The following is a 57,671-nucleotide window of genomic DNA, read 5'->3' as shown; positions in this document are numbered from 1 at the left end:
AATTTTCAGTGGCCACATTACGCTAGCGCATAGTGGCTACGTATGGAACTCATGAGGTGATACGATGTTATTTATTGATAATAAAGGGATTACAGATCCTAGAATAAACTTAGCGATTGAAGAATATTGTGTGAAAAATTTAGATATTAACGAAACATATTTACTGTTTTACATTAATGAGCCTTCGATTATCATTGGTAAAAACCAAAACACAGTAGAAGAAATTAATGCAGATTACGTAAAAGAAAAAGGTATTCATGTCGTTCGTCGTCTATCAGGCGGAGGCGCAGTATATCATGATTTAGGAAACTTAAACTTCAGTTTTATTACGAAAGATGATGGAGACAGTTTCAGCAACTTCAAAAAATTCACAGAGCCTGTAACGAAAGCGCTTAGTAAATTAGGCGTAAATGCAGAACTAAGTGGTCGTAACGACATTTTAGCTGAAGGTAGAAAAATTTCGGGTAATGCGCAGTTCTCAACGAAAGGTCGTATGTTCAGTCACGGTACGTTACTATTTGACTCTGAAATCGATCACGTCGTATCAGCGTTAAAAGTAAAAATGGATAAAATCCAATCAAAAGGTATTAAATCAATCCGTAGCCGCGTTGCGAACATTACAGAGTTCCTAAACGAAGAAATGACGACAGAAGAGTTTAGACAACTTCTTCTAGAAACAATTTTCGAAGGAGAAACAGAAATCCCAACGTATGAATTAACAGAAGAGGATTGGAAAGAGATCCATAAACTTTCTGAAGAACGTTACCAAAATTGGGATTGGAACTACGGAAAATCACCGAAGTTCAACTTACAACATTCACACCGCTTCCCAGTTGGACAAGTTGACGTTCGTCTTGAAGTGAAAAAAGGAACAGTAACAGAATGCAAAATTTACGGCGACTTCTTCGGTTCACTAGATGTTCATGATATTGAAGAGCGTCTAACAGGCGTTCAATTCGATAAAGATGCATTCACTGTAGCTTTAGAAGGCGTAGATATCGCACGTTACTTCGGTAACATTACAACAGAAGATTTCTTACATTTATTCTTCTAAAAATAAGGGAGGTTGCGATAATGGGCAGCCTCTTTCTTTTTGCGTAGATTGTCAGGTTTTGTCGGTAAGTCGATATAACTGGAAAATCGCTGATATAAATGGAGTTGCGCTGATATATTTGAAAAATCGCCGATATAAATCGAGCTGCGCTGATATAACTGAAAAATCGCTCATATAATTTCATTTACCACAAAACATAAAATCACAGGACATTCGCCCCTCGTAAAGGAATATATATATACAAAAGGAGGCGAATCGAAATGAAAAGGGTAATGTACGTTGTATTATTACTCAACTTCGTCGTCGGAATGACAGCGTGTAGCAGTGGATCGCCCTCAAGTCGTATAATTTTGTCTATCGGAAAACCAGCGGAGGATAATGTTATATATTTTACGCATACAGATAACAAACGAAAGATACATGATATACAAGACATGTTTCAAAATAAGAAGTGGAAAAGAAATGAAACATTCAGCACTGTTAATAAAACACCAGATGTCGTCTTATCAATAGATGAAGACAATATAGGGTTACCGGCATTATATGTGACGGTGTATTTTCATGAAGATGGGGCGGACGCGATTAACTTGTTTGGAGAGCATACGACGTTAAATAAAGAGGAACTTACTAAACTTAGAGAAAAGATGAACGCATATTATCCTAAAATGATTTTTGGTCTAGTGTTATAAATTACTTGTAAATAAAATCCCCTTATTTTTCCAAAGTAAACTAAGAGAAGGTGATCTGTCTATATGCAGTTAATAGAATATCACTTGCCACTTTAATTTTCTTTTAATATAATTAATTTAGAATTTTTAAATATTCTAAAATTTATAAAGGTGGGGTTTTTGTGAATCTCGTTCAATCTTTGGCTGAAACGGCAAAAAAGAAGGGGGAAAAACCGGCTTATATATTTATGGATCAGTCGGTCTCATATGACCAATTAAACAAAATGGTCACAAGGTTTTCTAGCAATTTAGCAGAAATGGACATTGGAAAAGGGGACAATGTCGCATTAGTTGTTGGGAACTCACCACATTTTTTGGTCGGTTTATACGGAACAATGAAAGCCGGAGCAACTGTTATTCCAGTTAATCCAATTTATACAGCAGACGAAATGCATTATATTTTACAAAATGGAGATGTAAAAACAATCATCGTACTCGACGTCCTTCTACCTGTTATACAATCTCTTACAACAAGACTTCCTTCATTAGAAAACATCATCATATGTGAAACCTCATCAGATTTTAACCATACAGAAACCGAAAAAATGAAAACGTTTACTAGTTTTGTGGGGACTGGAGATACAACTTACGAAGGTCCTGAACTAGATGAAGAAGATGTAGCGGTTATTCTATACACTTCGGGCACAACTGGAAAACCGAAAGGCGCTATGTTAACACATAAAAATTTATATAGTAATGCGAACGATGTGGCGTCGTATTTACAATATACGGCTGATGACCGCGTTGTTGCGGCACTGCCTATGTTCCATGTATTCTGTTTAACAGTTGCGGTAAATGCACCGATTGTGAACGGGGCAACGATTTTAATGTTACCGAAATTTAGTCCGAAAGAAGTATTCCGTATTTGTCGCACGTACGAACCAACGATCTTTGCTGGCGTACCGACAATGTACAATTATTTATATTTATTTGAAGAAGCAAGCGCAGAAGATGTGAAGACGCTTCGTCTTTGTATTTCCGGTGGTGCATCAATGCCTGTTGCTCTTCTGCAAAACTTTGAAAAACGTTTTAACGTTATTGTTTCAGAAGGATACGGTTTATCAGAAGCATCACCAGTTACTTGTTTCAATCCGCTAGATCGTCCTCGTAAACCAGGATCAATTGGCACAAATATTTGGCATGTAGAAAATAAAATTGTAAATGAACTTGGGGAAGAAGTACCTGTCGGCGCAGTCGGTGAATTAATTGTTCGCGGACCTAACGTTATGAAAGGATACTATAATGCACCAGAAGATACAGCTGCGACATTGAAAGACGGCTGGCTATATACAGGTGACTTGGCGAAAATGGATGAAGAAGGTTACTTCTATATCGTGGATCGTAAAAAAGATATCGTCTTAGTTGGCGGTTATAACGTATACCCTCGTGAAGTAGAAGAAGTATTATATACGCACGAATCAGTAGCGGAAGTTGTCGTAATCGGTGTTCCTGATGAAAACTTAGGAGAAGCTGTGCGAGCGTACGTCGTTTTGAAGCAAGCAAACGTAACAGAAGAAGAACTAATGCATTACTGTACGTTACATTTAGCGAAATATAAAGTGCCGAAAAGCATTGAGTTTTTAATAGAATTACCGAAGAATACGACTGGTAAGTTGTTAAGAAGAGCATTGAGAGAGAAAGCGATGCAAGTGTAAAAATGAGGCAACCATCTTTGAAGGTGGTTGCCTCATTTTTTTGTGCATTGATTAAGCTGTGGTGTCATATATTTAAAGCTTCATATGACCAACAAGGAGGAGATATACATAGAACAGAAGGGATTAACGCTTACGGCGAGTGCAATATCTTATTTGTGAAATTATGAATGAACTCTGAAAATGATAAGAACGGTAATTTTAATCAAAATGGAGTAATGGACCGTGAATCAATGGCTACGGTGTTAGTAAATGCATATAAATTAGAATGGAATGAAAATAGTAAGTTACCAAAAGAATTTGCTGATTTGAAAAATCATTGGGCTCGAAGTATGCCAATATTTTAGTTTAATAAGAAAATTCAAATTCCAAGTTGACACATATGAATTACAGAATTAAAATGAAAAGAAATCGAATACAATACATTAGAAGCTAATCAGATAAACTGAAGGCGCACAATGTTCACGTTTGTGAATATATTGTGTGCCTTTTTCTATTGTATAAACTAAGGGGGCTTAACGATGAAAAAGTGGGGTAAGACAGCGTTTATGAAAAGTACAGGTGTTTTATTATCAGCAGTTGTACTTTTATCAGGGTGTGGTTCGGCAACATCCACTAGTAATTCTGAAGGAAGTGGAGATAAAAAAACAGTTGAGCTTTTAAATGTTTCTTATGATCCAACGAGGGAGTTATATCAAGATTTCAATAAAGATTTTGCGAAGTATTGGAAAGAGAAGCACGGGCAAACAGTAAATGTAAAACAATCACACGGGGGATCTGGAAGTCAAGCGCGCTCTGTTATTGATGGCTTAGAAGCAGACGTTGTTACACTAGCACTTGCTTATGATATTGATGCGATTAGTAAGAAAAAACAATTAGCAGAAGATTGGCAGAAGCGACTTGCGAATAATTCCACTCCATACACGTCAACAATTGTATTTCTTGTTCGAAAAGGAAACCCGAAAGGTATTAAAGACTGGGATGATTTAACGAAAAAAGGTGTGTCTGTCATTACACCAAACCCAAAAACATCAGGCGGGGCACGTTGGAACTATTTAGCGGCGTGGGGATACGCACTGAAAAAATATAATAATAGTGAAGATAAGGCGAAAGAGTTTGTTAGCCAAATTTATAAAAACGTAGAAGTATTAGATTCAGGAGCGCGCGGAGCAACGACAACATTTGTTGAAAAAGGAATTGGTGACGTATTAATCGCATGGGAAAATGAAGCGTTATTATCCCAAAAAGAGCTTGGAAAAGATAAATTTGAAATTGTAACCCCTTCTATTAGTGTACTTGCAGAACCACCAGTAGCGGTTGTAGATAAAGTCGTTGATAAAAAAGGAACGAAAAAAGTAGCAGAAGGGTATCTTGAATATTTGTACTCAGAAAAAGGACAGGAAATTGCGGCAAAAAACTTTTATCGTCCACGTAATGAAAAAGTAGCAGAAAAATATACATCTCAATTTCCGAAAGTTCAATTATTTACAGTAGATGAACTATTTGGTGGCTGGAAAAAAGCGCAGGAGAAACATTTTAATGACGGCGGCGTATTCGATAAAATTTATCAAAAATAATGCGTACTGCTAAAGGGGGATGAGGTGAAAGAGGATGAGGAAGAAACGTGTTTTACCAGGGTTTGGATTATCGCTTGGATTTACAATGTTGTACATGAGTTTATTCGTACTTATACCACTTTCTATCGTATTTATTCAAACTTCACAGTTAGGTTGGAAGAAGTTCGCTGGGGTTATAACGAACGAGCGTGTGTTGCATTCCTATCAAGTTAGTTTTACAACTTCATTTGCAGCTGCTATTGTAAATGCCATTTTCGGTTTATTAATAGCATGGGTGCTCGTACGCTACAAATTTCCAGGAAAAAGACTATTAGATGGACTCATTGATTTACCGTTTGCACTTCCGACAGCTGTAGCTGGTATTACACTTACAACGCTTTATGCGGAAAATGGATGGATTGGGAAAATATTTAGTCTGTTTCATATAAAAGTAGCTTTTACACCACTCGGAATTATCGTTGCGCTTACTTTTATCGGTTTACCATTTGTCGTTCGAATGGTGCAACCAGTGCTGCAAAATATTGATAAAGAAGTAGAAGAGGCAGCTTCGAGTTTAGGTGCATCCCGCTTACAAATATTTGTGAAAATCATTTTACCAGAAATCTTTCCCGCTCTTCTTGCCGGTTTTTCACTCGCATTTGCAAGAGCATTAGGAGAATACGGATCTGTCGTTTTCATCGCAGGTAATATGCCGATGAAAACAGAAATTGCACCACTGATGATTATGACGAAACTAGAACAATATGATTACGCGGGGGCAACAGCTGTAGCGACCGTGATGCTTATTATTTCCCTCCTTTTCCTTCTTCTTATTAATATGATTCAAAGCTGGAGTAGAAGGCATGAACTAAAAAGTGAATAGGAGGAGAGAAAATGGAACCAACATTATTAGAAAAGAAAATAGTAAAAAGCGTATCAGCTAAAAAAGAATCTAAGCTTGTACCAGGCGTATTAATTACGATTACAGTTTTATTTTTATCTCTCTTTCTATTACTGCCACTCATAACTATTTTTCTAAAAGCCTTTGAAAGAGGGATGGATGTATACATTGCCGCTATTACCGATCAAGAAGCATTTTCAGCAATTAGATTAACGCTTCTCGTTGCGTTAATCGTTGTGCCGCTTAATACGATATTTGGGGTAGCGGCCGCGTGGCTTATTACAAAGTTTCAGTTTAAAGGAAAACAAGTATTACTCTCTCTTATTGAACTGCCGTTTGCTGTGTCACCAGTTATCGCAGGATTAGTATTCGTCTTACTTTTCACACCGAGGGGTGCTCTTGGCGAATGGTTACTTGAACATGGAGTGAAACTCATTTTCTCTGTACCAGGCATTATTATCGCAACAATCTTTGTAACCTTCCCGTTCGTTGCACGTGAATTAATTCCGGTTATGCAGGCGCAAGGGAAAAGTGAAGAAGAGGCAGCTTTATCACTTGGCGCAAGTGGCTGGAAAATGTTTTGGCGCGTTACGCTTCCAAATATAAAATGGGGTCTTTTATACGGCATGATTCTATGTAATGCCCGTGCTATCGGTGAGTTTGGAGCCGTTTCTGTCGTATCAGGTCACGTGCGTGGCATTACGAACACGATGCCGCTCCATATTGAAATTTTGTACAATGAATATCAATTTTCAGCAGCATTTGCAGTAGCGACGTTAATGTCATTAATTGCAGTGTTTACACTCATTATAAAAAACTGGATTGAATGGCGAATGGAAAAACGCCAATAAGAGGGGGATTACGGTGAGTATTCAAATTCAAGGTGTATCAAAGCAATATGGTACATTTCAAGCACTAACAGACATTCATTTGGATATTCCAAAAGGTGAACTTGTTGCCTTATTAGGCCCGTCAGGTTCTGGGAAAACGACGTTATTACGCATTATTGCAGGATTAGAAGAAGCGGATGGAGGTTCTATTTCATTTGATGGAGAAGATTTAACAGACATTCACGTGAAAAACAGGCAAGTCGGTTTCGTCTTTCAGCACTATGCGCTCTTTAAACATATGAATGTATTTGAGAATGTCGCTTTCGGTTTAAAAGTAAGAAAGAAAAGCTTAAGACCGTCAGCAGAAGCGATAGAAGAAAAGGTAACAGAATTATTAAAGCTCGTAAAAATGGATGGCTTTGCTAAACGTTATCCAGCGCAATTATCTGGTGGACAACGTCAACGTATTGCACTAGCCCGGGCACTTGCAGTCGAACCGAAAATTTTATTACTTGATGAACCGTTCGGTGCACTCGATGCAAAGGTGAGAAAAGAATTACGAAGATGGCTCCGAAAATTACATGACGAATTTCAAATTACGAGCGTATTCGTAACGCATGACCAAGAAGAAGCGTTAGACGTTGCAGACCGTATTGTTGTAATGAATGAAGGCTGCATTGAACAAATGGGAACACCGGAAGAAGTATATGAAAACCCAGCAAGTCCGTTTGTATATGACTTTTTAGGAAATGTAAATTTATTTCACGGCCGCGTTCATAAAGGAAAGCTAAATGTAGGATCGGTCGAACTAGAAGCACCAGAGCATAAGCACGTTTCCAACGTAGACGGAATAGCCTACGTAAGGCCGCATGACTTATCAATCTCTCGTACGAAACAAAGCGTAGATGCAATCCCGGCAAAAGTATCTTATTCTCACGCAGTCGGACCTGTCGTATATGTAGAATTAAAACGAGACGAAACAGATGAATATTTAGAAGCAGAAATTACGAAAGAACAGTTCAAACAGCTGAACATTCAAGCGGGTGATTTCGTATACGTACAGCCGAAAGAAGTGAAAGTGTTTATTCCGGAGGATTTTGTAATTTAAATAAAAACCGAACCATCATCTAAATGGAGGTTCGGTTTTCTTTATTTTTTCTCTACTAATTTCTTATTCTTCCAATCTAGTGTGAACAATTTATTAAATGTTTTTTGATCAACGTCTTTTACGTTGTTTCCAACCCAGTTTGCAGTTCCGAATGTGTAGCCTGGACGAAGTTGGTAGTCGTCGGCGTGTTTTGTATAAGCGACTTGTAAGTTAGATTGATCTGTATTTTTTTCAGAGATAACAACAGCAATCATACCAGGAGAGAAACCACTATTTGTTAATGCTGGAAGTTGATCCATCGGTATTAAATTACCTTTTGCATCAGATTCATATAGGTATGTGCGAGAGTACATAAACAGTTGGTTTCCGTATAAAGAATGGTAGGAATCACGTGTGTAAATACCCCAGTTTTGATTGTTATATCCGTTAAAGAATACGTTCCATTTTACGTTTTTGTTTGTTTGGTCAATTAAATTTGTTTTATAACTAGTTTGTTTATAGCTTACAGAGTCCGACCAAGTTACTTGACCAGTTGCACCAGCTTCACCGCTAGGGCCATTAGGCGTTACAGAAGCTTTAACAGAGCCACCAAGTTGATAAGATACGCTAGATGTTACAGTCGTTTCTTCTACAGCATTTGTAGGTGCTACGTTAAAGAAACGAGCGCTGTTATCTTGAAGGTTAAATGCAACATCATATTGTGAAGGATAACGTAATGTTGCACTAGCGCCAGGGATTGGGTAGTTATCAATAGGTGCATCACTTATAGTAGGATTTGCTTTTAGAAAACTACCAGTTGTATTAATAACGGCAATCTGTTTATCAGCGCTTGGGTCATCGATAAAAGTTACCTTTAAAGACATTGTCATATTATCAGCTTGATCATTATTAAATGTATTATAGCTCGTATGTGTTTTTGCATTTTGCCCGATATCTGTTACAACTTGCGATGTTGTTTGAGCATAAGCAGCAGGTGTTGAAAGAGTTACAGCGCTACTAGCAAAAACAGCGGATAATGCTAAACATTTTAAGTATGTTTTAGAACGTTTCATACAATCACTTCCTTTTATTTTTGTCGATATATGTCGTATTACATTTATATCGTAACATGAAAATAAAACGGAATGGATGGTTATGCATAATTGCATAGATGAGTTTTGAAGGATAAAGATAATAGAATTTCATCCAACACTTAAGACTCAAAAATGTCCATTACAGCCGTTCTTAAAAATTTTAAGACAATATGTTTATCAATGTTCTTATTCTGAAGATTGAAGTGCTTAATATTTACGTTATAAGTGCATAACAAGTTATAATAGAAGAAATCAATAAGGAGGCTGGCTGTGAAGAATCTTCGTTATCTCAATATATTTACCATATTAATTATATACACACTACTTATGTTTTACATCGGCTGGAACGGATGGGTTTGGCTTCATGCGGTATTTGGCTGGGAATCTTGGGGATATTATGCTTTCATAGTTGCATTTATTTCATATGCGTACATTCTCGTGCAAGTGTTTAAGTTTTTGCCATTTCTGCGAACAATAGGTTCGATTTGGTTTGCAGTTATACAATATGCGCTTATGCTGTTGCCATTAGCTAATATTATGGTCTTTCTTTTACAGTTTTCAGTAGAGAAAGAAGCGGCAATTATTTGGACAGGGGCGGCTGTGATAGCTGCATTTATCTTTATCTTTGCGTATGGAGTATTTAATGCGTATAGTCCGGTAGTAAGAAAGTACGAGGTGCACATACCGAAAAAGGTAGAGGGGCGTAAAAGTTTACGCATGGCGATGGCTTCTGATATGCATTTCGGTAAACTGTCTGGCGTTTCGCATTTAAAAAGACTTGTTCGTCATGTAAATGAGATGGAGCCCGATATTATTTTGCTACCAGGTGATATTATCGATGATCATCCAGGTGTGTTCATTCAAAAGAATATGGGACCAATCATGAAACAAATGAAAGCACCATTAGGCGTATATGGCGTATTAGGAAACCATGAATACTACGGTAGAGCGGTTCCGGAGTTTTTACAAGAGATGGATAAGATTGATATTCGTATTCTTTTAGATGAAGTAATTACAATTGAAGATGACTTTTATCTCGTTGGAAGAAGAGATAAAACAGAGCGAGATCGTCAAAGCTTTGAACAATTAATGAGTACGGTAGATAAATCGATGCCTGTTATCGCAATGGATCACCAGCCATTTGAGTTGAAACAAGCAGCAGCGGCAGGTGTAGATTTATTATTATCCGGTCATACACACCGCGGACAAATGGCGCCCAATCATATTGTAACGAGAAGAATGTACGAGCTAGACTGGGGATACGCACAAAAAGGCGCGTTCCACGCAATTGTTTCTTCTGGATTTGGATTCTGGGGACCACCGCTTAGACTTGGTAGTAGGTCGGAAATTGTGCAGGTAGAAGTTACATTTGAATAGGGGTTATGAAATAGAGAGCTGATGGCTCTCTATTTTTTTAAATAAAAACAAATAACAATAAATATTTATGTTGGTGCTAATTTCATAAAAGAGATAAGATTATAAGACTCGATTAAAATAAAGGGGGATTGTAAGTGATCATATCAGATGTACTATACGGAGAATTTGAAGTGGATCAAGTAGTAGAAGAATTAATTTCAAGTAAGTCTATGCAAAGACTAAAGGGAATTCATCAAGCAGGCGCAAGTTACTTAATGAACGAGAAATGGAATGTAACGCGCTTTGATCATTCAGTTGGTGTTATGTTATTAGTGAAAAAACTAGGTGGTTCAGTAGAAGAACAGATCGCTAGTTTACTACATGACGTATCACATACTGCTTTTTCTCATGTGATTGATTACGTTTTTGATAATGAAGATGAAAGTTATCATGAAGAGATATTTAGTTCTGTTGTGAAAAACTCAGAAATTCCAGCGATTCTTGCGAAGTATGGTTATAACTATGAAGATATTTTGTTAGATGATTCGAAATGGACGTTACTCGAAAGGTCAGCACCAGAATTATGCGCAGACAGAGTGGATTATACATTACGAGATATGTATACATATGGGTATGTTTCTTTAGAAGAAGTTTACAGTTTTTTAGAAGATGTCATCGCTGTAGATGGGAAAATGGTTGTTCAAAGTGTCGAAATGGCAGAATGGTTTACAGAAACGTATTACAAGGAAGTAATCGATTTCTTTATGGAACCAATGAATATTTACGGAAATGATATGTTAGCGAAAACGTTAAAGGTAGCTCTTCATAAAAGGATTATTCATGCAGATGATTTTCTTCTTGAAGATGAGGAGCTTATTTCGAAATTGCAACAATGTAATGACCCCGAAGTAGAAGCTTTATTAAGCAAAGTTCATCGAAATGTAAAAGTAAAAGAAGATAGAAACGATTTTGATTTACATCAGAAAAATAAAGTGCGTCTTATTGATCCGCCGTTACTTCGTGAAGGGAAAATCGTTCAGTCGTCTGTTGTGTCAGAAAACATAAGACAGATGAGTGATATTGCTTATGAAAAAGCGGTGAGAGGGATGTATGTGAAATTGATTTCGGAATAAAAAAGAAGTAGCGCATCTTTTTTAGAGCGCTACTTCTTTTTTATTAATGATCAAACCAATTCCAAATCTCAATATCTCCAAGAGTCGCATAACGTACGTGCGGGGAGTTTTGTAATTTTAATAACTCTTTCGATGGGCCAGTAATAACAATTCCGTATACTTTTACACCGTTATCCTTTACATATTGATAACGTTTATCTAAGTTTAGTTCTTTCTCAGAAAGCGCTGCTATTTTGCTTACCGTTTTTTTATGGATAGAAAGGACGCGCATCATTTCGGTTACTTTGTCTTCTTGCGTTTTCTGCCCGTCAGTTTCATTATCGAGGAATCTTACATGTTCTGGAAACCCTATAGCTTCTCCGCCATGTAGGATATAGTCATCTACATTTTTTCTTTCTTGTCCTGTATCTAAAGCGTACCATACAGGAGTTGGAGGGAGTTCTTGTGCCTTGAATATGCTATATAAAAGCGGTTCTAATTCTTTTAAAGTGTAAGCTTTATCAAAAGAAATTGCTACTTCTGCAACGGTTCCATCATGTACTTTTGCAAGTGTATCCCATACTTTTTTTGATGAATCCTTTAAATAATCACCCTGCTCTGTTTTTGGATGAACAAAGAAGAGTTTTGGTTGATAGAACGGATTCATCCAAGTTTGCTTCGTGATATCTACAGATGATAAGAAGCTTTTTGTTTCTATTGTACCGAGGGGCATTTCTTTTTTACCGACGGTTCTTACTAAATCAAATTGGCTATTCGTACGGAAAAAAGCTTCTACACTTGTTCCGCCTCCCATAACGCGGCTATTTGGGATAGTTGCTTCAAGTGCAAGAGAAGGAACCTCTCTAATTTCTTTTAGCCTTTTATCATTATTAGCTTGAAAATAAAAGGCTGATAATACCCCGCCGATTATATAGATAACGATGCAAATTGATAATATAAAACCAAACGTTTGTAAACGATGTTTCCACTTAATTCTCCAAAAAGGAATTTTAAGATCTTTTGGAGGTAACTTTTTCTTAATTGGTTCTGTCTTTGTTAACAGCTCATCTAAGTAAGCTTCACACTCTTCACAAGACTCAATATGACTTTCTAACAGTTCTTGTTCATCATGCGTGAGCGTTCCGGTTTCATACTTCTTCCATAGTTTTTTAAATTCTGTACAGCCCATCTGTATCACTCCTTTATGCTTTTTATTTCTTTTCGTCCCCTGTGTAATTCAATTTTCACTTTTGCTAATGAGAGACCAGTCATTTCTGCTATTTCCTTATAGGAGAATCCATAGTAATCTCGTAGTAGCAGGGCATTTCGTCGTTCGAGCGGAAGAATGGATAAACTTTCTAACCAACTAGCAATCTCATGTTTTACGAAATATTCATGTTCTGTACTTGGCACGTTTGGTAAATGGAATTCTTCCACTGTAGTTGTGTTATACTTTTTTTCTTTTCGATACCAATCGATAAAGGCATTGTAGGCAATTGTAAATAACCATGGCCTAATTTCTTCTCCTTTATAATAATCAATATGGACGAGCATTCGGTAAAAGGTTTCTTGCATGAGATCTTCCGCATAGTGGGAATCTCCGGTTAGGGAGAGAAGATAGCGAAATAAATCTTGCATATGCTCGGAGTAAATGTCTTCTAATGATTGTTTGCGTTTCACTACATTTCCCTCCCTTCATACATAACAACGAAATACATATAAAAAAGTTACAATTTTTTATGGAATTATAGTAAAAAACGTCAAGAATTGGATAGGATTCTCTTTTATCATAATACATATAAGGCGGGTGAACAGAGATGGAAAGCTATGAAACACAAATTCAAAGGTCAATTGATTATATTGAGGAAGATGTAATGGAAAAACAAACGCTGCGTAATTTAGCACGTATTGCAGGTTTTTCTGAGTCGCATTTTCATCGTGTATTTCAGGCGTTAGTAGGTGATACAGTAATGGAGTATGTTCGAAAGAGGAGGTTAGCCCGGGCAGCTTATCAACTTTCTCATACGGATGAAAAAGTTATTGATATCGCATTTGAGCATGGCTTTCAATCTCACGAAACGTTCACGAGAGCCTTTAAGAAATTATTTCAAATGACACCGAGTGAATATCGAAAACAAGAAATCGAAACACCGATGTATTACAGAGTGAATGTAAAGCAAAGAAAATTAAATCCGTATTTAGGAGGCATACAAATGGAATATCGTATTGTAAATAAACCAGAATTTTTAATGGCAGGTTATGAACTGAAGACGACAAGTAAAGAGGGGAAGAACCATCAAGACATCCCAGCATTTTGGCAAGAATATTTACAAAAAGATCTTGGAACAACGATTCCGAATCGTAAAGATACGAGCCAATGGGTAGAGCTTGGATTATGTACTGATTTTAATTTAGAAACAGGGGACTTCACTTATATTATTGGAATGGAAGTTACAGACTTTGAAAATGTACCAAATGAAATTGCAAAGCGTACTTTCCCTGCAGCAACATATGCAGTATTTACAACGCCGAAAGTTCCTCATAAAGAAATGGTATCGTCTATTCACCAAACTTGGAATGCAGTATTCTCAGAATGGTTCCCGCATTCAGGGTATGAACATTGCGGAGTTACAGAGTTTGAACTGTACGATGAGCGTTGCCACGAAGATAAGAGTGAGTTTGCACAAGTAGAGCTTTGGATACCGGTGAAGAAAAAATAATAAGGTAAGAGCGAATCATTGGGAGATGGTTCGCTTTTTTTATAAGTGGATTGTTAAATTTGTATTGTTTTATCTGTAATACATATGAAAATGGTAAAATAAAATAGCAATTAAATATTGCGGGTGGAAGGTTATGCCCTTTCTTCATTTGGTGAAGAAAGGAGGTGTAATCGTATGGAATTTCTTTTGCAAATTTTGTTGGAAATCACAAAAACTATAGCTAGAGAAGGTATAGTTTTGGGATTTAAGAAATTAACGGCAAAAAAAGCGCAAAAAGAAGACCACCCGTCTGCCTGCGAAGCGTGGGAAGTCTTCTAAGCGCAAATAAGCTTTAGTTGCAACCTTCCATCTTACGGTAATTAGTTGCAGTGACGGGGTGTTGGAAGCACCTCGTCTACTTCATTTTATGCAAAACTTAGTTAGTTTATACTTCTATTTATAGTATAACAGTTTAGAAATGTATTTGTTAATAGTTTTATTTTTACTTTGTATAGTAGGGAAGTAGGTTAGTATTGTCGGTTTTTGTCGGTAAGTCGATATATCTAGAAAATCGCTGATATAATTCGAGTTGCGCTGATATATTCAAAAAATCGCTGATATAATTTCATATACCGCTAAAACATCCCAAAAAAACGATCTGCATAATTTCAATTACCGCAAAACTCTCCCAGAAAAGAAAAAAAGACGCCACATAGCGTCTTTCCTACGAACGAAACGGAAACACAAGAATAATCGTCGTTCCTTTTCCGAGTGCACTATCAACGGAAATTGTCCCGTTATGAGCATGAACGAGCTGTTTTGTAATGGCTAGGCCAAGTCCAGTTCCGATGTTGCTTTCTTCTGTGTTTGTTCCGCGGTAATATCGTTCGAATAGAAGTTCTTTCGTTTTTTCATCCATTCCTTTTCCATCATCTGAAATGGAGAGTGTAAAGGAATTAGCGTTTTGTGATAATTTTACGATGACAGTAGTTGTTTCGTTATTATGTTTTACAGCATTTACTAGTAAGTTTTCGATAATACGCTGGAACCATTTTTCTTCAATGAAATATTGAATTTTATTTGAGCTCGGTACGAATTCAATATTTTGATTTTGAAGTGTTGGATTGTTAATAAATTGCAATAATACTTTTTGGACGAACTGATTGATTTCAACGTTTACGTGTTGGGCAGGAAGGCTGTTATTTTTTAATTGATACGTTAAGCTTAAATCATCAATTAATGTCGTCATATATTGAGATTTCTCTTTCATAACACTACCAAATTGCTGAATATCACGATCAGTCCAGTTATATTGATGCGATTCGAGTAATAGTGCGTAGCCATATATAGAGCTAAGTGGTGTTTTTAAGTCGTGTGTTAGACCGGTAATCCATTCTTCTCGTGTTTGCTGGAGGACTTGCCTCATCGCATCATTTTTTTTGAGTGTAATAGAAAGGTGTTCTAGTGAACTTGTTACATCTCTAAACAAACGGAATGACCATTTTTCTTTACCAGATCGCCGGAACCTGACGGGTTTTCCTTTTTTACTAATAGGTTCTTCATACTTTCCACCAGCGATATTTTTAAGCCAGCGCATCGCATGTAATAACGGTTTCCCGAATTTATTACCGTACCAAATAGAAAGAATGACTAAATAAACAAATACGATAAGAAGGATTAATCCGCATCCGATGAGAAACTTCTTAGTAAATACATCTTCAATTTCGTCATCTGGATAGTAGTGCTCATTTTTTGCAGTTACAACGAGAAGGTTGCCACTATTTGCATCGTAAAAGCTAGACGTGTTTTCTTTATGATTCCACGGTTCTTTTTCATTAAGGGCAATTTGTATTGCTGAAAATGTTTTTTTCTTTCCAGTTGGATAGGAAAAAACCTCTTCGCCATTTTGATTAAATATTTGAAGTGTTGCTTTTTCTTTAGACAGTAACTGTTTTTCTTGATCTGTTAATGCGAACGAATCCATCGTTAAAGAGGAATGCTCCTTTTGAATTGCTGTCAGTAACGCATTGCTTTTTAACATACCACCATAAATAACAAGTGCTTTCTTTTCTTCTAATTCAATTTCCCAATATGTAAATTTATAATTGCTTTCGATATGATGCTGTATATATGCGACTAAAGATGTCTTCGTATAAGCATCCGGAACATCATTTGGTGTATTAAAGTGGTAGAGGATTTTTCCGTTTTCATCTACAACTTGGAGCCAATCATTTTTCTCCTTTATTAAATCTTGCACTTCAGATTGTAACGAAATATGCCCATCTTCTGAAGAGATGTATCTTGAAATTGTAAAACTATCAGAATCCGGAATGTTAGGTTCGTATAAAGTACTAGTAAGAAGAAAAATTAAATAAGTAAAAGCAGCAACTACAGCGATAAGTAATGTAACTAAAACAAAAACGTGTTGCATGATAAATTGAATAATAAGTCGTTTATTAAAATTCATATCGTCACCCTACTTTGTAACGAACTTATAACCAAGCCCGCGAACGGTTTTTATATATTCTGGTTTACTTGGATCGTGTTCAATTTTTTCACGTAGTTTTCGAATGTGGACCATAACAGTGTTGTCATCGCCATTATAGGCAGGTGCTCCCCAAACTTTTTCATATATTTCCTCTTTCGAAAATACGTAGTTCGGATTCTCGCAAAAGAAGAGTAGTAGTTGAAAGAGTTGAGCAGAACATTCGACAATGTGCCCATCTACTGTTAGTTCTGCAGAGTGCTGATCAATTTCAAATCTTCCAAATGAAATTGAGTGTGGTTTTTGTTCGTGTGGTACGGTTTGTTTCATATGTCTCCGAAGCTGTGCTTTCATACGTGCTACTACTTCTAATGGATTAAATGGTTTCGTAATATAATCATCTGCACCGTATGAAAATCCGGATATTTTATCTAAATCAGATGCTTTTGCTGATAGGAAGAAAATTGGACAATCTGTTTGTTGGCGAATGATTGGACAAATATCAAAACCAGATTGTCCAGGAAGCATTACATCTAAAATAATTAAATCGTAATTGTTTTGCTTAGTTAGAGATAAAGCCATTTCAGCTGATGTTGCAGTTGTAATATGAGAAAAGCCTTCTTTTTCAAGAATGGTAGTTAGTAATTGTAAAATTGCTGTTTCATCATCAACGAGTAAAATATTTGCTTGGTACATAAACATCCCTCCTAATTTTCTCGAATATCATATCATCATTTTGTAACTTATGGAATTTTTAAGGAAATTTTAAGGTTTTCTTTCGCAAAAAATTAAGAATCAAATGATATGATAAAAGTAACATAGGGGAGGAGATGAGTGTGAACCCGTTTCAAGTGATGCGAGCTAGATATTTTTTAATTGTATTTGCACTATTAATTTTAATAGCGAGAAGTAGTGGCGATTTGCTAACAAGTATATTTCATATACAAAATTCTTCTTTTATAAATATCCTTATATTCTATATCCTTCCGATGGTATGGATTTCTTATGAGTATAGAAAGCACCACATTTCATTTTCATTATTTGTTAATAAAAATGAAACATTTAACTTGGTACAAGTTTTATACATTACGGTTATGTTATGCATGTTTAGTTACGGGTATCTTATTTTGTATATGTATAGTTTTGCATGGATTACACCGGACTTTATTATGAACGCCCTGCATGAACCAATTGTAGATAGTACTGGGGGATATGTATCTCAAGTCATTAGGGTCGTATTCATCGCACCAATTATCGGGGAATTTGTTTTTCGCGGATTTTTACTTCAACGTTTTGCAACAAAATGGGGAACGAGCATAGCGACCATCGTTGTAGCAATATTGTTTGCGTTGTTACATGTTGATTTCCTCGGTGCAGCCATATTCAGCATCGTATTGTCAATCGTATATATTCGTACGAAAAGTTTACTCATGCCAATTGCAATACATATGTTAAACAATGCATTTGTAATAGGTGCGTCTTTTCTAATAAGTAGAGAAAAAATTATGAGTTTTGCCGATTTCTCAAATTATACGACATTCTTTCCTGGACTTATTATTTTTATAACAGGATTAAACTTAGTACTTATCTTTTTATTTGTTAATCGCAAATATTGGAGTAAAGAAGTGCCGGTTATATATGCAGAGCAGGAAAAGAGCTTTTCAGATGTAGTCGGGAGTAAATAAGATGAAGAAGACGGTTGAAAAAATATTAAAAGACATTATAGATTCTACGTCTATTACAGATATGTGTGATAAAAGCGTTTGTCATTGGCTTCAACCTGTAGTAGATACGATTGTGTTTCCAGAGTATTACTTATTTTCTAGTACTCATTTAAAAGAAAATATTATTTCTCTTCTTATTGTGTTCGGGGTTTTACTAATATTTGGTCTAATTGTAGAAGAAATGATGAAGCGCATCTTCAAAAAGAATGAAGAGAAGTATATGTGGATTCATAAAGTATTCGAGAAAGTAATGGTGGCTTTCCTTTTGTTTTATGGTATAAAAACAATCATTTACTTTATAGCTTTGAAACATCATTAATTCGAAATTTGAAAGGGATGTATAAAATTATATGAATGAAACGATATCATCAAATAAGTTTTTTTATTTGATTTTACTTAGTCTAGTGTTAATAACGACAGTGAATGTTATTTTGCGCTGGGAGGAAGCTTATTTTTTCATGTATTTAGCGCTCCATTTGCTAGGGATTTTATGTATAAGTGGTGGAGTCGTTACTGAAAAAAAGAATGAAGAAAGCGTTAACTATATGTGTGTGATCGGTCTTGTTTTACTTTTAGCCGTACAGGGTATTATGAAATATAGTTCTTTCTCTTTACAAGATTTTAGTTTATTAATAGATGTACTTCCTTAAAGAGGCTTTTTATTTTATCTAAAAAGGAAGTAGGGTACGTGTTGGTTTGTAAGTGTACGGATTGTGAACCGAAGAAAGTGTTTAAAGATAGGTAAAACTCTTCTTATGTAGAAGAGTTTTTTTATGTAAATAAAAAGATCCAGAGCAATTCACATAATAAGCTTGTTCTAATTTAGCGTGTACGAACTTACAATAATAATAGACAGGCAGCATAGAGGAGGGAATAGCGTGAAGAAGGTTATCGGTTGGTCGCTTTTTTTGTACGTTGGATTTGCGTTACTTATATATTGGTATTTATTTGGATGGAATCATGAACTTATTCCGGACATGTATAAGGGAACGAGTGCAGATCCAGAAACGTTTATGAGTACGAGAGAGCTTACGCTAAGCCAAGATTATTCGCGCGTGAAAAATTTACTATACTTTTTAGCGACGCCTCTTGAATGGATTATTTTATTATTTGTACTTGTGCTAGGTATTTCAAGAAAGTTTGAGAAATGGTCGAAGGAAACGACTAAAATAAGTGTTTTGCAAGTTGCGATTTATTTCTTTTATTTATCATTACTGACAACAGTGCTTGCCTTACCGATGCAATGGATTGGCCGGAAAGTGTCCGTTGATTACGGCATTTCAACACAAAGTACACAAAGCTGGATAAAAGATCATGTTATCGGTTTTTGGGAAAGTTATGCGACTATGTTAATCGTAGTTACCGTTCTATTATGGCTTATCCGTAAATTTCCGAAGAGATGGTGGCTCGCAGGATGGGCGCTCTCTGTTCCATTTACAATCTTTTTAACATTCATACAGCCTGTCGTTATTGATCCACTGTATAACGACTTCTCGACGCTGAAAAATAAAGAATTAGAAACGAAAATTTTAGCGATAGCAGACAAAGCGGACATTCCTGCTAAACACGTATATGAAGTAAATATGTCAGAAAAAACGAATGCATTAAATGCTTACGTAACAGGAATTGGCCCTAACGCCCGTATTGTAATGTGGGATACAACACTTAAGCAGTTAAAAGATAAAGAGATTTTATTTATAATGGCCCATGAAATGGGGCATTATGTTATGAAACATATATATTTTGGCGTTGCAAGTTATGTATTGCTATCGTTTATAGGTATGTTTTTAATTAGTCGTATTATAAATATGTGTATTCGCAAATGGGGAGATACATTGCAAATTTCAAAAGTAGCATGTTTCTCCATGTTACCTTTATTTTTCTTAATTTCTTCTGTCCTCTCTTTTGCAGCACAACCAGCAACAAACTACGTTTCACGTATAGAAGAAAGAGCGGCAGATCAATATGCTTTAAATATGACGAAGGATGGGAAATCTGGTGTGAAAACTTTTCAATATTTATCAAAAACAAGTTTAAGCCAAGTAAATCCGCCTGCGTTAGTAAAATTTTTCTTATACACGCACCCACCAATTTTTGAAAGAATTCATACGTTTGAACAATATGAGAAACAAAGCAAAAAGGAGTAGCATGATAGCTACTTCTTTTTTTATAGAGATATAAGTTTCATATTGGGAATATTTATCATTGCTTTTTATTACGATTTTGTAAATAATAAGCTATAAAATTCTAAAAATCTATATATAAAGGAATAAAGGTGGAAAAATGTATTTTTTACAAAATTTAAAAGTGAAATATAAATTATTAGCGCTTATTTCATTAGCAGTTTTAGGTATGGTAATTATGAGCAGTGTAGCAATTAATTCTATTAATAAGATTAAGCACGATACAGAGGTTGTAGTAGATGATTATCAATATTCTGCAATTTTATTAGAAGGAATGCTTCGTACACAAAATTCATTAGAATATAACTTACTAGAATTAATTACGGCATCACAAAATGAAGTGGCAAATAAAGAGGGGATAATTGATAATATTGACAAGGATCTTAAAAAATATGATTCTTTATTAAAAGAATATGATGATGGTTTTAATTTAAGTAAGCAAGAGGATGAACTATTTCAGAAGATGAAGAAATCTTTGCCAAGTTATAAAGATACATATAAAAAATTATTTGAAAAGGCGAAGGCAACAAATGAGCCACAAATGGTAAATGAATTTCAGAAGGAATTAAAACCGAAGGGAATAGAGTTAGCTGGTTATGCAGTGGATCTAGAATCGTATGTTTCAAATTTAGCTGACCAAGTATTTAAAGATTCTCAAAAAATGATTGATCGTTCCGTTATTACCTTTATCATTCTTGTAGTAGTTACTACAATCGTTATATGTATAGTAAGTTATATTATTAGCAAGCTCATAGTTGCTCCTTTACAAACGGTTAGTCGTATGATGGAAAGAGCGAAAGAAGGAGATTTAACCGTACATGGTGATTATACTGCTAAGGATGAATTAGGTGTATTAGTAAGTAATTTTAACGAGATGATTGCAGGGCTAAGAACAAATATGCAAGAAGTAGAGAATAATATTCAGCTTTTATTCCAACATGCAGACGGAGTAGTATCTGCATCAGAAGTATCTAGTAGTGCAGCGAAGAAAATCACTATGGATATTGAAGAAGTTGCAAATGGTGCAGAGAGTCAAATGCAAGCAATGGAACAAACTGCGGGTGCGATGGAAGAGTTGACGCAAGGAATGCAGAGTATAGTCAATACATCATCCTCTGTAAATGAATTATCTGCTCAATCAGCATTAGATGCAGAGAGTGGTAACAAATTAATGAAACAAATGATTCAACAGATGGATACAATCCAAAATTCGGTACATAGCGGTGTGAAACAAGTAGAGACTATGAAAGAACAATCAGAAGAAATTGTTAAAATCATTGATGTTATGCAAGGTATTACCTCCCAGATTAACTTATTAGCATTAAACGCCGCAATTGAGGCTGCACGTGCTGGTGAAAGTGGTAGAGGATTTGCAATTGTGGCAGATGAAGTGCGGAAATTAGCAGAACAATCTAGTGATTCTGCAAAACAAATTGAGAATCTTATTACTCAAGTTATGGGAACAACGAACCATACGGTACATATGATGGGGAAAGTAGATAATGAGGTACAGGCAGGTACACAAGTAGTAATGCATACAGAAAAAGTATTTGGAACAATTACAGAAAAAGTACAGCAAGTATCTGAGCAAATTCAAACGGTATCTATGTCTACAGATGAAATTGCAGCGAGTAGTGAGGAAATCTCGGCTTCTGCAGAAGACATGGCTCAAATTTCCCAAAGATCATCTGACCGAACTGATAGGGTAAAAGAGTCTATTCAACAGCAAGAAAAATCTGTTCAAGAGATTTCGGTTTCAATTGAACATATGCATAACGCAGCAGGAAAATTAAAACAAATAGTTGCCCAATTTACTCTTCAAAAGTAGTAGCATATTTGAGTGTTAATAAATATAAAAAAATCATCCTCTTTTAAGAAAAAAGGATGATTTTTTTATCCCGTTATTTGCTGGGCAGTAAGACCCCCACCTCAAAATTCAGCGAAAGCGAGTTATCAGTGAAGGGGGATGCTACCTCTGAAATATAAACCATGAATATAGTAATCTCCATTAGGCATCTCCTTTAGGTGCCAATAAAGGGAAGTTATAAAGTGAAAAGGAGTTTTTAAAGAGATTGTAGAATGTTTTAGTATATAACACCTTAGATGTGACAACTTCCTTTTTGAAAAAGAAAGAAGGGGGTATAAAGCAGAAAGGTAGTGGGAATATTTCTTCTAGAAGATTTGCATTTTATCTTACATTCACAAAAAAAATAGTACTCCTGAAACAATGAAGTTCATTTTATTTGAATGAAATAGGGAGAGAGGATAATGAAGAAAAAAATATTGGGTGTAATGATGATTGCGACAATGGCAGGAGGTATATTTGCAGGGGCGAATGTGACACCTGTAAAAGCGGAAGAGTATCCACAAATGATTGTGTTTGAAGATGTTCCATACGGATTTTGGGCATATGATGCTATTATGGATTTAGCGTATCATAAAATTATATTAGGGTATGGAAACGGGAAGTATGGTGTTGGCGATCTTATAACACGTGAACAAGTAGCTGGGACTATTTACAGAACACTTGAGATAAAAGAAGAAGGGCCAGTAGCGAATCCATATAAAGATGTTTCTGATAGTACAACCACTTTTAAAAAGGAAATTTTAGCGTTAACAAAACGTGGTGTTTTTACAGGGGATGGCCAAGGGAATTTTAGGCCGAAAGCACCAATCTCTAGAGCGGAAATGGCTGTCATTTTAAAACGAGCATTTAATTTTGAAACGAAACAAAAACATACATTTAAAGATATTCCAAAAGGTCACTGGGCAGAAGATGCAATTAGTGCGTTACAATCTAATAATGTTGTGAGAGGAACTGGGAATGGCATGTATGAATTAAATCGCCCTGTACCTAGAGAACAATATGCTCAGTTTATTAATAATGCGATTATTAATTATCATTTGAAAGAGGATTGGAAGTAGAGTGAAATATGAAAGCACAAATAGAAAAATTTGTGCTTTTTTGTTTGTTTAAAAAAGAATTATTATTCGTATTTATGTATTTTTATGGTTATAAACAAGCTTTATAATCGACCCGATGAAAAAGACATGATGTGTAATATGATTCACAAAACCGTCACGAAATGTGTCGGAAAATATATTGTCACTATACCATTTATTCTGTATATTTTTAAAAAAACATATACATATTGGGGAGATAATTTGATGAGCAAAAAATTATTAAAAACAGCTACAGCATTAACAATTATGGGTGGGGTGTTATTCTCAGCAGAGAGTAATAGTGTAAAAGCGGAAAGTGCACCGTTGCAAAAAGCAAATACAATTGTATTTAAAGATGTACCAAAAGGACATTGGGCATATGAGGCAATTCATGAATTAGCGGAACAAGAAATTATTTTGGGATATGGCGATGGAATATTCGGTTTTGGGGATAATGTAACACGTGAGCAAGTTGCAGCTTTAATTTACCGTGTGTTTGATATGGAAGAACAAGATGAATATGAAAACCCATATGGAGATATCGATGAAAATTCAACAAGCTTTATCGAGGAGATATTGGCTCTAACGGAAATCGGAATTTTCCAGGGAGACGAGAATGGAAACTTTAGACCGAAGGCGACGTTAACGCGTGCGGAAATGGCACAAGTTCTTACGAATGCTTTTGACCTACAGGCAAAGGGATCTCATAACTTTAATGATGTTTTAGCAAATTCATGGGCAACGAATGCAATTAGTGCAGTACAAACAAATGGTATTACAATGGGAATCGGAGAAGGTAAATTCGGTCCGTCTATGAAGGTAACGAGAGAACAATACGCACAGTTTTTACATAGAGCAATATTGCATGATATGGAACAAGGGCAGTAATAAAGTTTAACTAGTCAAAGTGAAATTCAAAAATAATACAAAAAGGTCGTTGTTGTATAACAGCGGCCTTTTTTGTATGAAATAAAGTGCGAAAGAATGGCGTTTTGAAAAAAAACGAAATGAATTTTCAAAAAAAACTTCCTTTTCTGAAGATTTGTTATATAATATAAAACATGAAATCAAATCTGTTATAAAACAGTTTAAGAAGGGGATGCTAATATGTCGACGCAAACTTCACGGGTTACACTCGTTGGAGAAATGTTACCAGCGTACAGCGAAATATTGACACCTGAGGTGCTTAGTTTTTTGAAGGAACTACATGAGAATTTTAATGAGCGCCGCATAGAACTTTTACAAAAACGTGTAGAAAAACAAAAGAGAATTGATGCAGGGGAGTTTCCGAAGTTTCTAGAAGAAACAAAACACATACGTGAAGCGGATTGGACAATTGCCAAGCTGCCAAAAGACTTAGAGGATCGCCGTGTAGAGATTACTGGACCGGTAGATAGAAAGATGGTCATTAACGCTTTAAATTCAGGAGCGCATCTTTTTATGGCGGATTTTGAAGATTCGAATTCACCAACTTGGGAAAATGCAGTGGAAGGCCAAATCAATTTACGAGATGCAGTAAAGGGAACGATTTCACATGAAAATGATAAAGGGAAAGAATATAGATTAAATGAGAAAACAGCTGTACTCATTGTACGTCCAAGAGGATGGCATTTAGAGGAAAAGCATATGCAAGTTGATGGGAAAAATATGTCGGGTAGCTTAGTAGACTTCGGCTTGTACTTTTTCCATAATGCGAAAGCTCTTTTAGCAAAAGGGAGCGGCCCATACTTTTACTTACCGAAAATGGAAAGTTATTTAGAAGCGAGATTATGGAATGATGTATTCGTATTTGCTCAAAAATATATCGGCATTCCAAATGGAACGATTAAAGCAACTGTGTTACTGGAAACGATTCACGCTTCGTTTGAAATGGATGAAATTTTGTATGAGCTAAAAGATCATTCTGCTGGCTTAAACTGCGGAAGATGGGATTATATTTTTAGCTTTTTAAAGAGTTTCCGTAATCATAATAAATTCTTACTACCAGATAGAGCACAAGTCACGATGACGGCGCCATTTATGCGTTCGTATTCTTTGAAAGTAATTCAAACATGTCACCGCCGTAATGCACCAGCAATTGGAGGAATGGCGGCACAAATTCCGATTAAAAATAATCCAGAAGCAAATGAAGCAGCTTTTGAAAAAGTGCGTGCTGATAAGGAACGCGAAGCTTTAGACGGTCATGACGGGACTTGGGTTGCCCACCCTGGACTTGTACCGGTTGCAATGGAAGTGTTTAATCACATTATGAAAACACCAAATCAAATTTTTAGAAAACGTGAAGAAATATGTGTAACACAAAACGATTTACTAGAGGTACCAGTGGGAACGATTACAGAAGAGGGCCTTCGCATGAATATTAGCGTAGGTATTCAATATATTGCATCTTGGTTAAGCGGACGGGGAGCAGCACCCATTTATAACTTAATGGAAGATGCGGCAACAGCTGAAATTTCAAGAGCACAAGTATGGCAATGGATTCGTCATGAAGGTGGAAAACTAAATGATGGTCGCAATATTACGCTTGAATTAATGGAAGAATTAAAAGAAGAAGAATTAGCAAAAATAGAAAGAGAGATTGGTAAGGAAGCCTTTAAGAAAGGGAGATTCCAAGAGGCGACAACGTTGTTTACAAATCTCGTTCGAAATGATGAATTCGTACCATTTTTAACATTACCGGGTTATGAAATTTTATAAAAAATGAAAAGGGGATGGAACAAATGAAAAACGAAAGAATCGAGAAGTTACAAGAAAGCTGGGAATTAGATGAGCGTTGGAAAGGGATCACACGTCCATATTCGGCAGAAGATGTAATTCGCCTGCGCGGATCAATTGATATTGAACATACGTTAGCGCGTCGTGGTGCTGAGAAGCTTTGGACATCGCTTCATACAGAAGACTATATTAACGCACTTGGCGCATTAACAGGAAACCAAGCGATGCAACAAGTAAAAGCTGGGTTAAAAGCGATTTACTTAAGTGGTTGGCAAGTAGCAGCTGATGCAAATCTTTCTGGGCATATGTATCCAGACCAAAGTTTATATCCAGCGAACAGCGTACCTGCTGTAGTAAAACGAATTAATCAAACGCTTCAACGTGCGGATCAAATTCAGCATATGGAAGGAAGCGATGATACAGACTATTTCGTACCGATTGTAGCAGATGCAGAAGCTGGATTTGGTGGGCAATTAAATGTATTCGAACTGATGAAAGGTATGATTGAAGCAGGTGCATCAGGTGTGCATTTTGAAGATCAATTATCTTCAGAGAAAAAATGTGGCCATTTAGGCGGAAAAGTACTACTACCAACGCAAACAGCAGTACGCAATTTAATTTCTGCACGCCTTGCAGCAGATGTAATGGGAGTGCCGACAATTATCGTTGCAAGAACAGATGCGGATGCAGCTGATTTAATTACGAGCGATATTGATCCTGTTGATAAAGCATTTATTACAGGAGAAAGAACACCAGAAGGGTTTTACCGTACGAATGCAGGTCTTGATCAAGCAATTGCGCGCGGTTTAGCGTATGCACCGTACGCAGACCTCGTTTGGTGTGAAACGTCAGAACCAAATTTAGAAGATGCAAAACGATTTGCGGACGCAATTCATAAGGAGCATCCAGGGAAGCTACTTGCATATAACTGCTCACCTTCATTCAACTGGAAACAAAAACTAGATGAAAAAACAATTGCAAGCTTCCAAAAGGAAATCGCATCTTACGGTTACAAGTTCCAATTCGTAACACTTGCTGGATTCCATTCATTAAATTACGGTATGTTTGAACTAGCACGTGGCTATAAAGAGCGCGGCATGGCAGCATACTCTGAACTACAACAAGCAGAATTCGCAGCTGAAAAACATGGCTACTCTGCAACACGTCATCAACGTGAAGTAGGAACAGGCTACTTTGATGAAGTGGCACAAGTGATTACAGGCGGAACTTCATCAACGACAGCGTTAAAAGGATCTACGGAAGAAGCACAGTTTACGAAATAAAAGGAAGGGGCACCTTTTTGAAAGGTGCCCCTTGTTATTTTCTAAACGATTCGAAAAGAGAGGTTGAGTTGTCGGCAAAAAACGATACTAACTTTTCTTTATTACTAAATCAACTCCACTCAGCCCTATGATCACGAATAAACTTCATATCTTTCTCATAATGCTCTAGATGTCCTTCATCGATCATTCTTTGGAAATTCAAGTCGCCTTCTTGAGCTTTTCGTTTCATATATGTACATAACACTTCTAATCGAAGCAACACCATTCCTAAGTAATCTTCATCCATATTTTTATCATAGGACTGAACGAACAAATTCACTCTCTCTTTAATACGATCTGCATGTTGCGATGAGTCATAATGAACGGCTTCACCGGATTCAGTATAATACACTCTACTTAAAGGCACACAAGTATAGAGTGTATAAGCGATATCCCATAGTCTTGGACCAGGAGCAGCAACATCGAAATCAATAATCCCTACTGGCTTCTCATTATTAAAAATAATGTTATATATGGCAAAATCATTGTGACATAAAACCTCAATGTTATTTGGAGTATGATCCATCGGTTTCCAATCAGCTAATAACGGAAAATCACTTACAGCATCATGGTAAAGGCGGAGCATCTTTGCTATTTCTTTTAATACATCATTAGATCGCATATATTCTTTTAAAGGATAATTGCCAGCTTCTCCTTCAATAAAGGATAAAATCTCTCTATCCTTTTCATCTACACCTAAAAACTTTGGAGCATAATGAAATCCTTTGTTTTCTAAATGTTGCAATAGCTTATGAATCTTTTCACTGTCTGGCTTTAACTCTCGCCGAACAGTATTTTCAGAACGATATACGCTTGAGACGTTTCCCCCTGTTAGCCTTTCTTCTTTAGCGTAGTTTGACATGTGAAAATTCCCCCTGTGATTAAAAAATCCAATTCCAAATAGTGAATAGACCAACAACGGCAGAAAAGAGAAGGGAAGCAAGCAATGCTAGACAGCCAAAAGGAACTAGCTTATCTTTCCATGTTTCTTTATACTCATAAATTAACTCCTCTGCTACTTTCTTCTGCACTGAAGATAAAGGTTGATCTTTATACAAACCTTTTATATGGTTAGAATCGCCTTTAAACTTTAAAGCACGTGCAATATGATGAGGACTATTTCCCATTGATTTTTCAAATAATAAACATGATTCATGCATAATACCTGTTTTATGCTCTTCTAGATACCAGTAACGTCCAGCCATTTCTGGATATTGTAATTTATAATAAATATCTCCGAGTTGTTTTCGAAGATGTAATTCATTTGGGTATGTAAAGATGAGGCCATGCAATCTATCTCTTGCTTTTCCAAGATTATTATTTTCAATATCCTCTTCAATTCTTTTTAATGTTTTTTTAGGAATTTTATTGGTCATAAACTCCTCCTTATTTAGAATAGAGATAATTATATTTTATAAGAAATACTAAAAATTAGAAATTCTATTTTCGAAAAAGATTGTACATTTTATTTTAATGTGCTATGATGATGTCAGTTGAATAGTTAAATTAAGCAATCCATATGTTATCAAGTGCTGAAAACGAACGAGAAAAAGTATGTGAGAACTAGTTTATGTTTCGTATTTGATAATGTGTGGATTCTTTTTTTAGACAGGAAGACTAAAAAATTTAAAATTTGTATTTTCTTAGGAGGAAATAATTATGGCAGTAACAGGACAAGTAAAATGGTTTAACAACGAAAAAGGTTTCGGTTTCATCGAAGTTCCAGGCGAAAACGACGTATTCGTACACTTCTCAGCAATCGAAACTGACGGTTTCAAATCTTTAGAAGAAGGTCAAAAAGTTAGCTTCGAAATCGAAGACGGTAACCGTGGACCTCAAGCTAAAAACGTAATCAAACTATAATTTTATAGTTGATGATGGAAAAAAGGATGGCTAATGCCATCCTTTTTTGTTGTGGAGAAAGTTTTTTTAGAGCCTGTTTTTATATCTAAATCTCTTTTTCGATGTTACAACTGGTAAAAAATTATCTGGAATGCGTATTAGTTTCTGTAGAAGAATTAGTTCAGCAAGAGCATTTGCTGCGTATGATAGTAAATAACTATAAATTTGTATTCTCTGTTGAAATGGGGAAATCTTTTCCAGATAGACCTTGAGTAACATCTTTTTTGTTAGCGTTGTTGTTGGAATTTTGTACGTTTTGAGATGATGTTTCTAACAGTTGTTCTTGTTCCTTACTAGGGGTATTCAGAGCATCTGAGGGAATGCTATTAACCTGCTGATTTAATGGATTTTCTTTATCCATAGTATACAACTCCTTTGTAGAATTCGATAAAAAGCAATGTAATTATAAATAGCTACTTATATATATTGTGTTTTTGAATGACATTATATACAAAACTTATATTGCAAAGTTAACTAATTAACGAATTGTTAGTGATGGATAAAGATGTATAAATTTGAATTTTTTAATAAAAATTAAAAGCGGGTAACAAGTACAAATACTCTTTCTCATGTTTTATATAAGGATCATATTACAAATCAAAAAAGATGTAGAGAACCTTGGAAGAAAATATAGTCGTTTTTTAGGGGGAAGAAGAATAAATAAAATGATACTACAAATGTAAAAAGGCATTCCATAAAGGAAGGCCTTTTAATGTTCTTGCCCTGATTTTTTCTTCTCACGTTTTTTACATTCTGGACATTTTGATTTACGAAACGGTTTGGCAAAGAATAGCAGAATGAAAAATAAACCGAATATAATACTAGCTGAGTTTTTCACGATAATGACGCTACTATTTTTCATTTGAATCGATGGTTGGATCTCTTTTTCTTCCATAGTGGCCCTCCAGATATTGGATTTACATTTTAATTATAGCAAAGTTAGTTGTTGTAATGATGTGAAATGAGGAATGGATAATAAATATTTATAGGTAGTATAAATGCTGTTTTTATAACTTTAAAATTAATTAATTTCTATATTGTGATTTTATTGTTTGACAAATGTTTGATAAATGATAAAAAATTGTAAAAAAGCGGAACTTGTAAGCTATTTCCTTTTCATAGATGCTAAAATTATATATGCAGCTGCTAATATAAATGGAAAAAAGGAGATAATGGAGTATGGAAAGTAAAGTGGAACGCTATGTCGAAAATTATGTTGTAACGAAAAATACGATGGCCTTACTTCCTGTTATTCTAAGTGAAAAGAAAATTGTTACGCGAGTCGTTGAAATGAATGATTCTTTTTTCGTATTTCAAAAACCTCTAGATATTATAGAAAGAAGTTGCCGCAAGCATGGCTCTAGTTTCTTAGGCAGAAAAGAAGGAACGAAAGAGTTAACTCATATTACACATAAAGCACCGATTGCGATTAGTCCAGCAGATCAACTTTATTTTTTCCCTACCTATTCTTACTCTAGAAAAGAGTGCGCGTGGTTGTCTCATTTTTATATTGAAAGTAATAAAGAATTAAAAGATGGAAATCTTATTATTAGATTTATAAATGGCTTTGCTGTGAAATTAGAAATATCAAAAACTAGTTTTGAAAATCAACAAAATCGTACAGCGAAATTACGTACTGAATATGAAGATCGTAGGAAAAAACAAGGGAATCCTTGTTTTAAAGAGGTCGATAAAAAAGAGGAATCAACATTAAGACCCGCTTATGAGAAGGTGTATTTTGTGAAGGAAGGCGAAGTGTGAAAGGATGGGGGAATCCCCATTCTTTTTTTGTTTGTCAGTCAATCTTTGTAGATAAGGCGATATATTAGAAAAAACGAGTTGTAATTGATATATTTAGAAAATCACCAGTATAATTTCATTTACCGATAAAAACCGAAAAACAATCTAAATAACAAAATGAACGACACGTCCTGTCGAATATTGATAGATTATCATAGCTAAATAATGAAGGAATTCTTATGAAAGATATGGAAACTTTAATAAATACATCTCCGTATGTCGTATCTACCATTTCCTCTTTCATATAAGCAATGATACAGTAGGGATAGTATTTAGAGTAAAGGGGTAAAGTGTAGAATGGATTTTCAGACAATCAAAGAGTATTTTTCACCAGAAAATATGGATCATATTGTTGAGAGTTATAAAGCGTTCGGACCACTTCTTGGTATTGGTTTACCGATGATAGAGGCGTTGATTCCAGCATTACCGCTTATTGTATTTGTACTGGCGAATGCTGTTGCATTTGGCTTTTGGCTCGGTTTTCTTTATTCATGGCTTGGATCAGTAATGGGTGCATTACTTGTCTTTTTCATCATCCGCCATTTTGGTCGCAGTCGTTTCTTTTCGTTTGTAAATAAGCATGAGAGAGTACGAAAAGCAATGGGGTGGATTGAAAGGAAAGGATTCGCACCGATTTTTGTTATATTTTGTTTTCCGTTTACACCGTCAGCGCTAATAAATGTTGTCGCTGGTTTATCCCGAATTAGTGTAAAACAGTTTGGTCTAGCGTTAGCATTCGGAAAACTTGTGATGATTTTTATTTTAACGTATATCGGTCATGATTTAATGTCATTTATTCATAATCCAGTGAAATCAGTTATTGTAGCGATTGGTATTTTTATTTTATGGTATGTCGGTAAGAAAATCGAAGTAAAGTTAGAACTACATTAAGAATAGTCTTCTTTGTAAAGGAAAGCTTCAGTATTAAAGGATAAGGGGAGAAGCAGATGAAGAAAACTTTGAAAAAAGAAGGCATAGAGTGGATACGAACAATTTTAATTGGTGTATTATTAGCTGTATTTTTTCGAACGTTTTTCTTTTCAACGTATGTTGTAGAGGGGAAGTCAATGATGCCGACATTGCAGGATGGCAATATGCTAGTTGTAAATAAGGTGAGTTATCAAGTTGGGGACTTGAACAGATTTGACGTTGTGGTATTTCATGCGAATAAAAAAGAGGACTATGTAAAGCGGGTTATCGGTTTACCTGGAGATCATATTGAATATAAGCAGGATAAATTATATATAAACGGTCAATTTATTGATGAGCCGTATTTAGAGAAGTATAAGAAAGAGATAAATGGAAGGCAACTAACAGGCGACTTTACATTAGAAGAGTTAACGAAAGAAAAGCTGGTGCCACCCGGGTTTATTTTTGTAGTAGGTGATAACCGGCTCGGGAGCTGGGATAGTAGACACTTTGGCTTTGTAAAAGCTGATACAGTTGTCGGTAAAGTTGATTTGCGATATTGGCCAATTCAAGAGGTGCAAACGAATTTTTCAAAAGGTTGATATAATGAAGTAGAAGTATAGAAAAGACAAACAACTCAGTTTGTCTTTTTTCGTGTACTATAATACAATTATAGTAGCAAACTAACGTTCGTTATGTAAGTGAAAGGTGGGGTTACATGTCACTTCGATTTGTGATTGGTAGAGCGGGAAGTGGAAAAAGTACACTTTGTTTACGCGAAGTGCAAGAAGAGTTAAAACAACGCCAGAGAGGGAAAACAATATTATATCTTGTGCCAGAACAGATGACATTCCAGACGCAGCAGGCGTTAATTGGAAGTGAGGATGTAAGAGGTTCTATTCGGGCACAAGTTTTTAGTTTTTCACGATTAGCGTGGAAGGTACTACAAGAAGTTGGCGGAGCGAGTCGTCTTCATATTGATGAAGCGGGTGTACATATGTTACTCCGTAAAATTGTAGAGTCTCGTAAAGATGGATTATCGGTGTTCCAAAAAGCAGCGGAGCAAAACGGTTTCTTTGAACATCTTGGCAGTATGATTGCAGAGTTTAAACGTTACAATGTAACGCCATCTAACGTATATGAAATGTGGCAACAATTGGATGCGCATAGTAGCAGTGCCGAACAAAAGTTACTAGCGAATAAAGTGTATGATTTACAGTTACTATACGATGATTTTGAACGTGCTTTAATTGGAAAATACTTAGATTCAGAAGACTACCTGCAATTGCTAGTGGAAAAGCTTCCGCAGTCTGAATATGTAAATGGTGCGGAAATTTATATAGATGGATTTCATTCATTTTCCCCGCAAGAGTTAGAGATTGTAAGACAGCTTATGATTTGCGGAGCGAGAGTTACGATCACGTTAACGATAGATGAAAAAACGTTAGCACAGTCAGTAAATGAACTTGATTTATTTTATGAAACGACGTTAACGTATGAAAAAATCAAACAAGTAGCGCGTGAAGAGAAAATAGAAATTGAAAAAACAATTCCACTTATGGAACAGCCGCGTTTTCATTCTCCGGCATTAGCACATTTAGAAGCTCATTATGAAGCGCGTCCGAATGAAAAATTTAACGGTGAAGCGAGTGTAACGATTAGTACAGCTGCGAATTTACGAGCAGAGGTAGAAGGTGTTGCGCGTGAAATTCGTAAACTTGTGGCGGAGGAAAACTATCGTTACCGAGATATTGCGGTTCTTCTTCGTAATGGGGAAAGTTATTACGATGTGATGCGAACGTTATTTACAGATTACAATATCCCACACTTCATCGATGAAAAGCGTCCGATGTCACACCACCCATTAGTAGAATGTATTCGTTCTGCACTCGAGATTATTAGTGGGAATTGGCGTTATGATGCGGTGTTCCGCTGCGTGAAAACAGAGCTTTTATATCCATTAGACGTAAGAAAAGAAACGATGCGTGAAGAAATGGATGAATTTGAAAATTACTGTTTAGCGTACGGTGTACAAGGAAAGAGGTGGACTTCAGAGGATCCATGGATGTATCGCCGTTATCGTTCTCTTGATGATACGAACGGGATGATCACAGATAGTGAACGTGAAATGGAAGAGAAAATAAATAGGTTACGTGACGTTGTAAGAACACCTGTTATTCGCATGCAAAAAAGGTTAAAGCGTGCAGGAACAGTTATGCAAATGTGTGAAGCAGTTTACTTATTTCTAGAAGAGCTGGATGTTCCGAAAAAACTAGAAGAATTACGTATACGTGCAGAAGAAAGTGGAGATTTCTTATTTGCGACAGATCATGAACAAGTATGGGAAGAAGTAATGAGCCTTCTTGATACGTTTGTAGAGATGCTTGGTGAAGAGAAAATGTCTCTTTCTATGTTTACGGACGTTATGTCGACAGGTCTTGAGGCACTTCAATTTGCTAACATTCCGCCGTCATTAGACCAAGTGTTAATTGCTAATATTGATCACTCCAGGTTATCTGACGTGAAAGCAACGTTTATTATAGGTGTAAATGAGGGTGTTATTCCAGCAGCACCTATGGACGAAGGTATGCTTTCTGATGAAGAAAGGGAAGTTCTTGGTGCAGCAGGGATTGAATTAGCGCCAACGACGAGACAAACTTTGTTAGAAGAACAGTTCGTTATGTATCAAATGGTAACGAGAGCATCTGAGAAGTTATATATTTCATGCCCGCTTGCAGATGAAGAAGGAAAGACGTTACTTGCGTCTAGCTTTATTAAGAAAATAAAAAGAATGTTCCCTAATGTGAAAGATTCATTTATTACGAATGACGTAAACGATTTATCACGTTCAGAACAAATTTCATACGTAGCAACGCCAGAAGTAACGTTATCTTACGTTATGCAGCAACTACAAACGTGGAAGCGATACGGATTTGAAGGGAATTTAGACTTTTGGTGGGACGTATATAATTTCTACGTAACTTCAGATGAATGGAAACAAAAAAGTAGCCGCGTCTTATCAAGTTTATTCTATCGAAATCGTGCGAAGAAACTAAGTACAGCAGTAAGTAGAGATTTATACGGAGATATAATTAAAGGAAGCGTCTCTCGTATGGAACTATTTAACCGTTGTGCATACGCTCATTTTGCGCAGCACGGTTTATCGCTTAGAGAGCGTGATATTTTCAAGCTTGATGCGCCGGACATCGGCGAATTATTCCATGCGGCATTAAAGAAAATTGCGGACAAGCTATTGCGTGAAAACCGTACTTGGGCGGATTTATCCATAAAAGAGTGTGAGCATCTTTCTGTTTTAGTAATAGAAGAAATCGCACCGTTATTACAACGACAAATTTTATTAAGTTCAAACCGTCATTTCTATTTAAAACAAAAACTACAACAAATCATTTTCCGTACGTCAATCATTCTTCGTGAACATGCGAAGTCAAGCGGATTCGTACCAGTTGATTTAGAAGTGCCGTTCGGTATGGGTGGTACAGGATCACTTCCGCCGATGGAATTCTCATTACCAAATGGTGTGAAGATGGAAGTTGTCGGCCGTATTGACCGTGTTGATAAGGCAGAAGATGAAAACGGGACGTTCTTACGTATTATTGATTATAAATCAAGTTCAAAAGCGTTAGATTTAACGGAAGTGTATTACGGATTAGCACTTCAAATGTTAACGTATTTAGATGTTGTTACTTCGAATGCACAGACGTGGATGAAAAAAGGTCACGCAGCATCACCAGCTGGTGTATTGTATTTCCATATTCATAACCCAATCGTTGAGATGAAAGGTGACGCATCTGAAGCTGAAATTGAAAAAGAAATTTTAAAGAAATTTAAAATGAAAGGACTCGTATTAGGAGATGCTGACGTTGTTCGTTTAATGGATAACAAACTTTCAACAGGAAGTTCAGATATTATTTCTGCTGGCCTGAAAAAAGACGGTAGCTTTAGTGCGCGTTCAAGTATTGCAAGTGAGCAAGAGTTTAACGTACTGCAAAAATATGTACACCATACGTTTGAAAATATCGGAAAAGATATTACAGAAGGTGTTATCGATATTGCTCCTTATAAAATGGGAAATAAAGCAGCATGTACGTTCTGTAACTTCAAATCTGTTTGTCAATTTGATGAGTCACTTGAAGATAATCAGTTCCGATCGTTAAAAGATATGAAAGATAGCGAAGCGATGGAGAAAATAAGAGAGGAGGTTGGCGGAGAATGATAGAAAATTGGCCTGAAAAACCAGAAGGTAGTCAATGGACAGATGACCAGTGGAAAGCTGTTGTAGCGAATGGACGTGATATTTTAGTTGCGGCTGCAGCTGGATCAGGTAAAACAGCAGTATTAGTTGAACGTATTATTAAAAAGATTATTAATGAAGAGAATCCAGTCGATGTCGACCGCCTGCTCGTTGTAACATTTACGAATGCAGCGGCGCAAGAGATGAAAAACCGAATCGGGGAAGCGTTAGAAAAGGTATTAATTGATGAACCAGGCTCTCAACACGTAAGAAAGCAGCTGAGCCTATTAAATAAAGCTTCCATTTCAACAATTCACTCATTCTGTTTACAAGTAATTAGAGGATATTACTACATGCTTGATGTTGATCCTCGTTTCCGTATTGCGAATCAAACAGAAAATGAATTGTTAAAAGAAGAAGTGCTAGATGACATATTAGAAGAAGAGTACGGAATCGAAGATAATACAATCTTCTTTGAACTTGTTGATCGTTATACGAGTGACCGTAGTGATGATGACTTACAACGTATGATTTTAGCGCTTCATACAGAGTCAAGAGCGCATCCAAATCCGGAAAAATGGCTTGATAAATTAGTAGAAGCATATGACGTAGAAGGAAAGACAATTGAAGATTTAGTATATGCTTCTTATTTATTAGAAGATGTGAAATTCCAGCTTGAAACAGCGGAACAGCATATTCGTAAGGCAACTGAACTCGCAATGCTTCCTGACGGTCCAGCGCCTCGCATTGAAACCCTGCAAGCAGATCTAGCTTTACTTGGAACGCTATCATCAGCTGCTCATGAGTCGTGGACAAGTTTGTATGAAGCGATGCAAAATGTATCGTGGCAAACGTTAAAGCGTATTAAGAAAAGTGATTACAATGAAGATGTTGTAAAACAAGTAGACTCTCTTCGTAATAAAGCGAAAGATGAAGTGAAGAAATTACAAGAAGAGTTATTTAGCCGAAAACCTGAAAGTTTCTTACGAGATTTTCAAGATATGCACCCAGTATTAGAAAAGCTTGTTCAACTTGTAAAAGTATTTACAGAGCGTTTCCAAGCGATGAAGCGAGATAAAGGAATGGTCGATTTCACAGATTTAGAGCATTTCTGTTTACAAATTTTAAGTGAACAAAGTGAAAATGGTGAAATGAATCCGTCAGCAGTGGCGCTCCAATATCGTAATAAATTTGCTGAAGTATTAGTCGATGAATATCAAGATACGAACTTTGTACAGGAATCTATTATTAAATTCGTAACGAAAGATTCTGAGAGTGAAGGAAACTTGTTCATGGTTGGTGACGTAAAGCAGTCGATTTATCGTTTCCGACTAGCCGAACCAGGACTATTCCTAGGAAAATATAAACGCTTCACACAAGAAGGATTGGGCGGTGGAATGAAGATCGACTTAGCGAAAAACTTCCGTAGTCGTCATGAAGTGTTAGCAGGTACGAACTTTATCTTCAAACAAATTATGGGTGAAGAAGTCGGAGAAATCGACTACGATGCAGACGCTGAATTAAAGTTAGGTGCTACCTATCCAGAAGGTGAAGATGTAGCGGCAGAACTACTGTGCATTCAGCAAACGGAAGAAGAAGTAATAGACGGAGAAGAAGGTGCAGAAGTCGAAAAAGCACAGCTTGAAGCTCGTCTTATGGCGCAGCGCATTAAAGCGATGGTTGATTCAGGTTATGAAGTGTATGACCGTAAAAATGATAGTATGCGCCCAGTACAATACCGCGACTTCGTTATTTTACTTCGCTCCATGCCGTGGGCCCCGCAAATTATGGAAGAGTTAAAATTACAAGGAATTCCAGTGTACGCTGACCTTGCGACTGGTTACTTTGAAGCGACGGAAGTAAATATTATGATGAACGTATTCCGCGTTATTGATAATCCAATGCAAGATATTCCGCTTGCAGCTGTACTTCGTTCTCCAATCGTTGGATTGAGCGATGAAGAACTTGCAACGCTTCGTGCTCATGGAAAGAAAGGCTCGTTTTATGAAGTAATGAGCTCATTCTTAAAAGGGGCACCACTTGAAGAGGAGCAAGAACTTCATGATAAATTAGAGTGGTTTTATAACTTACTGCAAGGATGGCGTGAATTCGCGCGCCAACAATCACTTTCTGATTTAATTTGGAAAGTGTACGGTGAGACAGGTTATTACGACTTAGTTGGCGGTTTACCAGCTGGAAAGCAAAGGCAGGCAAACTTACGCGTACTATATGACCGCGCAAGACAATACGAAGCAACATCATTTAGAGGATTATTCCGCTTCTTACGTTTTATTGAACGTATTTTAGAACGCGGTGATGACATGGGTACGGCGAGGGCCCTCGGTGAACAAGAAGACGTTGTTCGCATTATGACGATTCATAAAAGTAAAGGGTTAGAGTTCCCGGTTGTATTTGTAGCTGGACTCGGTCGTCGTTTTAATACACAAGACTTGATGAAACGTTTCTTATTGCATAAAGATTTCGGTTTCGGTTCGCAATTTATCGATCCGCGTAAACGAATTAAATATACAACATTATCACAGCTTGCGATTAAGCGTAAAATGAAAATGGAATTAATTGCGGAAGAAATGCGCGTACTATACGTAGCGTTGACGCGCGCGAAAGAGAAGTTAATTTTAATCGGAACAGTTAAGGATGCAAATAAGGAAATGGAAAAATGGCTTGATGCGAGGGAACATAGTGAATGGTTATTACCAGATCACATACGTGCCGGGGCGTCTTGTTATTTAGACTGGATTGCACCTTCATTATATAGACACCGTGATAGTGAAATGCTTCTTGAATTAGGACAAGGAAGTATTCCAGATGAAATTTACGGGTATGACACGAGCTGGAAAGTAGAAGTTGTGGACGGTAATACGCTACTTGCACCAGAGCCAGTTCAAGAAGAGAAACAAGAATTGTTAGAAGCGCTTCGTGAGAAAAAGGCTGTGCCGTTAGAAAGTGAACGAAAAGATGAAGTGTACGACAGATTAATGTGGAAGTACGGATATGAGGAAGCAACATCTCACCGTGCGAAGCAATCTGTTACAGAAATAAAGAGAAATTATCAATCAGAAGATGGTAGTGATAACGCCTTTATTAAAAAACTACGTGCACCAATTAAAACACGTCCGCGCTTTATGGAGAAAAAAGGGTTAACGTACGCAGAGCGCGGAACAGCAGTCCATGCCGTTATGCAGCATGTTGATTTGAAGAAGCCGATTACGGTTGAAGTTCTTCAAGAGCAAATTGCTGGAATGGTAAATAAGGAATTATTAACATTCGAGCAGGCGGAAGAAATAGCGATTGAAAAAGTAATTTCATTCTTTGACAGTGACTTAGGTAAAAGGGTATTAGCGGCGAAAAGTGTTGAGCGTGAAGTTCCATTTACGATGATGCTTGCAGCAGAAGAAGCATATCAAGATTGGCAAGGGAATAGCGGGGAATCGATTCTTGTCCAAGGGGTTATCGACTGCATGATTGAAGAGGAAGATGGCATTACGTTAATCGACTTCAAAACAGATACGATTGAAGGGAAATTTCCAGGCGGATTCGAACAAGCGAAACCAATTTTAGAAGATCGATATAAAGTGCAGCTTTCGTTATATGCAAAAGCACTGGAGAAAAGCTTGCAACATCCTGTAAAAGAGAAATATTTATACTTCTTTGATGGGAATCACGTTGTAAATATTGAAGAATAGAGGGGCTTGAAAATGGTAACGGAAAAAACGTTAAGAACTTGTGAACAGGGACACGAGTACTATAAAAGTAGCGATTGTCCAACTTGCCCAGTCTGTGAGAAAGAGAGAAAACCAAAAGAAGGTTTTCTCTCTCTTCTTTCAGCGCCAGCAAGAAGGGCATTAGAACACCATGGAATTCAAACTGTAGAAGAACTCTCAAAATATAGTGAAAAAGAAATATTAAAACTGCATGGTATGGGGCCTGCGTCTTTGCCGAAGCTTAGGAGGGCTTTGGAGGAGAGCGGGTTATCATTTAAATAAAATGAAATAGTGCCTCTTCACTACTTACTTGTTTATACCACTATTTGTGGACAGTAAAGCTCTTGCTTATTAAAATTTTATTTTAATAATTTTGAATTAGATAAAAGAAAAAAGTAGGAGAATATCTCCTACTTTTTTTACGCTGTTCCAATCTGATCTTGATCTGCCACATCAGAATCAAATGTATTCGTTGCACTAACACCGTTAAACGTATTCACGACAAACCCAACATTGGAAGCTCCAGATCCGTTATAGGCTTTCGTGTTTTCTTTCGGAGATACGTTATAAAAATCTCCTAAGTTGAAAGAGCCGTTACTGTTTTGCACGACGAGATTTCCTACAACCGAAGGCATACCATCCACCTACTTTACTAAGCTTTTTAATTACTATATGAATTATTGTGCGGAAGGTTCATCCGTAATATATTGGCGGATTTGTATAATACGAGAGTTATTAAAACCATAATCAACATTTCCAATTTGAAAGCAACCAGAATTTAAAAGTGTGCGTAATTCAACGTTATTAACTTCAATAAAAGGGCATTCATTTACAATGTTTAATTTTACATCTGTCGTTCGTTTTGGAATTGTAATGTGTTCATCTGTAAAGATTTCAAAAGCATCAAAGCGACCTTCTCCCCGTATATAAAAAGGAATTTCACGGTGGACGGCAATAGCTCTACTTTTTAATTCCATTTGGTTTGCATCTCCAACTTGAAATACAGCAGCAATCCCTAAAGAAATAATAGAAACACTTTGGACAATAGACACATGATGCAACATAATTTCTCAGTCTCCTTAACCTGGAGTAGGAGGGACATCTGTTACTAATGGTACAAATGGACCCTCTGTAACTGTTTCAAATGGTGTATCGAGAATAGAAGATAGAATGAGGAGATTTGCATCTCCAATTAAAAAGAGTGCGGACGACGATACACCGTTCATTTTAATCTGTCCGACTTTTAACTCACGGTTTACAACGTTAAGGTTCATACATACTTACTCCTTTCGGAAATTTCCCGGTATGTGCTGAATAAAGGAGAGAAAGGCTTTGTCAATATCTTGTTTCATTGCCTGAATAATGATATCTCGTAAATAATCTGGATCTGTTGAAATACCTTCATATGATTGCGCTTGTGATAAATAATAAGGGAGTCGATGCTCCATCTGTTTTTTTATGTCATCCACCATCATTTGTCGATACATTTCATCAAGCGGTGTTCGCTCTTCTTGTTCAAAATGGAGAATACGATTATATGCTTCTTCATCTAAGTATCGATGCATTTCTTGGAGGATACCTTGATAAAAGTCTGGGTTTGTTTCGGTTTCAGGGTTTACCTTCAATGTTTCTGTATCCACTTGAAAATCTTCAATTTGTTGTCCTTTTGCTGAAAATGGGTTTAAACCAATATTTAAAGTACCATTTAAATTTTCGACTTTTAATTGATCGAATTTGTATTCCACTTTTCCTACAGAAGAGGAGGGGCGATTTTTTAATTCGTTAAGCTCTTCTTGGAGTTGGCGCACTTGATCTTCTAAATTCAGGATGGCTGCTTGTTGTGTTTGAAGAGCTTGTTGAAGTTGGTGTAAGTAAGTATATATATCTTGATTCATTTGTGAAACCTCCTTTTCAATAGGGAGGGTAAAAATATTCCTGCTATATATTTATGACAAGGATGTCTTAAGAAGAACTAGTTGATGGTTTGATAGAAATAATTTGTCCTTTCGCTTGTAATGGGCGAAGCGGCTCCGTAAATCCGCCCGTATTTGAAAATTTAGATAGGGCTTTAATACTTCCGGCAGTACCAATTTGGAACACAGAAGAGGTTGTAATGCTATCAATTTTAATGCTGTTAATGATGATGCTTTGGTTTACGTAAAAATTCAATACAATCGCCCCCTTTAAGTTGAACCAATTATCGCTTGATCGACGACATCTGAATCGTTGACAGTCGTTGCACTTTGATAATTGTAGACAGAAACGTTATCTCCAACATTAAAAGAGCCGGCCCCGGCGAAAGCACGTGAGTAACTAATAGGCCTAATCGCAAATACATCTCCAATATGAAAAATACCACTTGATCCAATATTGACGATACGAATATGTCCGACCATAGCTGGCATACAAAACACCCTTCGTTTTTAAAATTTTCTTTTCTACTATTGTATGGGCGTTTCCAATAAAATGTGTGTTTTTTTGAAATAAAAGACACACACACGCTATTGCGTGTGTGTGTCGAGTGTTTGATTTGGGTGATAATCCGTATGTACATGCCAAATTACATTTAAGAGCCTGTCCAGTTCTTGGCTACAATCCACTGTTTTTTGAGAAGTCATTCCATAGCGTTCAGCAAAATAAATCATTTTTTCACGTTTTTTTTCAATCGCTTGCTCAAACATTGAAATCGGCTCCATCTCTAAATGAAATTTTTAGTATATATGTAGTACATATTATACAAAAACTCCATAAAAAAGAAATACCTTCGCTAAAAAAAGTAAAATTTCTACATTTTATGCCAAATATAAAGGCGTAACGAATAGGGTATGAGAAGAATATTGTAAAAATTAGCGTGTATGAGAAGGTTTTTTCCTTACGGATGCGAATACAATTAAAGGGCATGAGTTTTAGGATGGAGAGTGGAAATATTGCGTTTTGTAACGGCGAAGAAAGAAGAAAAGGTATTTGTAGGTATTGTGGATGAAGAAGAAAAAAAGGTATTACACTTAAGAGAAGCGCAAAGACAAAAAGGGGAAAAGGTTACAATCCCTATTACAATGTTAGAGTGTATTGAAAGAGGAACTGAATGCTTTGAGAAAGTATGTGAAATTGTAAATTGGGCAAAAGAAAACGGGGAAGCGGCGTATTATCCGTTAACAGAGGTGAAAATATTAGCACCGATTCCAAGGCCAAGAAAGAATATTTTGTGCGTTGGAAAAAACTATCGTGAGCATGCCATAGAAATGGGCGGAATAGAGTCTATTCCAGAAAATATAATGATTTTTACGAAAGCACCAACAACAGTTATTGGCATAAATGAGCAAATTAATGGTCACCCTCATGCAACGGACGAACTAGATTACGAAGGAGAATTAGCTATCATTATTGGTAAGCGAGGGAAGCAAATAAAAAAAGAAAAAGCGCTTGAGCATGTTTTTGGTTATACGATTATAAATGATGTAACAGCTCGAGACATTCAAAGAAAACATAAACAGTTTTTCCTTGGGAAAAGCTTCGATACATTTTGTCCGATGGGACCGTATTTAATTCATAAATCGGTGGTTAATGCGCCGAATGCATTACACATTGAAACGGTAGTAAATGGAGAAGTAAGGCAAACTTCCAACACAAATAAAATGATTTTTTCAATAGAAGAAATTATTTCAACGATAAGTAAAGGAATGACTTTAGAACCAGGCGATATTATCGCAACAGGAACCCCGGCTGGTGTCGGAAAAGGTTTCACACCACCGAAGTTTTTACATGCTGGTGATGAAGTGGTTATTACAGTAGAAGGAATTGGTACTTTGCGAAATGTAGTGAAGTGAAGAAAAGAGCTATCTTGTTAAAAGATAGCTCTTTTTTATGGCCTTGGGTTATAGAGGTAATCAATAACGGAAAAAGTGTAAAGACCAATGAATGCAAGTGTACAAATGCCAAATAGTATAACCGTAAGTGCGTTTTTTTCTCGTCCAAAACCAATGATAGTAAGAATAACAGCAGTCCAAAATGATGCTTTCAGTAGTGTGAATGTAGTAGGAGTTGAGTAGTGTGTAAGCCATGTTGTGGAAAGTAGGAAGCCAAAGAATGTAACTAAAATAAAAGATGTAGCTAAATAGTTAATATGTTTACCATATCTTAATAGCATATCGCACCTCCTTTACGATTTTAAAATACAGAAAATTACAAAAAATCTTAATATAAATGAATATAAAAAGAAAGAGGTTGTCCCAACATGTCGGACAACCTCTCTATCATTACGATAATACAGCTTTAATTTTTTGGAATGCCCACTCTAAATCTTCTTCAGAGATTACTAGAGGTGGTGCGATACGAATTACGTTTTCATGTGTTTCTTTACATAGTAGACCAGCTGCTTTTAGTTGTTCACAGTAAGGACGAGCTGGCTCGTTTAATTCGATACCGATGAATAAACCTTTACCACGAACTTCAGTGATCATTGGATTGTCAATTTCTTTTAATTGCCCAACTAATTTTTCTCCTAATTGAAGCGAACGCTCTGTTAATTTTTCTTCTTCTAACACTTCAAGAGCTGCGATAGACACAGCACATGCAAGTGGGTTACCACCGAATGTAGAACCGTGAGAACCTGGCTCAAATACACCTAAAATGTCGCGGTTTGCTGCAACACAAGAAATCGGGAACACGCCGCCACCAAGTGCTTTACCAAGTATGTACATGTCAGGAGTTACATCGTCCCAGTCACAAGCGAATACTTTACCAGTACGGCCTAAGCCTGTTTGGATTTCATCTGCTACAAATAAAACGTTTTCTTTTTTACATACTTCAAGAGCTTCTTTTAAGTAACCAGCTGGCGGGATGTTAATTCCTGCTTCACCTTGGATTGGCTCTAAAATGAATGCAGCTGTGTTTGGTGTAATTGCAGCTTTTAACGCTTCTAAATCACCGTAAGGAATTACAACGATGCCAGGAAGCATTGGACCGAATCCACGCTTGTACTCTTCGTTTGAAGACATAGAAACAGAACCCATTGTACGTCCGTGGAAGTTATCTTCACAAACGATGATTTCAGCGCGGTTTGCTTCTACTTTCTTCACATCATAAGCCCAGCGACGAACTGTTTTAATTGCAGTTTCAACAGCTTCAGCACCTGTATTCATTGGAAGTACCATTTCTTTATTAGTTAGTTTCGCAACTTTTTCGTACCAAGGACCTAATTGATCGCTATGGAAAGCACGAGAAGTTAACGTAACACGATTAGCTTGGTCAATTAAAGCGTTAATAATTTTCGGGTGACGATGACCTTGGTTTACTGCAGAATATGCACTTAATAAGTCCATATAGCGGTTTCCTTCAGGATCTTCTACCCAAACACCTTCTGCTTTAGAAATAACGATTGGAAGTGGGTGATAGTTATTTGCTCCATATGTGTCTGTAAGTTCGATAATATCCTTAGTTTGAATCATGATTGTTCCCCCTTTTGTTATTACAAGAAGTTTGTAAATACTCTAAATATTATATCATTTAAATGTAAAAAAGCGAAACATTTCCTGAAAATAAATGAACATGTTATCATATAGAGTGAAAAAGTGTGAAAAGAGGAGGTAAGGGATACGATGGTACATATGCATATTACAGCATGGGCGTTAGGTTTAATTTTATTCTTCGTTGCGTATTCACTTTATTCAGCAGGAAGAAAAGGTAAGGGTGTACATATGGGGCTTCGCCTAATGTATATCATCATTATTGTGACAGGCTTCATGTTGTACATGAGTATTGTGAAGACAGCAACAGGTAGCATGCACATGTGGTACGGCCTGAAAATGTTAGCTGGTATTTTAGTTATCGGCGGAATGGAAATGGTTCTTGTAAAAATGAGCAAAAACAAACCAACAGGGGCGGTTTGGGGCTTATTTATTGTTGCGCTAGTAGCAGTATTATACTTAGGACTGAAATTGCCACTTGGCTGGTACGTATTCAAATAAAAATAAAACCACCTTATAATCTCAAAGACTTGGGAGATAAGGTGGTTTTTATTTTTTATGTCGCATCGATATGCAACTCTTCTCCATTTACTTTCGTAAAACGGAACATATTTTTATTTGACGTAGTGTGACGTACGAAATGGTGCTGCAGTGTACAGATCATTTCGTCGTTATCAAACAAAAGAATATTTACTCCTTCGCGTGACTCCTCTTTCGGTAAGAAGGATAAATAATTATGACAATACATGCAATCATATAAAGAGTAGTGAAGTGATTGCAATGATTCAGTTAATAATGTGAAGACAGAGTCAGGTAATTCCTCGAGCCATTCATTATAGCTAAGAAGTAACTTTTTTCGAATACGTACCATTTCACCATTTTGCAAATGGTGTTGCTCGTTGGCGATTTGTAATACATCTTGTTCATAGAAACGGGCTGGTAACCAATTGTTATTATACAAAATTTCAAACCCATCTTCGGCAATATCTTCTAATAGAAACGCTTCATCATTTTCATCATCAAAGAATACCCATTCATTGTTTATATATTCTACATTACCGACTGTATGAGCACGGGGCTGGTTATATAAAATATGTTTACGTTGTATCATATACGATTTCTCCTTTATGAAAAGTAGTTATTCCTGTTATAGACAGTTCGTGCGTTCTTTATAACTAGACACATCTAGACATAGGTGGGCATACAATAAAACACGTTTTACTGAGTGAGAATGCTATTCCATATGTGGATAGTAGGTTATCGTCAAGTTTTTCATTTTTTGATCCGCACTCTTAGGGTGGGGATTACTGCACGTTCAAGAAAAGAAATAAGATGGAAGGATGATTTATATGTGCGGGATTACAGGATGGGTGGATTATAAACGCTCATTAGAAGGAGAAAGAGATGTCGTTACGAAGATGGCTGAGACGTTAGCGAAGCGGGGGCCGGATGATAATAAAGTTTGGATTAAAGGAAATGTCGCATTTGGGCATAAACGGTTAATCGTTGTAGACCCTGAGGGCGGTAAACAGCCGATGACTTGTTTAAAAGATGAAACGAATTACGCCATTTGCTATAACGGTGAACTTTATAACACAGAAGACATTCGAAAGGAATTATTAAGAAGAGGGTATACGTTCAAAGGTCATTCTGATACAGAAGTATTATTAGCTTCTTATATTGAATGGAAAGAAGAATGTGTCGATCATTTAAACGGTATATATGCGTTTGCAGTATGGGACGAACAGAAAGAACAAGTATTTATTGCGAGAGATCGATTAGGTGTAAAGCCACTTTTTTATAAATATGATAGCGGACGCTTACTATTTGGTTCGGAGTTAAAAGCGATATTGTCGCATCCAGATGTGAAGGCGGAAGTAACATTAGAAGGGTTATCAGAAATATTCGGACTCGGACCGTCAAGAACGCCTGGCCACGGTATTTATGCTGGTATAAAAGAATTACGTCCAGGTCATGCGATGACATTTTCAAAGAACGGTTTATGTATATGGAGATATTGGAATGTAGAAAGTAAAAAACATGAAGACTCTTTTGAAGAAACAGTAGAGAAAACGCGCTTTTTACTACAAGATGCCATTACAAGACAGCTTGTTTCTGATGTACCACTATGTACCTTTTTATCAGGTGGTGTAGATTCGAGCGCTATTACAGCTATTGCGGCGAAAGAATACGAGAGATCAGGAAAAGGACAATTACACACGTATTCAATTGATTACGAAGATAATGACAAATACTTTAAAGCGAATGCGTTTCAGCCAAATTCAGATGCTCCGTTTATTAATTTGATGACAGAGACGTTTCAAACAACTCATCATCGTTGCGTCATTTCGAATGAAAAACTAGCAGAGTATTTAACGGAGGCGGTACTCGTTCGTGATTTGCCTGGTATGGCAGATATCGATTCGTCATTATTATGGTTTTGCCGCGAAATTAAACAAGATTTTGTCGTCGGCTTATCTGGAGAATGTGCAGATGAAATATTTGGTGGATATCCGTGGTTTTATAGAGAAGATGATTTACAATCGAGTGCATTTCCATGGATGCGTTCTACAGAAGCGCGTGAACAACTTCTAAAAAAAGAATGGAGAAATAAATTAAATTTACAACAATATGTACAAAGGCGTTATGAAGAGTCGATTCAAGAAGTTCCTATTTTAGAGGGGGAAAGTCCGCTAGAAGCAAAAAGACGCCAATTATTTTATTTAAATATGGTATGGTTTATGACAACATTATTAGACAGAAAAGACCGCATGAGTATGGGGGCAAGCTTAGAAGTACGTGTTCCATTTGCAGATCATCGTCTTGTCGAATATGCGTGGAATATTCCTTGGGAAATGAAAATGTATAAAAACCGCGAAAAAGGTCTATTACGTAAAGCGTTAGAAGATGTGCTTCCGCATGACATCTTATATAGAAAGAAGAGCCCGTATCCGAAAACGCATAATCCGCACTATACGAAAGCAGTCACAGTATGGCTGCAAGATTTATTAACAGATAAAGGTTCAATTTTACACGAACTATTTGATAAAGAGCAGTTGAGCGGATTGATTCAGTCTGGCGGCAGTGCATTTCAATCACCTTGGTTCGGGCAATTAATGACAGGTCCTCAACTTTTAGCTCATTTAGCACAAATTCACGTTTGGTTTAAAGAGTATGGGGTAAATATTAAGGAATAAGGGAAAAGCGACTTACTTTTATGTAAGTCGCTTTTTATTAAAGAAATTGTCAAATGAAATTAAAAATCATATTAGAAAAAATACTTATTTAGAATAATTATCTTTACGTACTTATTATTGTTTGCTATAATTGGAAACAAATGTTCTTGAAAAAGATTCTCATTTATAAAATTGAGGTGTTATATAGATGACAAAGAAAAAAATAGGTTTACTCGTAATGGCGTATGGAACGCCAGAATCATTAGATGATGTAGAAGCGTACTACACACATATTCGCCACGGTCGTAAACCTTCCAAAGAGGCACTCCAAGATTTAATCGAGCGCTATAAAGCGATTGGTGGAATTTCGCCGCTTGCAAAAATTACGAAAGAACAGGCGCATAAATTAACAGATTCAATGAATAACATATTTACAGAGTATGAATTTACTTGTTACTTAGGTTTAAAACATATTGCACCATTTATAGAAGATGCGGTAGAAGAAATGAAGCGTGATAGGATTGAGCAAGCGATTAGTATCGTATTAGCGCCACATTACTCTACATTTAGCATTAAAGCGTATAATGACCGTGCTATTCGTCTTTCGCAAGAAATTGGTGGTCCTGTTATTGAACCAATTGAACAATGGTATGATGAACCGAAATTTATTTCGTATTGGGCAGACCAAATAAAAGAGACGTTTACAGAAATTGATAATAAAGAGAAAGCAGTCGTAATTTTTTCAGCGCATAGTTTGCCAGAAAAAATTATTGCAACAGGAGACCCATATGTAGAACAACTAAAGCATACGGCAGATTTAATTGCAGAAGCTGCAAATATTCAAAACTATACAATCGGTTGGCAAAGTGCTGGGAATACTCCAGATCCGTGGATTGGTCCAGATGTGCAAGATTTAACGAAAGATTTATATGAAGAGCATGGGTACGGATCTTTCGTATATTGCCCAGTTGGTTTTGTAGCGGAGCATTTAGAAGTTTTATATGACAACGATTATGAATGTAAAGTTGTAACGGATGAATTAAATGCCAAATATTTCAGACCAAATATGCCGAATGCACAATCTGCATTTATCGACTGTTTGGCTGAAATTGTTTCCAAAAAAGTGAAGGAAATAGTTGACAAAGATTTAGTTTTGAATAATAATTAATTTATAATAATTTTAAATAAATAATGATTACTACGAAAGAAAGAGGAGGATCCCCCTAGATGAATCCAAATAATCGCTTAACAACAAACCAAGGTGCTCCAGTTGGAGACAACCAAAATTCTCGTACAGCTGGTCGTCGTGGACCAGTATTATTAGAAGACTATCATTTAGTAGAAAAACTTGCGCACTTTGATCGTGAACGTATTCCGGAGCGTGTTGTGCATGCACGTGGTGCAGGTGCTCACGGTGTATTCGTAACGAAAAATAGTATGAAGCAATATACGAAAGCAGCATTTTTACAAAATGAAGGAACTGAAACGCCTGTATTTGTTCGTTTTTCAACGGTTATTCATGGTCAAGGTTCTCCTGAAACAGCACGTGACCCACGTGGGTTTGCTGTTAAATTTTATACAGAAGAAGGAAACTACGATATCGTAGGTAATCATTTACCAGTTTTCTTCATTCGTGATGCAATTAAATTCCCTGATATGGTACATTCCTTAAAACCAGCACCTGATACGAATATTCAAACGCCAGATCGTTATTGGGATTTCATGACGTTAAGTCCAGAATCTACACATATGATGACATGGGTATTTTCTGATTACGGTACACCAGCAAGCTATCGTGAAATGGAAGGTTTCGGCGTCCATTCATTTAAATGGATTAATGAAGAAGGCAAAATTGTTTATATTAAATACCACTGGAAACCACAGCAAGGTGTACGTAACTTAAATGCGAAAGAAGTGCAAGAAGTACAAGGGAAAGACTTCAATCATGCAACTCGTGACTTGTTCGATGCAATCGAAAAAGGAAATTACCCAAAATGGGATTTACACGTACAAGTTATGCAATTAGATGAAATGGACTCTTTAGACTTTGATCCACTAGATCCAACGAAAGTATGGCCAGAAGATCGCTTCCCATTAATGGAAGTAGGGACAATGACGTTAAATCGTAATCCGAAAAACTTCTTTGCAGAAGTAGAGCAAGTAGCGTTCTCTCCAAGTGCAACTGTAAATGGTATTGAGCCATCGGAAGATAAATTATTACAAGGTCGTTTATTCTCTTACCCAGATACACAGCGTTATCGTCTTGGTGCAAATTACTTACAAATTCCTGTAAACTGCCCATACGCAGCTGTTCAGAATCAACAACGTGATGGTGCGATGCAAGTGAATCAAAACCCATCTACAATCAACTACGAACCGAGTCGTCATGCAGAGAATCCAGTTGAAGACAAAGCTTACCGCGATTCAACTATGAAAGTAGAAGGCTATGTATCTCGTGAAAAAATTGAGAAACCAAATGACTTCAAACAAGCAGGTGAGCGTTACCGTTCGTTCTCTAAAGAAGAGCAAGATAACTTAATTGCAAACTTAACAAATGATCTAAAAGACGTAAATGAACGCACAAAATTATTAGCTGTTTGTAACTTCTTCCGTGCAGATCAAGAATACGGTATGCGTTTAGCGCAGGCATTAAATGTTGATATTACGCAATATGTAGGAAATGCTCCGAAATAAATAGGAAAAGACGACCGGGCTTCGGTCGTCTTTTTTGTATAAAGTTATGTGGGGTATTTCGCATGTAAAACATGTCGGAATTTGTTGGTAAATCGATATGTTGTGTCGAACCGTTGATATATTGAAAGAAACAATCGATATATTTGAAAAATCGTTGATATATCCAAAAAACCGTTAATATATTTCCGGTTATACTAGGTGGGGTATGTTGCCCGGTGCGCAAAAAAGAGATGCAATCTATTACTAATAGATTGCATCTCTTTTTTAGTTTGCTCGCTCTGCATGTTCATAAGCTTTCTCACCATGCATCGAAATATCAAGTCCCATATGTTCCTCGTGCTCATCTACCCGGACAGGGAGGAAGAAGTTGATTGCTTTAATAATGGCATACGTCATTATAATTGTGAACGCATATGTTGCGCCGATCGCTACAAGTTGTTTCAACAGCAGCGAGGCGTTTCCGTAAAATAATCCGTTAGCGCCATCGCCGTTTACGGCAGTAGTTGCAAATAGTCCTGTTGCAATACCGCCCCAAGTTCCTCCGATGCCGTGGCATCCAAAGGCATCAAGTGTATCGTCATAACCGAATTTTGTTTTTAAGAAGAAAACGGCGCCAAAGCATAATATACCACCAATTGCTCCGATAAGAAGAGCTGAGAAAGGTGTAACGAACCCGCAAGCTGGTGTAATAGCGACTAGACCAGAAACAACTCCGCAAGCAGCTCCCATCGCAGTCGGTTTTGATTGGAAGAACCACTCTGAAAGCATCCAAGTTAATGCTGAGGCAGCAGCGGCTATATTTGTATTAATAAATGCAGTTAAAGCTACATCATTTAAAGATAATGCGCTTCCGACGTTAAAACCGAACCAGCCAAACCATAATAAGCCTGCGCCTAACATTGTAAATGGCAAATGATGAGGAGAAGAACCATTTATGTTTTTTCGTTTTCCAAGGAAAATAGCTAATACAAGACCAGCAACTCCGGAAGTGATGTGAACGACGTTTCCGCCAGCGAAGTCTAGTGCACCAAGTTCCCTTAGCCAACCGCCGACGCCCCATACCCAATGAGCGACAGGATTGTAAACGATCGTTGTCCATAGAAGGATAAAAATAAGAAAGGCAGAAAATCGCATTCTTTCAGCAAATGCACCTGAAATTAAAGCTGGAGTTAAAATGGCGAACATGAGTTGAAACATCATGAATAAATTGTGAGGAATAGTAGATGAGTAGTCTGGATTTGGTGCGTAGGTAACTCCGTTTAGACCGAACCAATCAAGTGTACCGATAAGCCCGTGCCAATCTGGTCCGAATGATAAAGAATAGCCGATAACAATCCATTGAATCGAAACGATAGCCATTGCACTATAACTATGCATCGTTGTACTGAGTACATTTTTGCTGCGAACCATACCTCCATAAAAAAGTGCCAATCCTGGTGTCATCAACATGACCATTACTGTCGTCACAAACATAAAAACTGTATCCCCCATATTCATGAGCTCTCCTCCTATGATGTTAGAAAAAACAACATCGTTTTGTTATGTTTCATATCATATTCGAAATTAAACTAAAAATCAACTAAAAATCCAGAAAATTATATACATGATGTCATGAAACCTAACATGAATTATTTTGTGAGGATTAAAATCGACATATGCGTTTCATTCGGATAATTGGTATAATATTCTTACAATTAAAAAGCTTGGGGGATGCGTGTGGGAAAAATACGGACTAGGAAACTATTCATTTGTTTTTGCTTAGCTGTTGTTTTGTTTGTACCAATACATACTTTTGCAGACGAAAAAAGAGAGTGGAAAGATGAAGTTATATACTACATTATGATTGATCGCTTCAATAATGGAGAACCGAAAAATGACAAACAGTTAGAAGTTGGTAATTTAGAAGGGTATCAAGGAGGGGATATAAGAGGAATTATAAAAAGGTTGGATTACATAAAAGAAATGGGTTTTACTACCGTTATGCTTTCGCCGCTTTTTGAAAGTGGAAAGTACGATGGATTAGACGTGCGAAATTTTAAAAAGGTAAATGAACATTTCGGGACAGACAATGATGTGAAAGAACTTGTAAAAGAAGTTCATGCAAAAGGAATGAAAGTTGTATTTCAATTTCCGCTTGGAGAAAACGAACGACAGGTAATTGACGCAATGAAATGGTGGATAAAAGAAGTTGATTTAGACGGAAGTTATGTTATACATAGTGAAAAAAAGCCGCGTTCCTTTTGGGATAACGCGCAAAAAGATATGCAAGTGATAAAGAAAGATTTTCGTATTATGACAAAGGAGGATAGCGAATACAACGAAAAAATAGTAGAATCGTTTTCTAAAGCAGATGTATCGGTGAAATCGTTATACGATGTGAGTAAAAAAGAAGGAGAATTTGTTACGTTCTTAGATAATCAAGAAACAAAAAGATATGCGCGTATTGCAAAAGAAAATATGTATTATCCGCCATCACGTTTAAAACTGGCGCTTACTTATTTGTTAACATCACCTGGAATTCCGAATTTTTATTACGGAACTGAAATTGCATTAGATGGAGGAAGTGTACCCGATAATAGACGATTAATGGATTTTAAGTCAGACGAAAAGTTTATGCAACACATAGCAAAACTAGGTGAACTTAGGCAAGCGAGACCGTCTTTACGACGCGGTACGTTTGAGCTTCTGTATGATAAGAGCGGGATGAGCATACTAAAACGAAAATATAAAGATGAAGTAACTTTAGTAGCAATTAATAATACGAAAGAAACACAAAAAGTCTCCTTACCTGCAAGTGTAATTGGTGAAAAACAAGAGTTAAGAGGATTGTTGCAGGATGAAATTATAAGAGAGGAAAACGGAAAATTTTATCTCGTTTTAAAGCGTGAAGAATCAAACGTGTATAAAGTTAAAGGAGAAACAGGTGTGAATTGGTTATTTATCTCCTTAATCGTTGGGGTGAATGTATTATTTATTGCGTTTTTAATTGCAGTTAAAAGGAAGCGTAGATGAGAAGTTGCTGGCTCTATGTTCATGTCTTCTTATTGTATATGTAAGTTTGTTCGGTGGCGCGATAGTATTTATTCTGTTGATATGAAATTTCTTAAGAGGAACGATGTGAGAATGAAAACTTCTCTAATGAGAGGGGGATTTCAGGTTAGGGAGAAAAAGCCTTCTTCCTAACCTGTTTTTGTGTCCATACGGATAGAGAAAGGCCTTTGAAATAAACAATAGTTGCATCTTTATTAAAAATTTATGCTTCTTTTTAACTCCATCCAAATATGATTGAAATTAAGATGGTTCAAGTCGGAGGAAGGCACTTTGAGGTGTCTTTTTTTTATGACCTTTATCATTAACTATTTAATGTTTTTTAAATGATTACATGACATATTTTTTTTGTACCAAGCTTTGTTGATACAGTTAGACTTATCCGTTAGTGTATTCGTATTATTAGAACATCCTACAGTATTTAGGGAGAATGTGGCCAATAAAAACCATAATATTAATTTCTTCAAATAACCACTTCTAACTCTTTTTTAATTAACATTTTTTAAAATACTTATTAATTTTACATTACATTAAAGGTTGGAAAATATTCTTATACTCATAAATTGTTACGTTTTGGCGAGGAGAGGAATTATGAGTTATAGCAATTTTTAAGATGACTTTGGCCTAGGATGTAATTACTAAGAAAAGTAATTCAAATCGAAGGGGGAAACGTCTTGAGGTGTCTTTTTCTTATTTTCAATAAGGTCTGCTAAATACATGTATAAAACAAATTCTACAATAAGGCCTAGTTTAATCATACGGTCACTTGTAAAGTATGCGTATGGTTAGACCCTGTTCACTTAGCGATTTTCACCGCATATACCTTTTTCTATAGTTTGTTCTCGTAATATTGTCTCTACAAGACAAAAAAGAAAACTCCTCTAATTAAGAGGAGTTTTCTTTTTAGCGGTAGTTAATGAACTGTACGTCGATTGGTAAATCAGCGCTACGAACAGCTGCGATTACTGCTTGTAAGTCATCACGGCTTTTTGCTGTAACACGTACTTGATCATCTTGTACTTGTGTTTTTACTTTTAATTTCATTTCTTTAATGATGTTGTTAATTTTTTTCGCGTTATCTTTATCGATACCTTGTTGAAGTGTTGCGCGTTGGCGAACAGTGTTGCCAGTTGCAGCTTCAACTTTTCCGTAATCTAAGTTCTTAATTGGAACGTTACGTTTTACAAGTTTAGAGATAAGAACGTCTTTTACTTGCTCTAATTTAAACTCGTCATCAGAAGTTAAAACAAGTACTTCTTTTTCTAATTTAATATCACTTTTACTTCCTTTAAAGTCATATCGGTTTTGGATTTCTTTTAATGCGATATTAATTGCGTTTGTTACTTCAGGTAATTCTACTTTCGAAACGATGTCAAAAGAACTATCTTTTGCCATAGTTAGCACCTCCAAATAAATTTCTAATCTTGTTATGTACTGTACATACTAAAGTATAGCTGAAAACGAGTCTAGACTTAAGTGTTTTCGTACTTATATTCATGTAACCTCATTTTATTATAGTGAATTTTGGGCAGTTGGACAAATACAGGAAAAATCATGTTATAATTAACTTTTGTTTGGAATGATAAAAAAGATAATTTTATATATATAGAAGGGAATTAAAAAATATGTATTTGCAAATAGGATCGATTGAACAGGTAACTGTTTTACGCGAAACGGAAATCGGATATATGGTTGGGAATGAAGAAGAAGAAATTTTCCTACATAAAAACGAAGTAGCTGGAGAAATTGAAGAAGGCGATACGATTGATGTATTCTTATACCTTGATCACCAAAATCGTATTTCAGCAACAATGAAGGAACCAATTATTACAACTTATGATTGGAACTGGGTAAAGGTTGTAGAAGTTATTCCTAGTTTAGGTGTGTTTGTTGATATTGGTGTGTCAAAAGATATACTAATTCCAGCTGATGAGTTCCCGATTTATATGCCGGTATGGCCAGAAGTAGGCGACGAATTATATTGTACGTTAAAATTAACGAATCGTGATCGTTTAATCGCTCTTCCAGCGAGAGACAGTGATATGCAAGAAATTATCGTAGATGCAACGCCATCTATGCGTAATAAAAATGTAAATGGACGTGTATATCGTTCGCTTCAAGTAGGTTCATTCGTTTTAACAGATGAACATTTCCGTGCTTTCTTACACCATACAGAAAGAAAAGAACAAGTCCGCATCGGTCAGCGTGTAACAGGACGTATTATTGACGTCAAAGATGACGGTACAATTAACATTTCACTTCTTCCTCGTAAAGAAGAAGGAATGGAAGACGATGCTGCAGTAATTTATGCATATATGGAAGAACGAGGCGGAGCAATGCCGTTTTGGGATAAGAGCCATCCAGAAGATATTAAAGAACGCTTTAACATGAGTAAAGCTGCATTTAAGCGCGCACTTGGTAAGTTGATGAAAGAAGAAAAGGTTTACCAAGAAGAAGGTTGGACTTACTTTAAGAAATAAGATGAAAGATTAAAAAGCACCCCCTTATCTAAAAAGATAAGGGGGTGCTTTTTTTAATTTCCTTGCGGAGAAACAAGAGTAAATGTATCTTTCAAATCACTATCATTTATTTTAATATTTGCCTTTTTTAATTCCTCTTGTAACAATTTTTTGCTGAATACAGGATCAGCAGTACGTTCTTCCTCTAAGTTTTTGCGAATAGAGTTTTTTACTTCATCGTAAGGTTTTAAATCTTTTTTATCAGTTAATTTAATAACGTGATAACCGTTTGATGATTTTACGGGGTTGCTAATTTGTCCAACATTTAGTTTGTAGGCAGCCGTTTCGAATTCAGGAGCCATTGTACCTGAATTGAAGTATCCAAGGTCTCCGCCTTTATCTTTTGATAGTAGATCTTGTGATTCTTGTTTTGCTAATTCTTCAAATGAAGCACCAGCATCTAGTTTACTCTTTATTTCTTTCGCTTCATTTTCGTCACTTACTAAAATGTGACTCGCTTTAATTTCTGGCTTATAGTGGTCTTTTACGTCTTTCTCTGTAATGCTTTTCTTAATCGCTTCATTCATAGCAAGTTTGAACTTAATTTGATTTTTAAAATCCTCTTCATCTTTTAAACCATTATTTTCTAATACTTTTTTGAATTGATCTCCATATTGTTTTTTTACTTTTTCTACTTCTTTATTTACCTCTTCATCAGGTACTTTATATTTTTTTGTGATGACGTCTTGTGCCATCATTTCGTATAGCATGTCTTTTCCGTAACGATCTTTCAATTGTTTTTC

Annotated in this window: 58 protein-coding genes and 2 pseudogenes (2 of these 60 only partly in view); 37 read left to right on the top strand and 23 right to left on the bottom strand. The window is 36.3% G+C overall.

Features of this window, described 5'->3' with window-relative positions; all coding sequences use genetic code 11:
• The 9 genes from D1166_RS01540 to D1166_RS01495 form a co-directional block, all read left to right on the top strand.
• Positions 1–55, top strand: the final stretch of a protein-coding gene (locus D1166_RS01540) for an MBL fold metallo-hydrolase (RefSeq protein ID WP_000784690.1). It extends 680 nt beyond the left edge of the window; the window shows 55 of its 735 coding nt (coding positions 681–735); its start codon lies beyond the left edge, outside the window; it ends in the stop codon at positions 53–55.
• A gap of 9 nt (positions 56–64) precedes the next feature.
• Complete coding sequence (gene lplA, locus D1166_RS01535; protein WP_000897281.1) at positions 65–1,054, top strand: lipoate--protein ligase; 990 nt, start codon at positions 65–67, stop codon at positions 1,052–1,054.
• A 260-nt stretch (positions 1,055–1,314) separates the two neighbouring features.
• Positions 1,315–1,743 (top strand): hypothetical protein, encoded by a 429-nt coding sequence (locus D1166_RS01525; RefSeq protein ID WP_097855560.1) that lies wholly within the window; start codon positions 1,315–1,317, stop codon positions 1,741–1,743.
• Between the two features lie 161 nt (positions 1,744–1,904).
• Entirely contained in the window at positions 1,905–3,437 is a 1,533-nt protein-coding gene (locus D1166_RS01520; protein WP_097855561.1) for a fatty acid--CoA ligase family protein, read from the top strand.
• Between the two features lie 167 nt (positions 3,438–3,604).
• Positions 3,605–3,781 (top strand): hypothetical protein, encoded by a 177-nt coding sequence (locus D1166_RS01515; protein ID WP_002004618.1) that lies wholly within the window; start codon positions 3,605–3,607, stop codon positions 3,779–3,781.
• A gap of 174 nt (positions 3,782–3,955) precedes the next feature.
• Positions 3,956–5,011, top strand: coding sequence for a sulfate ABC transporter substrate-binding protein (locus D1166_RS01510; protein ID WP_000758703.1), 1,056 nt, complete (start codon positions 3,956–3,958; stop codon positions 5,009–5,011).
• A 34-nt stretch (positions 5,012–5,045) separates the two neighbouring features.
• Positions 5,046–5,873, top strand: coding sequence for a sulfate ABC transporter permease subunit CysT (gene cysT / locus D1166_RS01505; protein WP_001227879.1), 828 nt, complete (start codon positions 5,046–5,048; stop codon positions 5,871–5,873).
• 11 nt (positions 5,874–5,884) lie between these two features.
• The gene (gene cysW / locus D1166_RS01500; protein WP_097855562.1) at positions 5,885–6,742 is read left to right on the top strand and encodes a sulfate ABC transporter permease subunit CysW; all 858 of its coding nucleotides are present in this window, start codon (positions 5,885–5,887) and stop codon (positions 6,740–6,742) included.
• A gap of 13 nt (positions 6,743–6,755) precedes the next feature.
• On the top strand, positions 6,756–7,829 hold the full coding sequence (locus D1166_RS01495; protein ID WP_016513149.1) for a sulfate/molybdate ABC transporter ATP-binding protein: 1,074 nt from the start codon (positions 6,756–6,758) through the stop codon (positions 7,827–7,829).
• A 41-nt stretch (positions 7,830–7,870) separates the two neighbouring features.
• On the opposite strand, the gene cytK2 is transcribed toward D1166_RS01495, so the two are convergent.
• Both cytK2 and D1166_RS32105 read right to left on the bottom strand, forming a co-directional pair.
• Entirely contained in the window at positions 7,871–8,881 is a 1,011-nt protein-coding gene (gene cytK2 / locus D1166_RS01490) for a beta-channel forming cytolysin CytK2 (protein WP_000830629.1), read from the bottom strand.
• 143 nt (positions 8,882–9,024) lie between these two features.
• Positions 9,025–9,138 (bottom strand): annotated as a pseudogene (locus tag D1166_RS32105) (TetR family transcriptional regulator); the annotation flags it as partial.
• A gap of 34 nt (positions 9,139–9,172) precedes the next feature.
• On the opposite strand from D1166_RS32105, the gene D1166_RS01480 reads away from it, so the two are divergent.
• Together D1166_RS01480 and D1166_RS01475 are read left to right on the top strand one after the other, a co-directional pair.
• Complete coding sequence (locus D1166_RS01480) at positions 9,173–10,279, top strand: metallophosphoesterase (RefSeq protein ID WP_097855563.1); 1,107 nt, start codon at positions 9,173–9,175, stop codon at positions 10,277–10,279.
• Positions 10,280–10,413: 134 nt separating this feature from the next.
• Entirely contained in the window at positions 10,414–11,391 is a 978-nt protein-coding gene (locus D1166_RS01475) for an HD domain-containing protein (protein ID WP_097855564.1), read from the top strand.
• 43 nt (positions 11,392–11,434) lie between these two features.
• Here the strand turns inward: D1166_RS01475 and D1166_RS01470 are convergent, their stop codons facing one another.
• Complete coding sequence (locus D1166_RS01470; protein ID WP_097855565.1) at positions 11,435–12,559, bottom strand: anti-sigma factor; 1,125 nt, start codon at positions 12,557–12,559, stop codon at positions 11,435–11,437.
• A gap of 5 nt (positions 12,560–12,564) precedes the next feature.
• Complete coding sequence (locus D1166_RS01465; RefSeq protein WP_097855566.1) at positions 12,565–13,050, bottom strand: RNA polymerase sigma factor; 486 nt, start codon at positions 13,048–13,050, stop codon at positions 12,565–12,567.
• A 137-nt stretch (positions 13,051–13,187) separates the two neighbouring features.
• Here D1166_RS01465 and D1166_RS01455 point away from each other — a divergent pair, with 137 nt between their 5' ends.
• Together D1166_RS01455 and D1166_RS31120 are read left to right on the top strand one after the other, a co-directional pair.
• Positions 13,188–14,090 carry an AraC family transcriptional regulator gene (locus D1166_RS01455; protein ID WP_097855567.1) on the top strand — a complete coding sequence of 301 codons (903 nt, stop codon included), beginning with the start codon at positions 13,188–13,190 and terminating at the stop codon, positions 14,088–14,090.
• A 174-nt stretch (positions 14,091–14,264) separates the two neighbouring features.
• Positions 14,265–14,408 carry a hypothetical protein gene (locus D1166_RS31120; RefSeq protein WP_009327236.1) on the top strand — a complete coding sequence of 48 codons (144 nt, stop codon included), beginning with the start codon at positions 14,265–14,267 and terminating at the stop codon, positions 14,406–14,408.
• A 385-nt stretch (positions 14,409–14,793) separates the two neighbouring features.
• Here D1166_RS31120 and D1166_RS01450 read toward each other — a convergent pair whose 3' ends face one another.
• Together D1166_RS01450 and D1166_RS01445 are read right to left on the bottom strand one after the other, a co-directional pair.
• The gene (locus D1166_RS01450) at positions 14,794–16,536 is read right to left on the bottom strand and encodes a sensor histidine kinase (RefSeq protein WP_097855568.1); all 1,743 of its coding nucleotides are present in this window, start codon (positions 16,534–16,536) and stop codon (positions 14,794–14,796) included.
• Between the two features lie 9 nt (positions 16,537–16,545).
• A complete protein-coding gene (locus tag D1166_RS01445; protein WP_000283870.1) occupies positions 16,546–17,250 on the bottom strand; it encodes a response regulator transcription factor in 705 nt (234 codons plus the stop codon).
• A gap of 140 nt (positions 17,251–17,390) precedes the next feature.
• On the opposite strand from D1166_RS01445, the gene D1166_RS01440 reads away from it, so the two are divergent.
• From D1166_RS01440 to aceA, 10 genes and pseudogenes are all read left to right on the top strand, one after another.
• Positions 17,391–18,239 carry a CPBP family intramembrane glutamic endopeptidase gene (locus tag D1166_RS01440; RefSeq protein WP_001067985.1) on the top strand — a complete coding sequence of 283 codons (849 nt, stop codon included), beginning with the start codon at positions 17,391–17,393 and terminating at the stop codon, positions 18,237–18,239.
• Between the two features lies 1 nt (position 18,240).
• Positions 18,241–18,597 (top strand): hypothetical protein, encoded by a 357-nt coding sequence (locus tag D1166_RS01435; RefSeq protein WP_000754332.1) that lies wholly within the window; start codon positions 18,241–18,243, stop codon positions 18,595–18,597.
• 31 nt (positions 18,598–18,628) lie between these two features.
• Entirely contained in the window at positions 18,629–18,928 is a 300-nt protein-coding gene (locus D1166_RS01430; protein ID WP_001006050.1) for a DUF2101 family protein, read from the top strand.
• Between the two features lie 228 nt (positions 18,929–19,156).
• Positions 19,157–20,425: a M48 family metallopeptidase gene (locus D1166_RS01425; RefSeq protein ID WP_000755730.1), complete on the top strand. Its 1,269-nt coding sequence runs from the start codon at positions 19,157–19,159 to the stop codon at positions 20,423–20,425.
• Positions 20,426–20,561: 136 nt separating this feature from the next.
• Positions 20,562–21,341 (top strand): annotated as a pseudogene (locus D1166_RS32260) (MCP four helix bundle domain-containing protein); the annotation flags it as partial.
• Entirely contained in the window at positions 21,336–22,289 is a 954-nt protein-coding gene (locus D1166_RS32255) for a methyl-accepting chemotaxis protein (protein ID WP_409194079.1), read from the top strand. The pseudogene D1166_RS32260 and the gene D1166_RS32255, both read left to right, overlap by 6 nt.
• Before the next feature lie 440 nt (positions 22,290–22,729).
• Positions 22,730–23,386 (top strand): S-layer homology domain-containing protein, encoded by a 657-nt coding sequence (locus D1166_RS01415; protein WP_000727095.1) that lies wholly within the window; start codon positions 22,730–22,732, stop codon positions 23,384–23,386.
• A 138-nt stretch (positions 23,387–23,524) separates the two neighbouring features.
• The gene (locus tag D1166_RS01410) at positions 23,525–24,292 is read left to right on the top strand and encodes an S-layer homology domain-containing protein (protein ID WP_118043231.1); all 768 of its coding nucleotides are present in this window, start codon (positions 23,525–23,527) and stop codon (positions 24,290–24,292) included.
• Positions 24,293–24,511: 219 nt separating this feature from the next.
• Positions 24,512–26,101 carry a malate synthase A gene (aceB, locus tag D1166_RS01405; protein ID WP_097855569.1) on the top strand — a complete coding sequence of 530 codons (1,590 nt, stop codon included), beginning with the start codon at positions 24,512–24,514 and terminating at the stop codon, positions 26,099–26,101.
• A 23-nt stretch (positions 26,102–26,124) separates the two neighbouring features.
• On the top strand, positions 26,125–27,402 hold the full coding sequence (gene aceA / locus D1166_RS01400; RefSeq protein WP_000787346.1) for an isocitrate lyase: 1,278 nt from the start codon (positions 26,125–26,127) through the stop codon (positions 27,400–27,402).
• Between the two features lie 109 nt (positions 27,403–27,511).
• On the opposite strand, the gene D1166_RS01395 is transcribed toward aceA, so the two are convergent.
• Both D1166_RS01395 and D1166_RS01390 read right to left on the bottom strand, forming a co-directional pair.
• Positions 27,512–28,303, bottom strand: coding sequence for a phosphotransferase (locus D1166_RS01395; protein WP_097855570.1), 792 nt, complete (start codon positions 28,301–28,303; stop codon positions 27,512–27,514).
• Positions 28,304–28,322: 19 nt separating this feature from the next.
• The gene (locus D1166_RS01390) at positions 28,323–28,817 is read right to left on the bottom strand and encodes a DUF6584 family protein (protein ID WP_000182386.1); all 495 of its coding nucleotides are present in this window, start codon (positions 28,815–28,817) and stop codon (positions 28,323–28,325) included.
• A 283-nt stretch (positions 28,818–29,100) separates the two neighbouring features.
• On the opposite strand from D1166_RS01390, the gene cspA reads away from it, so the two are divergent.
• Positions 29,101–29,304: an RNA chaperone/antiterminator CspA gene (gene cspA, locus D1166_RS01385; protein ID WP_000301518.1), complete on the top strand. Its 204-nt coding sequence runs from the start codon at positions 29,101–29,103 to the stop codon at positions 29,302–29,304.
• Between the two features lie 196 nt (positions 29,305–29,500).
• Here cspA and D1166_RS01380 read toward each other — a convergent pair whose 3' ends face one another.
• The gene (locus tag D1166_RS01380; RefSeq protein WP_000356922.1) at positions 29,501–29,704 is read right to left on the bottom strand and encodes a hypothetical protein; all 204 of its coding nucleotides are present in this window, start codon (positions 29,702–29,704) and stop codon (positions 29,501–29,503) included.
• A gap of 348 nt (positions 29,705–30,052) precedes the next feature.
• Positions 30,053–30,238, bottom strand: a complete 186-nt coding sequence (locus tag D1166_RS01375) for a hypothetical protein (RefSeq protein ID WP_000391372.1) — start codon at positions 30,236–30,238, stop codon at positions 30,053–30,055.
• Positions 30,239–30,522: 284 nt separating this feature from the next.
• Here D1166_RS01375 and D1166_RS01370 point away from each other — a divergent pair, with 284 nt between their 5' ends.
• The 6 genes from D1166_RS01370 (at position 30,523) to D1166_RS01345 (ending at position 40,308) form a co-directional block, all read left to right on the top strand.
• Positions 30,523–31,104, top strand: a complete 582-nt coding sequence (locus D1166_RS01370; protein WP_000444441.1) for a competence protein ComK — start codon at positions 30,523–30,525, stop codon at positions 31,102–31,104.
• Positions 31,105–31,440: 336 nt separating this feature from the next.
• The gene (locus D1166_RS01365; RefSeq protein ID WP_000347517.1) at positions 31,441–32,034 is read left to right on the top strand and encodes a TVP38/TMEM64 family protein; all 594 of its coding nucleotides are present in this window, start codon (positions 31,441–31,443) and stop codon (positions 32,032–32,034) included.
• 56 nt (positions 32,035–32,090) lie between these two features.
• Positions 32,091–32,654 carry a signal peptidase I gene (gene lepB, locus D1166_RS01360; RefSeq protein ID WP_000751910.1) on the top strand — a complete coding sequence of 188 codons (564 nt, stop codon included), beginning with the start codon at positions 32,091–32,093 and terminating at the stop codon, positions 32,652–32,654.
• Positions 32,655–32,770: 116 nt separating this feature from the next.
• On the top strand, positions 32,771–36,286 hold the full coding sequence (addB, locus tag D1166_RS01355) for a helicase-exonuclease AddAB subunit AddB (RefSeq protein ID WP_097855571.1): 3,516 nt from the start codon (positions 32,771–32,773) through the stop codon (positions 36,284–36,286).
• A complete protein-coding gene (gene addA / locus D1166_RS01350) occupies positions 36,283–40,008 on the top strand; it encodes a helicase-exonuclease AddAB subunit AddA (RefSeq protein WP_118043230.1) in 3,726 nt (1,241 codons plus the stop codon). Before addB ends, addA begins: the two co-directional genes overlap by 4 nt.
• 12 nt (positions 40,009–40,020) lie before the next feature.
• Complete coding sequence (locus D1166_RS01345; RefSeq protein WP_000255727.1) at positions 40,021–40,308, top strand: RNA polymerase alpha subunit C-terminal domain-containing protein; 288 nt, start codon at positions 40,021–40,023, stop codon at positions 40,306–40,308.
• A gap of 137 nt (positions 40,309–40,445) precedes the next feature.
• Here the strand turns inward: D1166_RS01345 and gerPF are convergent, their stop codons facing one another.
• The 7 genes from gerPF to D1166_RS01310 all read right to left on the bottom strand — a co-directional run bounded on the left by gerPF (position 40,446) and on the right by D1166_RS01310 (position 42,707).
• On the bottom strand, positions 40,446–40,661 hold the full coding sequence (gerPF, locus tag D1166_RS01340; RefSeq protein WP_001141566.1) for a spore germination protein GerPF: 216 nt from the start codon (positions 40,659–40,661) through the stop codon (positions 40,446–40,448).
• 42 nt (positions 40,662–40,703) lie between these two features.
• Positions 40,704–41,090 carry a spore germination protein GerPE gene (locus D1166_RS01335; protein WP_000902336.1) on the bottom strand — a complete coding sequence of 129 codons (387 nt, stop codon included), beginning with the start codon at positions 41,088–41,090 and terminating at the stop codon, positions 40,704–40,706.
• A gap of 15 nt (positions 41,091–41,105) precedes the next feature.
• Positions 41,106–41,300: a spore germination protein GerPD gene (gene gerPD, locus D1166_RS01330; RefSeq protein ID WP_001052807.1), complete on the bottom strand. Its 195-nt coding sequence runs from the start codon at positions 41,298–41,300 to the stop codon at positions 41,106–41,108.
• A gap of 6 nt (positions 41,301–41,306) precedes the next feature.
• Positions 41,307–41,921: a spore germination protein GerPC gene (gerPC, locus tag D1166_RS01325; RefSeq protein ID WP_001070760.1), complete on the bottom strand. Its 615-nt coding sequence runs from the start codon at positions 41,919–41,921 to the stop codon at positions 41,307–41,309.
• A 67-nt stretch (positions 41,922–41,988) separates the two neighbouring features.
• Positions 41,989–42,195, bottom strand: coding sequence for a spore germination protein GerPB (gerPB, locus tag D1166_RS01320; RefSeq protein WP_001012508.1), 207 nt, complete (start codon positions 42,193–42,195; stop codon positions 41,989–41,991).
• Positions 42,196–42,209: 14 nt separating this feature from the next.
• Positions 42,210–42,431 (bottom strand): spore germination protein GerPA, encoded by a 222-nt coding sequence (gerPA, locus tag D1166_RS01315; protein WP_001111188.1) that lies wholly within the window; start codon positions 42,429–42,431, stop codon positions 42,210–42,212.
• Positions 42,432–42,527: 96 nt separating this feature from the next.
• A complete protein-coding gene (locus tag D1166_RS01310) occupies positions 42,528–42,707 on the bottom strand; it encodes an aspartyl-phosphate phosphatase Spo0E family protein (RefSeq protein WP_097855572.1) in 180 nt (59 codons plus the stop codon).
• A gap of 246 nt (positions 42,708–42,953) precedes the next feature.
• Here D1166_RS01310 and D1166_RS01305 point away from each other — a divergent pair, with 246 nt between their 5' ends.
• Positions 42,954–43,853 carry a fumarylacetoacetate hydrolase family protein gene (locus tag D1166_RS01305; RefSeq protein WP_001213086.1) on the top strand — a complete coding sequence of 300 codons (900 nt, stop codon included), beginning with the start codon at positions 42,954–42,956 and terminating at the stop codon, positions 43,851–43,853.
• Positions 43,854–43,888: 35 nt separating this feature from the next.
• Here the strand turns inward: D1166_RS01305 and D1166_RS01300 are convergent, their stop codons facing one another.
• Positions 43,889–44,173, bottom strand: coding sequence for a hypothetical protein (locus D1166_RS01300; protein ID WP_000926862.1), 285 nt, complete (start codon positions 44,171–44,173; stop codon positions 43,889–43,891).
• Positions 44,174–44,282: 109 nt separating this feature from the next.
• Positions 44,283–45,473 carry an ornithine aminotransferase gene (rocD, locus tag D1166_RS01295; protein WP_000616660.1) on the bottom strand — a complete coding sequence of 397 codons (1,191 nt, stop codon included), beginning with the start codon at positions 45,471–45,473 and terminating at the stop codon, positions 44,283–44,285.
• Between the two features lie 150 nt (positions 45,474–45,623).
• Here rocD and D1166_RS01290 point away from each other — a divergent pair, with 150 nt between their 5' ends.
• Positions 45,624–45,992: a YisL family protein gene (locus D1166_RS01290; protein WP_000233495.1), complete on the top strand. Its 369-nt coding sequence runs from the start codon at positions 45,624–45,626 to the stop codon at positions 45,990–45,992.
• Between the two features lie 55 nt (positions 45,993–46,047).
• On the opposite strand, the gene D1166_RS01285 is transcribed toward D1166_RS01290, so the two are convergent.
• Complete coding sequence (locus D1166_RS01285; protein WP_000616049.1) at positions 46,048–46,602, bottom strand: DUF2777 domain-containing protein; 555 nt, start codon at positions 46,600–46,602, stop codon at positions 46,048–46,050.
• A 238-nt stretch (positions 46,603–46,840) separates the two neighbouring features.
• On the opposite strand from D1166_RS01285, the gene asnB reads away from it, so the two are divergent.
• The 3 genes from asnB (at position 46,841) to katB (ending at position 51,361) form a co-directional block, all read left to right on the top strand.
• A complete protein-coding gene (gene asnB, locus D1166_RS01280; RefSeq protein WP_000334001.1) occupies positions 46,841–48,688 on the top strand; it encodes an asparagine synthase (glutamine-hydrolyzing) in 1,848 nt (615 codons plus the stop codon).
• A gap of 187 nt (positions 48,689–48,875) precedes the next feature.
• Positions 48,876–49,835, top strand: coding sequence for a ferrochelatase (gene hemH / locus D1166_RS01275; RefSeq protein WP_097855573.1), 960 nt, complete (start codon positions 48,876–48,878; stop codon positions 49,833–49,835).
• 59 nt (positions 49,836–49,894) lie between these two features.
• Entirely contained in the window at positions 49,895–51,361 is a 1,467-nt protein-coding gene (gene katB, locus D1166_RS01270) for a catalase KatB (protein ID WP_001069181.1), read from the top strand.
• Positions 51,362–51,625: 264 nt separating this feature from the next.
• Here katB and D1166_RS01265 read toward each other — a convergent pair whose 3' ends face one another.
• Entirely contained in the window at positions 51,626–52,858 is a 1,233-nt protein-coding gene (locus D1166_RS01265; RefSeq protein WP_001055857.1) for an ammonium transporter, read from the bottom strand.
• Between the two features lie 213 nt (positions 52,859–53,071).
• Between D1166_RS01265 and D1166_RS01260 the strand changes: the two genes are divergently transcribed.
• Positions 53,072–54,373, top strand: a complete 1,302-nt coding sequence (locus tag D1166_RS01260; RefSeq protein ID WP_097855574.1) for an alpha-amylase family glycosyl hydrolase — start codon at positions 53,072–53,074, stop codon at positions 54,371–54,373.
• A gap of 939 nt (positions 54,374–55,312) precedes the next feature.
• Here D1166_RS01260 and D1166_RS01250 read toward each other — a convergent pair.
• Complete coding sequence (locus D1166_RS01250) at positions 55,313–55,804, bottom strand: YajQ family cyclic di-GMP-binding protein (protein WP_001040149.1); 492 nt, start codon at positions 55,802–55,804, stop codon at positions 55,313–55,315.
• Positions 55,805–56,034: 230 nt separating this feature from the next.
• Here D1166_RS01250 and D1166_RS01245 point away from each other — a divergent pair, with 230 nt between their 5' ends.
• Complete coding sequence (locus D1166_RS01245; protein ID WP_000281262.1) at positions 56,035–56,889, top strand: CvfB family protein; 855 nt, start codon at positions 56,035–56,037, stop codon at positions 56,887–56,889.
• A 53-nt stretch (positions 56,890–56,942) separates the two neighbouring features.
• On the opposite strand, the gene prsA is transcribed toward D1166_RS01245, so the two are convergent.
• Positions 56,943–57,671: the 3' portion of a peptidylprolyl isomerase PrsA gene (gene prsA, locus D1166_RS01240; protein ID WP_001214202.1), read on the bottom strand. It continues 129 nt past the right edge of the window; the window shows 729 of its 858 coding nt (coding positions 130–858); its start codon lies off the right edge, out of view — the gene reads right to left on this strand; the stop codon is at positions 56,943–56,945.

Origin of the sequence: Bacillus sp. ISO11 (assembly GCF_003458115.1) — a bacterium.
Classification (GTDB): Bacteria; Bacillota; Bacilli; order Bacillales; family Bacillaceae_G; genus Bacillus_A; species Bacillus_A cereus.
The sequence above is the reverse complement of the archived record's forward strand: the minus strand, read 5'-3'. Positions and strand labels throughout refer to the sequence as shown.

What these genes read in the sequence shown, in the direction of transcription:
- addA (WP_118043230.1), top strand. Translation starts at nt 36,283, where the DNA reads ATGATAGAAAATTGGCCTGAAAAACCAGAAGGTAGTCAATGGACAGAT.
- D1166_RS01435 (WP_000754332.1), top strand. Translation starts at nt 18,241, where the DNA reads ATGAAGAAGACGGTTGAAAAAATATTAAAAGACATTATAGATTCTACG.
- D1166_RS01445 (WP_000283870.1), bottom strand. Translation starts at nt 17,250, where the DNA reads ATGTACCAAGCAAATATTTTACTCGTTGATGATGAAACAGCAATTTTA.
- D1166_RS01370 (WP_000444441.1), top strand. Translation starts at nt 30,523, where the DNA reads ATGGAAAGTAAAGTGGAACGCTATGTCGAAAATTATGTTGTAACGAAA.
- hemH (WP_097855573.1), top strand. Translation starts at nt 48,876, where the DNA reads ATGACAAAGAAAAAAATAGGTTTACTCGTAATGGCGTATGGAACGCCA.
- cysT (WP_001227879.1), top strand. Translation starts at nt 5,046, where the DNA reads ATGAGGAAGAAACGTGTTTTACCAGGGTTTGGATTATCGCTTGGATTT.
- D1166_RS01250 (WP_001040149.1), bottom strand. Translation starts at nt 55,804, where the DNA reads ATGGCAAAAGATAGTTCTTTTGACATCGTTTCGAAAGTAGAATTACCT.
- rocD (WP_000616660.1), bottom strand. Translation starts at nt 45,473, where the DNA reads ATGATTCAAACTAAGGATATTATCGAACTTACAGACACATATGGAGCA.
- D1166_RS01285 (WP_000616049.1), bottom strand. Translation starts at nt 46,602, where the DNA reads ATGATACAACGTAAACATATTTTATATAACCAGCCCCGTGCTCATACA.
- gerPC (WP_001070760.1), bottom strand. Translation starts at nt 41,921, where the DNA reads ATGAATCAAGATATATATACTTACTTACACCAACTTCAACAAGCTCTT.
- aceA (WP_000787346.1), top strand. Translation starts at nt 26,125, where the DNA reads ATGAAAAACGAAAGAATCGAGAAGTTACAAGAAAGCTGGGAATTAGAT.
- D1166_RS01450 (WP_097855568.1), bottom strand. Translation starts at nt 16,536, where the DNA reads ATGAATTTTAATAAACGACTTATTATTCAATTTATCATGCAACACGTT.
- lplA (WP_000897281.1), top strand. Translation starts at nt 65, where the DNA reads ATGTTATTTATTGATAATAAAGGGATTACAGATCCTAGAATAAACTTA.
- D1166_RS01390 (WP_000182386.1), bottom strand. Translation starts at nt 28,817, where the DNA reads ATGACCAATAAAATTCCTAAAAAAACATTAAAAAGAATTGAAGAGGAT.
- D1166_RS01470 (WP_097855565.1), bottom strand. Translation starts at nt 12,559, where the DNA reads ATGGGCTGTACAGAATTTAAAAAACTATGGAAGAAGTATGAAACCGGA.
- D1166_RS01395 (WP_097855570.1), bottom strand. Translation starts at nt 28,303, where the DNA reads ATGTCAAACTACGCTAAAGAAGAAAGGCTAACAGGGGGAAACGTCTCA.
- D1166_RS01310 (WP_097855572.1), bottom strand. Translation starts at nt 42,707, where the DNA reads ATGTTTGAGCAAGCGATTGAAAAAAAACGTGAAAAAATGATTTATTTT.
- cspA (WP_000301518.1), top strand. Translation starts at nt 29,101, where the DNA reads ATGGCAGTAACAGGACAAGTAAAATGGTTTAACAACGAAAAAGGTTTC.
- D1166_RS01455 (WP_097855567.1), top strand. Translation starts at nt 13,188, where the DNA reads ATGGAAAGCTATGAAACACAAATTCAAAGGTCAATTGATTATATTGAG.
- cytK2 (WP_000830629.1), bottom strand. Translation starts at nt 8,881, where the DNA reads ATGAAACGTTCTAAAACATACTTAAAATGTTTAGCATTATCCGCTGTT.
- gerPD (WP_001052807.1), bottom strand. Translation starts at nt 41,300, where the DNA reads ATGAACCTTAACGTTGTAAACCGTGAGTTAAAAGTCGGACAGATTAAA.
- gerPF (WP_001141566.1), bottom strand. Translation starts at nt 40,661, where the DNA reads ATGCCTTCGGTTGTAGGAAATCTCGTCGTGCAAAACAGTAACGGCTCT.
- gerPA (WP_001111188.1), bottom strand. Translation starts at nt 42,431, where the DNA reads ATGCCAGCTATGGTCGGACATATTCGTATCGTCAATATTGGATCAAGT.
- addB (WP_097855571.1), top strand. Translation starts at nt 32,771, where the DNA reads ATGTCACTTCGATTTGTGATTGGTAGAGCGGGAAGTGGAAAAAGTACA.
- D1166_RS01265 (WP_001055857.1), bottom strand. Translation starts at nt 52,858, where the DNA reads ATGAATATGGGGGATACAGTTTTTATGTTTGTGACGACAGTAATGGTC.
- D1166_RS01365 (WP_000347517.1), top strand. Translation starts at nt 31,441, where the DNA reads ATGGATTTTCAGACAATCAAAGAGTATTTTTCACCAGAAAATATGGAT.
- lepB (WP_000751910.1), top strand. Translation starts at nt 32,091, where the DNA reads ATGAAGAAAACTTTGAAAAAAGAAGGCATAGAGTGGATACGAACAATT.
- D1166_RS01290 (WP_000233495.1), top strand. Translation starts at nt 45,624, where the DNA reads ATGGTACATATGCATATTACAGCATGGGCGTTAGGTTTAATTTTATTC.
- D1166_RS01260 (WP_097855574.1), top strand. Translation starts at nt 53,072, where the DNA reads ATGCGTGTGGGAAAAATACGGACTAGGAAACTATTCATTTGTTTTTGC.
- D1166_RS01245 (WP_000281262.1), top strand. Translation starts at nt 56,035, where the DNA reads ATGTATTTGCAAATAGGATCGATTGAACAGGTAACTGTTTTACGCGAA.
- D1166_RS01300 (WP_000926862.1), bottom strand. Translation starts at nt 44,173, where the DNA reads ATGCTATTAAGATATGGTAAACATATTAACTATTTAGCTACATCTTTT.
- D1166_RS01430 (WP_001006050.1), top strand. Translation starts at nt 18,629, where the DNA reads ATGAATGAAACGATATCATCAAATAAGTTTTTTTATTTGATTTTACTT.
- katB (WP_001069181.1), top strand. Translation starts at nt 49,895, where the DNA reads ATGAATCCAAATAATCGCTTAACAACAAACCAAGGTGCTCCAGTTGGA.
- D1166_RS01375 (WP_000391372.1), bottom strand. Translation starts at nt 30,238, where the DNA reads ATGGAAGAAAAAGAGATCCAACCATCGATTCAAATGAAAAATAGTAGC.
- D1166_RS01380 (WP_000356922.1), bottom strand. Translation starts at nt 29,704, where the DNA reads ATGGATAAAGAAAATCCATTAAATCAGCAGGTTAATAGCATTCCCTCA.
- D1166_RS01510 (WP_000758703.1), top strand. Translation starts at nt 3,956, where the DNA reads ATGAAAAAGTGGGGTAAGACAGCGTTTATGAAAAGTACAGGTGTTTTA.
- D1166_RS01410 (WP_118043231.1), top strand. Translation starts at nt 23,525, where the DNA reads ATGATTCACAAAACCGTCACGAAATGTGTCGGAAAATATATTGTCACT.
- cysW (WP_097855562.1), top strand. Translation starts at nt 5,885, where the DNA reads ATGGAACCAACATTATTAGAAAAGAAAATAGTAAAAAGCGTATCAGCT.
- D1166_RS01525 (WP_097855560.1), top strand. Translation starts at nt 1,315, where the DNA reads ATGAAAAGGGTAATGTACGTTGTATTATTACTCAACTTCGTCGTCGGA.
- D1166_RS01515 (WP_002004618.1), top strand. Translation starts at nt 3,605, where the DNA reads ATGAACTCTGAAAATGATAAGAACGGTAATTTTAATCAAAATGGAGTA.
- D1166_RS01345 (WP_000255727.1), top strand. Translation starts at nt 40,021, where the DNA reads ATGGTAACGGAAAAAACGTTAAGAACTTGTGAACAGGGACACGAGTAC.
- D1166_RS31120 (WP_009327236.1), top strand. Translation starts at nt 14,265, where the DNA reads ATGGAATTTCTTTTGCAAATTTTGTTGGAAATCACAAAAACTATAGCT.
- aceB (WP_097855569.1), top strand. Translation starts at nt 24,512, where the DNA reads ATGTCGACGCAAACTTCACGGGTTACACTCGTTGGAGAAATGTTACCA.
- D1166_RS32255 (WP_409194079.1), top strand. Translation starts at nt 21,336, where the DNA reads ATGATTGCAGGGCTAAGAACAAATATGCAAGAAGTAGAGAATAATATT.
- asnB (WP_000334001.1), top strand. Translation starts at nt 46,841, where the DNA reads ATGTGCGGGATTACAGGATGGGTGGATTATAAACGCTCATTAGAAGGA.
- D1166_RS01415 (WP_000727095.1), top strand. Translation starts at nt 22,730, where the DNA reads ATGAAGAAAAAAATATTGGGTGTAATGATGATTGCGACAATGGCAGGA.
- D1166_RS01335 (WP_000902336.1), bottom strand. Translation starts at nt 41,090, where the DNA reads ATGTTGCATCATGTGTCTATTGTCCAAAGTGTTTCTATTATTTCTTTA.